The 55,912-nt window shown below is 68.9% G+C and carries 55 protein-coding genes, 1 tRNA gene, 4 pseudogenes and 2 riboswitches (1 of these 62 cut by a window edge); of the genes and pseudogenes, 42 read left to right on the top strand and 18 right to left on the bottom strand.

Annotated features, from left to right (window positions below):
• From pcaD to FG385_RS34505, 8 genes and pseudogenes are all read left to right on the top strand, one after another.
• Window positions 1–271, top strand: the 3' portion of a protein-coding gene (gene pcaD / locus FG385_RS29045; protein WP_139099991.1) for a 3-oxoadipate enol-lactonase. 500 nt of this gene lie to the left of the window's left edge; 271 of the gene's 771 nt are visible here — the last part of the coding sequence; its start codon lies beyond the left edge, outside the window; it ends in the stop codon at window positions 269–271.
• Window positions 268–651: a 4-carboxymuconolactone decarboxylase gene (pcaC, locus tag FG385_RS29040; protein WP_139099990.1), complete on the top strand. Its 384-nt coding sequence runs from the start codon at window positions 268–270 to the stop codon at window positions 649–651. The genes pcaD and pcaC overlap by 4 nt, the downstream gene beginning before the upstream one ends.
• Window positions 652–655: 4 nt before the next feature.
• A complete protein-coding gene (locus tag FG385_RS29035) occupies window positions 656–1,444 on the top strand; it encodes an IclR family transcriptional regulator domain-containing protein (protein ID WP_139099989.1) in 789 nt (262 codons plus the stop codon).
• Window positions 1,437–2,012 (top strand): nucleotidyltransferase family protein, encoded by a 576-nt coding sequence (locus FG385_RS29030; RefSeq protein WP_139099988.1) that lies wholly within the window; start codon window positions 1,437–1,439, stop codon window positions 2,010–2,012. The genes FG385_RS29035 and FG385_RS29030 overlap by 8 nt, the downstream gene beginning before the upstream one ends.
• Window positions 2,012–2,878: an AAA family ATPase gene (locus FG385_RS29025; RefSeq protein WP_139100005.1), complete on the top strand. Its 867-nt coding sequence runs from the start codon at window positions 2,012–2,014 to the stop codon at window positions 2,876–2,878. The genes FG385_RS29030 and FG385_RS29025 overlap by 1 nt, the downstream gene beginning before the upstream one ends.
• A gap of 24 nt (window positions 2,879–2,902) precedes the next feature.
• The gene (locus FG385_RS29020) at window positions 2,903–3,268 is read left to right on the top strand and encodes a hypothetical protein (protein WP_139099987.1); all 366 of its coding nucleotides are present in this window, start codon (window positions 2,903–2,905) and stop codon (window positions 3,266–3,268) included.
• A 319-nt stretch (window positions 3,269–3,587) separates the two neighbouring features.
• Window positions 3,588–3,761 (top strand): annotated as a pseudogene (locus FG385_RS35735) (SDR family oxidoreductase); the annotation flags it as partial.
• A 16-nt stretch (window positions 3,762–3,777) separates the two neighbouring features.
• Complete coding sequence (locus tag FG385_RS34505; RefSeq protein WP_200834710.1) at window positions 3,778–3,924, top strand: hypothetical protein; 147 nt, start codon at window positions 3,778–3,780, stop codon at window positions 3,922–3,924.
• Here FG385_RS34505 and FG385_RS29010 read toward each other — a convergent pair.
• The 4 genes from FG385_RS29010 to FG385_RS28995 are packed head-to-tail and all read right to left on the bottom strand — an operon-like array spanning window position 3,921 to window position 6,972.
• Complete coding sequence (locus tag FG385_RS29010) at window positions 3,921–4,667, bottom strand: ESX secretion-associated protein EspG (RefSeq protein ID WP_139099986.1); 747 nt, start codon at window positions 4,665–4,667, stop codon at window positions 3,921–3,923. The two genes, FG385_RS34505 and FG385_RS29010, sit on opposite strands and share 4 nt — an antisense overlap.
• Before the next feature lie 2 nt (window positions 4,668–4,669).
• Complete coding sequence (locus FG385_RS29005; protein WP_139099985.1) at window positions 4,670–5,920, bottom strand: hypothetical protein; 1,251 nt, start codon at window positions 5,918–5,920, stop codon at window positions 4,670–4,672.
• Window positions 5,921–5,929: 9 nt separating this feature from the next.
• Window positions 5,930–6,550, bottom strand: coding sequence for a DUF3558 domain-containing protein (locus tag FG385_RS29000; protein WP_139099984.1), 621 nt, complete (start codon window positions 6,548–6,550; stop codon window positions 5,930–5,932).
• Window positions 6,547–6,972: a hypothetical protein gene (locus FG385_RS28995; RefSeq protein ID WP_139099983.1), complete on the bottom strand. Its 426-nt coding sequence runs from the start codon at window positions 6,970–6,972 to the stop codon at window positions 6,547–6,549. The genes FG385_RS29000 and FG385_RS28995 overlap by 4 nt, the downstream gene beginning before the upstream one ends.
• An 81-nt stretch (window positions 6,973–7,053) precedes the next feature.
• Between FG385_RS28995 and FG385_RS28990 the strand changes: the two genes are divergently transcribed.
• From FG385_RS28990 to FG385_RS35095, 7 genes and pseudogenes are all read left to right on the top strand, one after another.
• Complete coding sequence (locus FG385_RS28990; protein ID WP_139099982.1) at window positions 7,054–8,163, top strand: vWA domain-containing protein; 1,110 nt, start codon at window positions 7,054–7,056, stop codon at window positions 8,161–8,163.
• The gene (locus FG385_RS28985; RefSeq protein WP_139099981.1) at window positions 8,156–9,271 is read left to right on the top strand and encodes an XdhC family protein; all 1,116 of its coding nucleotides are present in this window, start codon (window positions 8,156–8,158) and stop codon (window positions 9,269–9,271) included. The genes FG385_RS28990 and FG385_RS28985 overlap by 8 nt, the downstream gene beginning before the upstream one ends.
• Before the next feature lie 205 nt (window positions 9,272–9,476).
• Complete coding sequence (locus FG385_RS28980) at window positions 9,477–10,007, top strand: (2Fe-2S)-binding protein (RefSeq protein WP_139099980.1); 531 nt, start codon at window positions 9,477–9,479, stop codon at window positions 10,005–10,007.
• 1 nt (window position 10,008) lies between these two features.
• Window positions 10,009–12,381, top strand: a complete 2,373-nt coding sequence (locus FG385_RS28975) for a xanthine dehydrogenase family protein molybdopterin-binding subunit (RefSeq protein WP_139099979.1) — start codon at window positions 10,009–10,011, stop codon at window positions 12,379–12,381.
• On the top strand, window positions 12,378–13,232 hold the full coding sequence (locus FG385_RS28970; RefSeq protein ID WP_139099978.1) for an FAD binding domain-containing protein: 855 nt from the start codon (window positions 12,378–12,380) through the stop codon (window positions 13,230–13,232). Before FG385_RS28975 ends, FG385_RS28970 begins: the two co-directional genes overlap by 4 nt.
• Before the next feature lie 80 nt (window positions 13,233–13,312).
• The gene (locus tag FG385_RS28965) at window positions 13,313–13,969 is read left to right on the top strand and encodes an SRPBCC family protein (protein ID WP_139099977.1); all 657 of its coding nucleotides are present in this window, start codon (window positions 13,313–13,315) and stop codon (window positions 13,967–13,969) included.
• A gap of 76 nt (window positions 13,970–14,045) precedes the next feature.
• Window positions 14,046–14,152: pseudogene (locus FG385_RS35095) on the top strand (NAD(P)-binding protein); the annotation flags it as partial.
• Window positions 14,153–14,217: 65 nt separating this feature from the next.
• Here FG385_RS35095 and FG385_RS28955 read toward each other — a convergent pair.
• Window positions 14,218–15,036: an amidohydrolase family protein gene (locus FG385_RS28955; RefSeq protein WP_139099976.1), complete on the bottom strand. Its 819-nt coding sequence runs from the start codon at window positions 15,034–15,036 to the stop codon at window positions 14,218–14,220.
• An 89-nt stretch (window positions 15,037–15,125) separates the two neighbouring features.
• Here FG385_RS28955 and FG385_RS28950 point away from each other — a divergent pair, with 89 nt between their 5' ends.
• The 7 genes from FG385_RS28950 (at window position 15,126) to FG385_RS28920 (ending at window position 24,151) form a co-directional block, all read left to right on the top strand.
• Complete coding sequence (locus tag FG385_RS28950; RefSeq protein WP_200834709.1) at window positions 15,126–16,490, top strand: glutamine synthetase family protein; 1,365 nt, start codon at window positions 15,126–15,128, stop codon at window positions 16,488–16,490.
• On the top strand, window positions 16,471–17,172 hold the full coding sequence (locus FG385_RS28945; RefSeq protein ID WP_139099975.1) for a gamma-glutamyl-gamma-aminobutyrate hydrolase family protein: 702 nt from the start codon (window positions 16,471–16,473) through the stop codon (window positions 17,170–17,172). Before FG385_RS28950 ends, FG385_RS28945 begins: the two co-directional genes overlap by 20 nt.
• Before the next feature lie 52 nt (window positions 17,173–17,224).
• Complete coding sequence (locus FG385_RS28940) at window positions 17,225–17,989, top strand: 3-oxoacyl-ACP reductase (protein ID WP_139099974.1); 765 nt, start codon at window positions 17,225–17,227, stop codon at window positions 17,987–17,989.
• A 72-nt stretch (window positions 17,990–18,061) separates the two neighbouring features.
• Window positions 18,062–18,153, top strand: a riboswitch (glycine riboswitch).
• A gap of 1 nt (window position 18,154) precedes the next feature.
• Window positions 18,155–18,246: riboswitch (glycine riboswitch) on the top strand.
• Window positions 18,233–21,097 (top strand): aminomethyl-transferring glycine dehydrogenase, encoded by a 2,865-nt coding sequence (gene gcvP, locus FG385_RS28935; RefSeq protein ID WP_200834708.1) that lies wholly within the window; start codon window positions 18,233–18,235, stop codon window positions 21,095–21,097. It overlaps the preceding riboswitch by 14 nt.
• A 1-nt stretch (window position 21,098) precedes the next feature.
• Window positions 21,099–22,175, top strand: a complete 1,077-nt coding sequence (gene gcvT / locus FG385_RS28930; RefSeq protein ID WP_139099973.1) for a glycine cleavage system aminomethyltransferase GcvT — start codon at window positions 21,099–21,101, stop codon at window positions 22,173–22,175.
• Window position 22,176: 1 nt separating this feature from the next.
• A complete protein-coding gene (locus FG385_RS28925) occupies window positions 22,177–23,463 on the top strand; it encodes an L-serine ammonia-lyase (protein ID WP_139099972.1) in 1,287 nt (428 codons plus the stop codon).
• Window position 23,464: 1 nt separating this feature from the next.
• Window positions 23,465–24,151: a FadR/GntR family transcriptional regulator gene (locus FG385_RS28920; protein ID WP_139099971.1), complete on the top strand. Its 687-nt coding sequence runs from the start codon at window positions 23,465–23,467 to the stop codon at window positions 24,149–24,151.
• A 4-nt stretch (window positions 24,152–24,155) separates the two neighbouring features.
• On the opposite strand, the pseudogene FG385_RS28915 reads toward FG385_RS28920, so the two are convergent.
• Window positions 24,156–24,547: pseudogene (locus FG385_RS28915) on the bottom strand (ABC transporter ATP-binding protein); the annotation flags it as partial.
• A 110-nt stretch (window positions 24,548–24,657) separates the two neighbouring features.
• Window positions 24,658–24,861: a hypothetical protein gene (locus tag FG385_RS28910; protein ID WP_139099970.1), complete on the bottom strand. Its 204-nt coding sequence runs from the start codon at window positions 24,859–24,861 to the stop codon at window positions 24,658–24,660.
• Between the two features lie 135 nt (window positions 24,862–24,996).
• On the opposite strand from FG385_RS28910, the gene FG385_RS28905 reads away from it, so the two are divergent.
• Window positions 24,997–26,199 (top strand): NAD(P)/FAD-dependent oxidoreductase, encoded by a 1,203-nt coding sequence (locus FG385_RS28905; RefSeq protein WP_139099969.1) that lies wholly within the window; start codon window positions 24,997–24,999, stop codon window positions 26,197–26,199.
• On the opposite strand, the gene FG385_RS28900 is transcribed toward FG385_RS28905, so the two are convergent.
• Window positions 26,153–27,400, bottom strand: a complete 1,248-nt coding sequence (locus FG385_RS28900; protein ID WP_139099968.1) for a multidrug effflux MFS transporter — start codon at window positions 27,398–27,400, stop codon at window positions 26,153–26,155. The two genes, FG385_RS28905 and FG385_RS28900, sit on opposite strands and share 47 nt — an antisense overlap.
• A gap of 88 nt (window positions 27,401–27,488) precedes the next feature.
• Here FG385_RS28900 and FG385_RS28895 point away from each other — a divergent pair, with 88 nt between their 5' ends.
• Window positions 27,489–28,652: a lactate 2-monooxygenase gene (locus FG385_RS28895; protein ID WP_139099967.1), complete on the top strand. Its 1,164-nt coding sequence runs from the start codon at window positions 27,489–27,491 to the stop codon at window positions 28,650–28,652.
• Here the strand turns inward: FG385_RS28895 and FG385_RS28890 are convergent.
• Together FG385_RS28890 and FG385_RS35090 are read right to left on the bottom strand one after the other, a co-directional pair.
• Window positions 28,585–29,187, bottom strand: coding sequence for a phosphotransferase (locus FG385_RS28890; protein ID WP_235022860.1), 603 nt, complete (start codon window positions 29,185–29,187; stop codon window positions 28,585–28,587). The genes FG385_RS28895 and FG385_RS28890 overlap by 68 nt on opposite strands.
• Window positions 29,136–29,471, bottom strand: a complete 336-nt coding sequence (locus FG385_RS35090; RefSeq protein ID WP_235022856.1) for a hypothetical protein — start codon at window positions 29,469–29,471, stop codon at window positions 29,136–29,138. Before FG385_RS35090 ends, FG385_RS28890 begins: the two co-directional genes overlap by 52 nt.
• Before the next feature lie 323 nt (window positions 29,472–29,794).
• On the opposite strand from FG385_RS35090, the gene hrpA reads away from it, so the two are divergent.
• The gene (gene hrpA / locus FG385_RS28885; protein ID WP_235022859.1) at window positions 29,795–33,592 is read left to right on the top strand and encodes an ATP-dependent RNA helicase HrpA; all 3,798 of its coding nucleotides are present in this window, start codon (window positions 29,795–29,797) and stop codon (window positions 33,590–33,592) included.
• Between the two features lie 3 nt (window positions 33,593–33,595).
• Here the strand turns inward: hrpA and FG385_RS28880 are convergent, their stop codons facing one another.
• The gene (locus tag FG385_RS28880) at window positions 33,596–35,230 is read right to left on the bottom strand and encodes a bifunctional 3'-5' exonuclease/DNA polymerase (RefSeq protein WP_407645562.1); all 1,635 of its coding nucleotides are present in this window, start codon (window positions 35,228–35,230) and stop codon (window positions 33,596–33,598) included.
• 163 nt (window positions 35,231–35,393) lie between these two features.
• Between FG385_RS28880 and FG385_RS28875 the strand changes: the two genes are divergently transcribed.
• The gene (locus FG385_RS28875; protein WP_139099963.1) at window positions 35,394–36,998 is read left to right on the top strand and encodes an acyl-CoA synthetase; all 1,605 of its coding nucleotides are present in this window, start codon (window positions 35,394–35,396) and stop codon (window positions 36,996–36,998) included.
• A gap of 4 nt (window positions 36,999–37,002) precedes the next feature.
• Here FG385_RS28875 and FG385_RS28870 read toward each other — a convergent pair whose 3' ends face one another.
• Window positions 37,003–37,911, bottom strand: a complete 909-nt coding sequence (locus FG385_RS28870) for a hypothetical protein (protein WP_200834707.1) — start codon at window positions 37,909–37,911, stop codon at window positions 37,003–37,005.
• A gap of 125 nt (window positions 37,912–38,036) precedes the next feature.
• Between FG385_RS28870 and FG385_RS28865 the strand changes: the two genes are divergently transcribed.
• Window positions 38,037–39,206, top strand: coding sequence for a S8 family peptidase (locus tag FG385_RS28865; protein ID WP_139099962.1), 1,170 nt, complete (start codon window positions 38,037–38,039; stop codon window positions 39,204–39,206).
• A gap of 9 nt (window positions 39,207–39,215) precedes the next feature.
• On the top strand, window positions 39,216–39,878 hold the full coding sequence (locus FG385_RS28860) for a histidine phosphatase family protein (protein WP_139099961.1): 663 nt from the start codon (window positions 39,216–39,218) through the stop codon (window positions 39,876–39,878).
• On the opposite strand, the gene FG385_RS28855 is transcribed toward FG385_RS28860, so the two are convergent.
• Complete coding sequence (locus FG385_RS28855) at window positions 39,869–40,501, bottom strand: TetR/AcrR family transcriptional regulator (RefSeq protein WP_139099960.1); 633 nt, start codon at window positions 40,499–40,501, stop codon at window positions 39,869–39,871. The genes FG385_RS28860 and FG385_RS28855 overlap by 10 nt on opposite strands.
• A 143-nt stretch (window positions 40,502–40,644) precedes the next feature.
• Window positions 40,645–41,685: a LacI family DNA-binding transcriptional regulator gene (locus FG385_RS28850; RefSeq protein WP_139099959.1), complete on the bottom strand. Its 1,041-nt coding sequence runs from the start codon at window positions 41,683–41,685 to the stop codon at window positions 40,645–40,647.
• 163 nt (window positions 41,686–41,848) lie between these two features.
• Here FG385_RS28850 and FG385_RS28845 point away from each other — a divergent pair, with 163 nt between their 5' ends.
• The 7 genes from FG385_RS28845 (at window position 41,849) to FG385_RS28815 (ending at window position 45,865) form a co-directional block, all read left to right on the top strand.
• Window positions 41,849–42,253, top strand: coding sequence for a nitroreductase family deazaflavin-dependent oxidoreductase (locus tag FG385_RS28845; RefSeq protein WP_139099958.1), 405 nt, complete (start codon window positions 41,849–41,851; stop codon window positions 42,251–42,253).
• 56 nt (window positions 42,254–42,309) lie between these two features.
• Window positions 42,310–43,695, top strand: coding sequence for a dihydrolipoyl dehydrogenase (gene lpdA / locus FG385_RS28840; protein WP_139099957.1), 1,386 nt, complete (start codon window positions 42,310–42,312; stop codon window positions 43,693–43,695).
• A gap of 3 nt (window positions 43,696–43,698) precedes the next feature.
• Window positions 43,699–44,430, top strand: coding sequence for an SDR family oxidoreductase (locus FG385_RS28835; RefSeq protein WP_139099956.1), 732 nt, complete (start codon window positions 43,699–43,701; stop codon window positions 44,428–44,430).
• 83 nt (window positions 44,431–44,513) lie between these two features.
• Window positions 44,514–44,587, top strand: a tRNA-Arg gene (locus FG385_RS28830).
• Between the two features lie 81 nt (window positions 44,588–44,668).
• Window positions 44,669–44,851 (top strand): hypothetical protein, encoded by a 183-nt coding sequence (locus tag FG385_RS28825; RefSeq protein ID WP_139099955.1) that lies wholly within the window; start codon window positions 44,669–44,671, stop codon window positions 44,849–44,851.
• Window positions 44,848–45,045 carry a helix-turn-helix domain-containing protein gene (locus FG385_RS35085; protein ID WP_235022855.1) on the top strand — a complete coding sequence of 66 codons (198 nt, stop codon included), beginning with the start codon at window positions 44,848–44,850 and terminating at the stop codon, window positions 45,043–45,045. The genes FG385_RS28825 and FG385_RS35085 overlap by 4 nt, the downstream gene beginning before the upstream one ends.
• Window positions 45,046–45,466: 421 nt before the next feature.
• Window positions 45,467–45,865, top strand: coding sequence for a class I SAM-dependent methyltransferase (locus FG385_RS28815; protein ID WP_139099954.1), 399 nt, complete (start codon window positions 45,467–45,469; stop codon window positions 45,863–45,865).
• Between the two features lie 239 nt (window positions 45,866–46,104).
• On the opposite strand, the gene FG385_RS28810 is transcribed toward FG385_RS28815, so the two are convergent.
• A complete protein-coding gene (locus FG385_RS28810; protein ID WP_139099953.1) occupies window positions 46,105–46,572 on the bottom strand; it encodes a glycoside hydrolase family protein in 468 nt (155 codons plus the stop codon).
• Between the two features lie 581 nt (window positions 46,573–47,153).
• Here FG385_RS28810 and FG385_RS28805 point away from each other — a divergent pair.
• The 3 genes and pseudogenes from FG385_RS28805 to FG385_RS28795 all read left to right on the top strand — a co-directional run bounded on the left by FG385_RS28805 (window position 47,154) and on the right by FG385_RS28795 (window position 49,681).
• The gene (locus tag FG385_RS28805) at window positions 47,154–47,639 is read left to right on the top strand and encodes a hypothetical protein (protein ID WP_139099952.1); all 486 of its coding nucleotides are present in this window, start codon (window positions 47,154–47,156) and stop codon (window positions 47,637–47,639) included.
• A 325-nt stretch (window positions 47,640–47,964) separates the two neighbouring features.
• Window positions 47,965–48,058, top strand: a pseudogene (locus FG385_RS35080) (hypothetical protein); the annotation flags it as partial.
• A 639-nt stretch (window positions 48,059–48,697) separates the two neighbouring features.
• Window positions 48,698–49,681 (top strand): IS3 family transposase, encoded by a 984-nt coding sequence (locus FG385_RS28795; RefSeq protein WP_139099951.1) that lies wholly within the window; start codon window positions 48,698–48,700, stop codon window positions 49,679–49,681.
• 863 nt (window positions 49,682–50,544) lie between these two features.
• Here the strand turns inward: FG385_RS28795 and FG385_RS28785 are convergent.
• Window positions 50,545–50,790, bottom strand: coding sequence for a hypothetical protein (locus FG385_RS28785; RefSeq protein ID WP_139099949.1), 246 nt, complete (start codon window positions 50,788–50,790; stop codon window positions 50,545–50,547).
• A 170-nt stretch (window positions 50,791–50,960) separates the two neighbouring features.
• Between FG385_RS28785 and FG385_RS28780 the strand changes: the two genes are divergently transcribed.
• Both FG385_RS28780 and FG385_RS28775 read left to right on the top strand, forming a co-directional pair.
• Window positions 50,961–51,836 (top strand): AAA family ATPase, encoded by an 876-nt coding sequence (locus FG385_RS28780; protein ID WP_139099948.1) that lies wholly within the window; start codon window positions 50,961–50,963, stop codon window positions 51,834–51,836.
• The gene (locus FG385_RS28775) at window positions 51,833–53,206 is read left to right on the top strand and encodes a vWA domain-containing protein (RefSeq protein WP_139099947.1); all 1,374 of its coding nucleotides are present in this window, start codon (window positions 51,833–51,835) and stop codon (window positions 53,204–53,206) included. Before FG385_RS28780 ends, FG385_RS28775 begins: the two co-directional genes overlap by 4 nt.
• On the opposite strand, the gene FG385_RS28770 is transcribed toward FG385_RS28775, so the two are convergent.
• Window positions 53,184–54,083, bottom strand: coding sequence for a zinc-binding dehydrogenase (locus FG385_RS28770; protein WP_139099946.1), 900 nt, complete (start codon window positions 54,081–54,083; stop codon window positions 53,184–53,186). The genes FG385_RS28775 and FG385_RS28770 overlap by 23 nt on opposite strands.
• Window positions 54,084–54,195: 112 nt before the next feature.
• Here FG385_RS28770 and FG385_RS28765 point away from each other — a divergent pair, with 112 nt between their 5' ends.
• Entirely contained in the window at window positions 54,196–54,735 is a 540-nt protein-coding gene (locus FG385_RS28765) for a TetR/AcrR family transcriptional regulator (protein WP_200834706.1), read from the top strand.
• Window positions 54,732–55,187 carry a mycothiol transferase gene (locus FG385_RS28760; RefSeq protein WP_139099944.1) on the top strand — a complete coding sequence of 152 codons (456 nt, stop codon included), beginning with the start codon at window positions 54,732–54,734 and terminating at the stop codon, window positions 55,185–55,187. Before FG385_RS28765 ends, FG385_RS28760 begins: the two co-directional genes overlap by 4 nt.
• 256 nt (window positions 55,188–55,443) lie before the next feature.
• On the opposite strand, the gene FG385_RS28750 is transcribed toward FG385_RS28760, so the two are convergent.
• Window positions 55,444–55,912: HNH endonuclease signature motif containing protein (locus FG385_RS28750; protein WP_139099943.1), on the bottom strand; the 469-nt coding region annotated here is incomplete at its 5' end.

Here is a 55,912-nt window from a genome sequence, read left to right as displayed (position 1 = left end):
GACCGCCACCACGCCGGCGGAGGGCTACGCGGCCTGTTGCGAGCTGCTCGCCGATCTCGACCTCGTGCCCGCCCTGCCGAAGATCACCGCGCCGGCGCTGGTGATCTCGGCCGCCGAGGACAAGGCACTCCCGCCGGATCACGGCCGCGTCATCGCCGACGGTATTCACGGTGCGCGGTTCGAGGTCGTCGAGCACGCGGCACACCTGGGCAGTTACGAACAGGCCGGCCCGTTCACCCAGTTGATTCTCGAGCACCTGGAGGGCGCGTGAGCGACGAGATCTACGACGCCGGTATGAAGGTCCGCCGCGAGGTCCTCGGCGACGCCCATGTCGACCGCGCGGTCGCGAACACCACCGAGTTCACGAGCAAGTTCCAGGACTACATCACGCGCTCGGCGTGGGGGTCGGTCTGGACCCGTGAGGGGCTCGACCGCAAGACACGCAGCTGCATCACGCTCGCCGTGCTGACCGCTCTGCACTGCGAGAACGAGATCCCGATGCACGTCCGCGCGGCGATCACGAACGGCCTGTCCCCGGACGAGATCGGCGAGGTGCTGCTGCACACCGGCGTGTACGCGGGCGTCCCCGCGGCGAACGCGGCCTTCGCCCTCGCCCAGAAGACACTGTCGGAAATGGGCGAAGTAAGTTAGTCCCATGGAAGAGCGCGCGGCCCATCACGTGCAGTCGCTGGAACGCGGCCTGGCCGTGATCCGCGCCTTCAACGCGGGCGCGCCCGAGCTCACACTGTCCGATGTGGCCAGGGTGACCGGCTTGACCCGAGCCGCCGCGCGCCGGTTCCTGCTCACGCTCACCGATCTCGGGTACGTCCGCACGGACGGCAAGTACTTCTCGCTCACCGCGCGCGTTCTCGAACTCGGCTACTCGTTCCTGTCGAGCATGACCCTGCCCGAGGTCGCCCAGCCGCATCTGGAACAGCTCTCCGCCGAGGTGCGCGAGTCGAGTTCCGTTTCCGTGCTCGACGGCGCCGACATCGTGTACGTCGCGCGCGTCGCCGTCTCGCGGATCATGACCGTGACCATCAACGTCGGTACGCGTTTCCCCGCGCATGCCACGTCGATGGGGCATGTCCTGCTCGCCGGGCTGGATCGGGCCGCGTTCGAGCAGTACCTCGCGGAAGCGGCGCTGGACAGGCTGACCGCGCGCACCCTCACCGACCCGGAGGCGCTGCGAGCGCAACTCGACATCGTGCGCGAGCAGGGCTGGGCGCTGGTCGACCAGGAACTGGAAGAGGGCCTGCGCTCGGCCGCGGCGCCGATCCGTGACCGCCGCGGCAGCGTCGTCGCCGCGGTGAACGTGTCCACGCACGCGAGCCGGACCACGCGCGAATCGGTCCGGGACGAGATGCTCCCGCCGCTGCTCGCCGCCGCGAAACGGATCGAAGCCGACCTCGCCATCACGCCGGTCCAGGCGCGCCGTGGCTGAGTGCGCCGGGTTGCTGCTCGCCGCCGGGGCCGGCCGCCGGTTCGGGCGGCCGAAAGCGCTGGTCGAACTCGACGGGGAGCCGTTGCTGCGCAGGGCGTTGCGGGTGCTGACCGAAGGTGGTTGCGGGCCGGTCCGGGTGGTGCTCGGCGCGCGGGCCGAGGAGGCCAGGGCGCTGCTGCCGGATCCCTCGGTGGCGGTGTTCGCCGAGGACTGGGCGACCGGGATGGGCGCGTCGCTTCGCGCCGGGTTGCGTGCGCTGCCCGAGGCGGACGCCGTACTGGTGCACCTCGTCGATCTGCCCAAGGTGGACGCGCGGGTGATCGCCCGGCTCGCCGCGCTGGCCTCGCCGGAGGTCGTCGCCCGTGCCGCTTACGACGGTGTCCCCGGACATCCGGTGCTTTTCGGGCGGAAATGGTGGGAGGAGATCGCCGGGTCCGCCCGGGGTGATCGCGGCGCCCGCGACTGGCTCGCCACCCGCGACGACCTGCGGCTCGTCGAGTGCGCCGAGCTGGGCAGCGGCTTCGACGTCGACACGCCCGAGGATCTGCCCACTACTCTGGAACCGTGATGGTCACTTCACCGGAAGAACTGGCGACGACCCTCGAGAGTACGGGGTACCTCGCTGACGAAGGCGTAGCCACCGCCGCGTTCCTCGCGCTGAGTATGCAACGCCCGCTGTTCTGCGAGGGCGAGCCCGGAACGGGGAAGACTTCGCTCGCGATCGCGCTGTCCCAGTCGCTCAAGCTGCCACTCATCCGGTTGCAGTGCCATGAGGGCATCGACGCGGCGCAAGCGCTGTACGAATGGGATTTCCCGCGCCAACTGCTGCACCTGCGCGCGCTCGAAGCGGGCAGCGAGCGGCTCGACGTCGAGGCAGCCGAGCAGTCGCTCTACACCGAGCGTTTCCTGCTGGCCCGCCCGCTGCTGAAGGCGCTCACCACGGCCCCGTGCGTGCTGCTGGTCGACGAGATCGACCGCGCGGACGACGAGTTCGAGGCGTTCCTGCTGCAGTTGCTGGACGAGAACGCGGTGACCATCCCCGAGTTCGGCGAGGTGCGTGCCGAGCAGCCGCCGCTGGTGATCCTGACCTCCAACCGCACTCGCGAGGTGCACGACGCCCTCAAACGGCGGTGCCTGTACCACTGGCTCGAACACCCCGACCTTTCGCGCGAGGTCGCGATCCTGCGCAGGCGCATCCCGGGGGTCGGCGAGCGCCTGGCGACGCAGGTGGCCGTGGCCGTGCGGCGGCTGCGCGAGCTGGAGCTGCTGAAGCCGCCCGGCGTCGCGGAATCGCTGGACTGGGCGCAGGCGCTGCTGGCGCTCAACCGTGACGAACTGGACGTCGAGACGGCGGCCAAGACGCTCGGCGCGGTGCTCAAGTACACCGAGGACATGGAGCGGGTCCGCGCGAAGCTGGACGCGCTGCTGGCCTGAGCCGCCTCCCCGGAGACTCCCGCGATGTGCGTCGAGCGGCAGTCCGAAGTGGACCCGATGATCAAGGCAGGTGCGGTCAACGTGCCGACGGCCGGCGATTCGCCTGAGCTGCGGCAGGTGGCCGGGCCTCGGGTGCACATCCTGACGGCGATATGCCTCGGCCACCCCCGAGTTGGCGGGCGTGCTGATCCGGCCGGACGGCTTGGAGGCGCCGTCGCGCTGGTTCAGGGCGGCGGAGAGTTCACCGGCGGCCTCGCGCACGTAGCCGGAGAAGTTATCGGGTTGGTCGGTCCAGTGCTCGAACGCGGTCTGAAAGATGGCGGCGCCGACCTGCGCGAGCAGCTTCGCCCCGAAATTCGGTCGCGCCTCGTTGCCGCAGCGCGCCGGTGAGCGCTTCGGTGACGGCGGCGAATTTGGTCCGTTCGCGTTCCCGTAACTCAGGGCTGGACTTGATGACGTCACGGCGTTCGGGAGCGCGGACGACCTGTTCGCCGAGCATTTCGCCGATTTCAACTGCACCGAACGGGCCGGGCTGACCCGCCGCACCTTCCCGCTACCTCACGGACAAGCGGGATGTGCTGTTCGCGGGGACGATCGCATCGAGCGATGAGGAACGCCTCGACGGCGCGCTCGCGGAACTGCCGCGCGGCTGCGACGGCGTCGTGGTCGACACCGTCGAGAAGCGGACATCGCCGCCCTTTTCGAGCACGTGGGCGAACTGGACCACGTGGTCTACACGGCCGGGGATCCGGCGGATCAGCGTGCTCTCGCAGACCTTCCGCTGGAGGAGGCCCGGCGGCAGTTCGACGTCCGCTTGTGGGGTGTGGTCGGCGCCGCCAAGCATGCCGCGGCCCGTATCCGGCCGGGCGGCTCGATCGTCATGACGTCCAGGACGATCGGTGTCCGCCCCACGCCGGGTTCGGCGCTCGCGGCCGCTGGTGCCGGTGCGGCAGATCGCCGCGACGCACCTGTACCTGATGGAGAACCGCTTCGTCATCGGCACCGTGCTCACCGTCGACGGCGGCTTCACCCTGACCGGAAACTAGCCGGGCAGGGTCTGTTCGAGTTTCAGCAGATGCTCGACGAGGGCGCTGGGGTGGCCGGGCGCCAGGTAGATCTCGGCTTCGCTGCCGGCGCCGACGGCGTAGTTGAGGTAGCGGCCCCAGTCCGTGTCGGCGTAGTGCAGCGGTTGTTCGAGCCGGTGGTAGCGGTTGAGCTCGTCGCGGCGGGCGGCGTACAGCTCCCCGGTGCCGGTGACCGGGCGCTGCAGGACGTTCACGAGGTCGCGGATGTCCCAGCCGGGCATGCGATCCTCCCGGCCTGCCTCCTCGAGTTCGGCGACGCGGATCAGCAGCGGACGGCCGCCACCGGCGCGGGTGTCGGGCAACTCGGCCACCAGCGCGTCGGCGAGGCGCTCACGGTCGACGGGTTTGAGGGCGATCCCGTCGTCGACCCGGATGGCGACGACACCCTGAAGCCCGCGCGCCGCGGCGAGAATCCCGTAGGTGCGCTGCCCGTCGTGGACCCAGCCGTAGTACTCGAGCGAGGCGTTGGTCAGCAGCGGGAGCAGGTCGAGGAACTCGGCGTCGAGGCGGCCATGGCGATCAAGGAGGCCGGACTCCTGCAGCATGTCGCGCAGCCGTTGCTCGGCGGCGAGTTTCTCGGTGTCGGGGAGCCAGACCGGTTCGGGGCGCAGGACGAGGTGCAGCGAGCCCAGGTTCTCCCGCTCGACGGCGCCCGCGAGCGCGTCGAGGGGGAGGCTGAGGTAGTCGCTGCGGACGGCGGGCATACCTATTCGCCGATGACCGGTGGCGTCGCCCGGATGTCATTGCCGAAGATCGAGTCGGGGTCGGCTTCGAGGAGGTAGTCGGGCCGCTGGTGCTCCTGGTCCTCCTCGCCGCGCCCGCGCTGGCCCGCGGCGCCCATCGGCGCGCCGCTGGCCCCCCTGGCCCCGCTCCGGCCAGCTGCGGCTTCCTCGGCGGCCGCGGCATTGCCGAGATTGCCGGCGCCCGTGCTCTTCCCGCCGCCGAGCCGGTTGGCGCCCGCGGAACGGGCGCTCTCGCCGGCCGCGCCGCCACCACCGCGACGGCTGGTCTCCTCCGCGGAGCCGTAGAGGCGGTTGGCCGCGCTGTTGCCGCCGCGCCCCGCGCCGCCTGGGGTGTTGCCGCCGCTTGCGCCGCCGCGGTAGCTCGAGCCAGTGCGCTGGGTGTCGGAGCCGCCGGTACCGCCGGCGGGGCCCGGTACGTACGCGTTGCTGCCTGTTCCGCCCGGTACGCGGCCGCCCGACAGGTTCGGCGGCCGGCTCACCGGACCGATGTTCGGGCCGACCGGGGCGACGGAGGTCACCGGCCCGGTGGTGTTCAGCCTCGGCGGCGGGCTGACCGGCCCAGAGGCGGCCGGGCCGCCGGAGGACGGCGCCGGCACGGAGGTGGAGGTGTTGCCGACGTTGGTGTACTCGGACGTGAGATGCCCGCTCACCACGTTCGGGCTGGCGGGCTTGACGCTCACCGAGGTGCCGTCGGACTGGAGCGGTTGGTAGCTCATCGGGATGGTGGACTGGGTGGAGTTCGTGGCCGACGAGTACTGCTGCATCACGCGGACGTTCGTCTCGTTGGCGGCGTTGTGCTTGTCCATCCCGTCCTGGTACGACGTGATGTCGCTGACGGCCATCGAGGGTCCGACGACCGGGATGGCCGCCTTGAGGACCGTCGACCAGCCGCTGGGCTTCTGAGGCGCGGGCGGGACCGGCACGACCGAGCTTTTCGCGGTGCCCAGCGAACCGGTCTGGGCGTTCATCGCGTTGGTGGTCTCGTCGAGGGGGACGGAGGAATCCCCGAAGGCGACGGCGAGGGGCCCCGCACCGGCGCCGGCCGCGTCACCGGAAGCACCCGTCCAGGACTGGCTCATCCGCTTCTGCAGGGCGACGATCGCGGTCAGCTCGTCGCGATAACCGCGCGACAGGTCGTTGATCGAGTCGCCGATCGCCTGGAGGACCTCCGGTCTGCCGGCGGTGAAGTTGTCATAGATCTGCGTGCCGTCCATCGCTCCCCCTCAGGAACCCTGCAGCGTCTTGATCATAGCCTGAGCCAGCTGTTTCGCGGTATCACACGAGTCTTGGGCGCCGCTGTAACCGTCGGCGCTCGCGGTCAGGACCTGAGTATCGCTGATCGCGACCGAAAGATCACACTTACCCGAAGACCGCTCATCGACCATGTCGGCGAAGACCCCCTGATAACCGGACACCTCCGTCGGGTCGGCGTACGCGACCAGGCCCTTTTTGTAATTGTTGAAGATGGCGGTCAGCCCGGGAAAATTTGGGTCGGTGATCTTCCGCTGGATGTGGACCTGAATGCTTCTCGTTTTTGGTCCGCTGTAGTCATTCCAGGAGCACGCGTTCCCGGCGATGACCGCCTTGTCAGCGGCCGTCACCGTACCCGGCGCCGTATACCCGAGTGATTTCAGCAACGCGGCCGGTAGGAGGTCGCACGGCTTCGTACGGTAGGGCTCTGCGTCGAGTGCGGGCGGGGAGGACTGCGTGCCAGAAGTTGCTGGAGCGGGCGTACCCGTTCCAGCCGGCGCAGGCGCGCCAGGAGTGGAGCGTGAGCAGCCTGCGAGCGCGAGCGTGGCTCCGAACGCCAAACATGCCCCCAGGCGCAGGACAGTTCCCCTCACTGAGTGACGCCTCCAGCCGACTTGCGCACCGCGTCGGTGTTCTCGTCCTCGCCGGTTTGCTTCGCCCTCTTCGCCGCCTCAAGTTTTTGTATGTAGTTGTCGACGTAGTCGAGCATCGACTTGTGCTGGTCGCGCAGTTGACCGAGTGACTTTCCCCAGGTCCCCATGTATGCGATGGTCGAGTCATCATTAGCAGGGGTGTTGTAGACCGAGTTCACCATGAACTCCAGCGTGTCTCCCCGCTTCGCGATGCTCTGCTGCCGTTCCTTCCACGACGTCAGGATCGCGTCGATCTCCGCGACGCTTGGGAACTCGAACGCCCCCGACACGCTCTGCGCGGCGGACCCCACGTTCGCCCACGTCGACATGTCGCCGAAGACCTCTTGTGCGGCCTCCGTAGCCTGACCGATCGGCTCCAGCACTGTTGCCTCCCCGCTACTGGACGGTGACCGTCTGACGCACGAAGCCTAGCGGACGGTTCCCGCCAACGACGGCACAATGGAGTGGTGCACTCCGCTGACCCATTGCCCGCCCTCGTCGGTTTCGCGACCGCCTTGCGGGAGGCCGGGCTGCCCGCCGGACCCCAGCGCGTCCACACGTATCTCGAAGCGGTACAGAGCGTGGACCTGGCCGACATCAACAACCTCTACTGGGCCGGACGGGTGACACTGTGCGCCGACCCCGATGACCTTCCGCGCTACGACGACGCCTTCGCCCAGTGGTTCGCCGCCGAGCCGCCCGGGCCGAAGCCGGTCACGGTCGCCAAGGAGAAGAAGGCCCGGATGGCCGCGATGTCCGGCGAACCCGCCGGGGACGGCCAAGGCGAGCAGGAGGCCGACGAGCTGCGTGTCGCCGCGAGCGACACCGAGCTCCTCCGCCAGCGCGACCTCGCCGAACTCACTGCGGCCGAGCGCCGCCACCTGCGCGAGCTGCTCGCCACGCTCAAACCCCAGCCGCCCGTGCGCAAGTCCCAGCGGCAGCGCCCCGCCAAGAAGGGCGACCTCGACCCGGACCGCACGCTGCGTGCGATGCTCGCCGGCGGCGGGGAGCCCGTGAAACTGGCCCGCCGCAAGAAGACCACGCGGCCGCGGCGGATCGTGCTGCTGGTCGACGTGTCCGGGTCGATGAGCCCGTATGCCGACTCCCTGCTGCGCTTCGCACACGTTCTGGTCCGGAACGCGCCGCAGACCGAAGTCTTTACGCTCGGCACGAGGCTCACCCGCGTCTCCCGCCAGCTGCGCCAGCGCGATCCGGAACGGGCGATGCTCGGCGCCGGCGAGGCGGTCCCCGATTTCGCCGGCGGCACGCGCCTCGGCGAAACCCTCCGCGTCTTCCTCGACCGCTGGGGCCAGCGCGGGCTTGCCCGCCGTGCCGTCGTCGTGGTGTTCTCGGACGGTTGGGAGCGCGGCGATCCGGCTCTTCTGGGCGAGCAGCTGGCCAGAATGCGGAGATTGGCGCACTCTGTGCTCTGGGTGAACCCCCATGCGGGACGCGACGGTTACGCCCCGGTGCAATCGGGCATCGCGGCGGCGCTCCCGCACCTCGATCACCTGTTGGCCGGGCACAGCCTGGCCACACTGGAACGACTGCTGGTGGAGATACGCGATGCATGATGTACTGGACGAGCTCTACAAGCGCTGGGCCGAGGGCGAGGCGATCGGCCTCGGTACCGTCGTGTCCACGTTCTCCTCGGCGCCTCGCGCGCCCGGCGCCGCGATGCTCGTCGGCGCGGACGGGGAGGTCGTGGGCAGCGTGTCCGGCGGCTGCGTGGAAGGCGCGGTCTACGAGCTGGCGCAGGAGGTCGTCGCCGAGCGCAAACCGGTCCTGCAGCGCTACGGGGTCAGCGATGACGACGCCTTCGCGGTGGGCCTGACCTGCGGCGGGATCATCGACGTCTACGTCGAGCGGGTGGACAAGGACTCCATGCCCGAGCTCGAGGACGTCGTCGATTCCGTCCATAAAGGACAGCCGGTCGCGGTGGTGACCATGATCGAGCACGGTGACGCCGAGCGGGTCGGCCGTCACCTGATCGTCTGGCCGGACCGCACGAAGGGCACGCTCGGTACCCAGCGCATCGACGACGCGGTGATCGACGACGCGCGCGGCCTGCTCGCCACCGGCCGCACCGCCACCCTGCACTACGGCCTCGAGGGCGAGCGCCGCGGCGAAGGCATGTCGGTGTTCGTGAACACCTTCGAACCGCCGCCGCGGATGCTCGTGTTCGGCGCGATCGACTTCGCCGCCGCGATGGCCCGGATGGGTGGCTTTCTCGGGTTTCAGGTGACTGTTTGTGACGCCAGGCCGGTGTTCGCGACCGCGAGCCGGTTCCCGGGCGCGGACGAGGTGATCGTGGACTGGCCACATCGTTATCTCAAGGCCGAAGCCGAGGCCGGGCGGATCGACCGGCGCACGGTCCTCGCGGTGCTGACCCACGACCCGAAGTTCGACGTGCCGTTGCTGGAGGTCGCGCTCCGGCTCGACCTCGGGTACGTCGGTGCGATGGGCTCGCGGCGCACGCACGACGACCGGATGGCCCGGCTGCGCGAAGTCGGCATGACCGAAGAAGAACTCGCGCGGCTGTCTTCGCCGATCGGCCTGGATCTCGGCGCCCGCACGCCCGAAGAGACCGCGGTGTCCATCGCCGCGGAGATCATCGCGCGGCGGTGGGGCGGCGGCGGCCAGCGGCTCACCGAGCTGTCCGGGCGGATTCACGCGTCGTAGTTCCACATCTGGTTGATCGTTCGCAAGAATTTTGTCGGTCCGCCGCACAATCGATCTTCGCGGATTCGGGAGAAATCGAGGAATATCAGCGCGTTTGCGGAATGGCTCCAAAGAGGCCACCTGTTGAGGACTTGTCCCGTCGCGACATAAGTAGCAGGCTCCGGTGTGAAGCCGATCACCCAGCTCCCACCACTGGAGGGCCTCAATGCGTATCACCGTCACAGTCGACGGAACCGAGTACTCCGACGAGGTCGAACCCCGTACCTTGCTCGTGCACTATCTGCGGGAAACACTCGGGAAAGTCGGCACTGTCATCGGCTGCGACACCAGCAACTGCGGTGCGTGCACCGTCCACCTCAACGGGCACAGCGTGAAGTCCTGCTCGGTGCTCGCGGTGCAGGCGGACGGTTGCGAGATCACGACGATCGAAGGGCTCGCGCGCGACGGGCAGCTCCATCCCGTGCAGCAGGCCTTTCACGACAACCACGCGCTGCAATGCGGGTACTGCACGCCCGGCATGATCATGCAATCGATCGATCTACTCGCCGACAACCCGGATCCGGACGAGAAGGCGGTCCGTGAAGGGCTCGAAGGAAACCTGTGCCGGTGCACGGGTTACCAGAACATCGTCCGCGCGGTGCGCGATGCCGCGCACCATATGAGTCCCGGCGCCGGCCCGGAGGCCGAGCGGGTCTCCGAAGACGTGCGCGCGCCGAGCGCGATCGGAGGCGAGTGAGGTGACCGCCACGATCGAACCCGAGGTCGGCAAGGCTCGCACCCGGAAAGAGGACGGGCGGCTGATCACCGGCCGCACCCGCTGGACCGACAACATGACGCTGCCCGGCCTGCTGCATCTGGCTGTCCTGCGCAGCCCGCTGGCGCACGCCAGGATCAACAGCATCGACACGTCCGCGGCGAAGGAGAAGCCCGGCGTCGTGGCCGTGTACACGGCGACCGATCTCGACCCCGGGGGCAGCATCGGCATGCCGTGCGCCTGGCCGATCACCCCGGACATGAAGACGCCCCGGCGCCCGGTGCTCGCGGCCGACCAGGTCAACTTCGCCGGTGAAGGTGTCGCGGTCGTCGTCGCACGCAGCAAGGCCCAGGCCCTCGACGCGCTCGAAGCGATCGAGGTCGACTACGAGGACCTGCCCGTCGTGCTGGGCCTGGAGAACGCGCTGGCCGAGGGTGCGCCGCTGGTCCACGAGGAGCTGGGCACCAACCGCAACGCCCTGTGGGTGTTCGACTCGGGCGAAGCGGGCTCGGGCGGCAACGCCGAGGAAGCCATCTCCAGCGCGGAAATCGTCGTCAAGCGGCGGTTCCGGCAGCAGCGGCTGATCCCGGCGTTCATGGAGCCGCGCTCGTGCGTGGTGGACCCGACCGGCGCGCAGATCGTCATGTGGTCGGCGACCCAGATCCCGCACATCCTCAAGACGATGGCGGCGCTGACACTCGGGATCCCCGAGCACAAGCTGCGCGTGATCGCCCCGGACGTCGGTGGCGGGTTCGGCGGCAAGATCGGTGTCCTGCCCGAGGAGACGATGGCACTGCTGGTGGCCCAGAAACTGGGCAAACCGGTGAAGTGGACGGAAACCCGCTCGGAGTGCATGCAGACCGCGCACCACGGCCGCGACCAGATCCAGGACATCACGATCTCGGCCAACCGCGACGGCACGGTGACCGGGCTCAAGGTCGAGCTGCTCGCCGACCTGGGCGCGTACAACGGCCTGGTGGGCCCCGGTGTGCCGATCCTCGGCGCGTTCATGTTCAACGCGATCTACAAGATCCCGGCCTACCATTTCGCCTGCACCAACGTGTTCACGAACACGACGCTCACCGACGCCTATCGCGGCGCCGGGCGGCCGGAGGCGACGTTCGCGATCGAGCGGATCATGGACGAGCTCGCCGCCGAGCTGGGCATGGACCCGATGCAGCTCCGCGAGAAGAACTGGATCAAGCACGAGGAGTTCCCGTACACCACGGTCTCGACGCTGACCTACGACTCGGGCAACTACGAGGCCGCGACCGAGAAGGCCATGCAGCTGTTCGACTACGAGGGCCTGCGGCGTGAGCAGCAGGAGCGGCGGGACCGCAACGATCCGGTCCAGCTCGGCATCGGCATCTCGACGTTCACCGAGATGTGCGGTCTCGCGCCGTCCCGGGTGCTCGGCTCGCTGGACTACGGTGCCGGTGGCTGGGAGTCGGCCTCGGTGCGGATGCTGCCGACCGGCAAGGTCGAGGTCGTCACGGGCGCGTCGGCGCACGGCCAGGGGCACGAGACGGCGTGGAGCCAGATCGTGGCCGACCAGCTCGGGGTGCCGTTCGAGGACGTCGAGGTGATCCACGGGGACACCCAGTCCTCGGCGAAGGGCCTGGACACCTACGGCTCGCGGTCGCTGGCCGTCGGCGGGATCGCGGTGGTCAAGGCGGCGGAGAAGGTCGTCGCGAAGGCTCGCACGATCGCCGCGCACCTGATGGAGTGTTCGCCGGACGACCTCGAGTTCGAGCGGGGCAAGTTCACCGTCCGCGGCACCGACAAGTCGACCACGATCCAGGACGTCGTGTTCGCGACGTTCATGGCGCACAACCTGCCCGACGGCGTCGAGCCCTCGCTGGACTCCGACGCGGTGTACGACCCGGAGAACTTCTCGTTCCCGCACGGCACGCACCTGTGCGCGGCCGAGGTGGACACCGAGACGGGCCGGGTGACGCTGCGGAAGTACGTCTGCGTCGACGACGTCGGCGCGGTGGTGAACCCGCTGATCGTGGAGGGCCAGGTGCACGGCGGGCTCGCTCAGGGCATCGCACAGGCGCTGTTCGAGGAGGCGACGTTCGACGAGGGCGGCACGCTGACGACGGGCACGTTCGTCGACTACCTGCTGCCCTCGGCGGCCGACCTGCCGAGCTTCACGACCGAGCGCACGGAGACGCCGTCCACGACGAACCCGCTGGGCGTCAAGGGAGTCGGTGAGGCGGGCACGATCGCCTCGACCCCGGCGGTGGTCAACGCCGTGATCGACGCGGTACGGCATATGGGCGTCAACGACATCGAGATGCCGTGCTCGCCGATGCGAGTGTGGTCCGCGATCCAAGCTGGAGGTGCCCAGTGATCCCCGCTGCCTTCGACTACGTCGCTCCGTCCACGGTGGATGAAGCGGTCCAGGCGCTTTCGAACGCCGGCGAGGACGCCAAGGTGCTGGCGGGCGGGCAGAGCCTGCTGCCGGTGCTGCGGATGCGGCTGGCGGCCCCGTCGACGATCGTCGACCTCGGCAAGATCGCCGAACTGCGCGGTGTCCGCGAAGAGGGTGCCTCGCTCGTGATCGGGGCCATGACCACGCACTACGACGTGCAGCGCGACCACCTGATCGCCGAGCACGCCGCGCTGCTGGCCAGGGCCACCGACACGGTGGCCGACCCCCAGGTGCGCCATCGCGGCACGTTCGGCGGTTCGCTCGCGCACGCCGACCCGGCCGGCGACCTGCTCGCCCCGGCGCTCGCGCTGGACGTCGAGATGGTCGTCGCCGGCATGGACGGGCGGCGCACGGTGCCCGCGGCCCAGTTCTTCCAGGACTTCTTCACGACGGCGCTCGCGCCCGACGAGATCCTGGTGGAGGTCCGCGTGCCCAAGCACACCGGGTGGCGCGCGCACTACGAGAAGTTCAACCGGGTCGCGCAGGCCTGGTCGATGGTGGCCGTCGGGGTCACGGTCCGGACCGAGGGCGACGTGATCGCCGAGGCGAGGGTCGCGCTGACCAACATGGCGGCGATCCCGGTGCGGGCCACCGCGGTCGAACAGGCGCTGGTCGGGCAGCCGGCGTCGGCGGAGAACATCCGCGCGGCGGCCGCCCATGCCGCGGAAGGGACGGACCCGACACCGGACGCCAACGCCGATGTCGCGTACCGCCAGCAACTGGCCCGCGTGCTCACCGGCCGCGCCGTCTCGGCGGCGGTGACCGCGTAGACAGTGTGGCGTGGAAAGCGCTCTCACGGCGTAAAGTGCCGTGAGAGCGCTGTTCCACCGACGACGAAGGGAGTCAGGCCGTGCGGCTTGACCATGAGTTCACCGTTCCGGCGCCGCCCGGCGACGTCTGGCAGGCCGTCACCGATCCCGAGAGCGTCGCGCCGTGCATGCCCGGAGCCACGCTGACGAAGGTCGAAGGTGACACGTTCGCCGGCACGGTCAAGGTCAAGCTGGGCCCGATCTCCTTGCTGTACAAGGGCTCCGGTGAGTTCCTGGAGAAGGACGAGTCGGCGCACAAGATCGTGATGAAGGCGTCCGGCAAGGATGCTCGCGGTGCCGGCACGGCGGCCGCGACGGTCACCGTGACGCTCGCCGAGGACGGCGGGCACACGAAGGGCACCGTCGCGACCGACCTCAACGTGACCGGGCGCCCCGCCCAGTTCGGCCGGGGCATGATCTCCGAGGTCGGCGGCAAGATCCTGGACCAGTTCGCGTCCAACCTGGCGGACCGGCTGAGCGCTGTCGAGGAACCCGCGGCGGAGGCTCCCGCGGAGACGGCTGCCGAGCCGAAGCCGAAGCTCGAGGCCGTGAAGCCCGCGCCCGCCAAGGAAACCGAGGCCATCGACCTGTTCGACCTCGCGGGTTCCTCGGTCGCCAAGCGGCTCGCGCCCGTGCTCGCCGGGATGGCCGGCCTGCTGATCATCGTCGCGATCATCCGCGCGCTGCGGCGCAAGTAGGGTTTTCGGCTTCCAGCAGGCGAAAGTGGTGCCGGGCACAGCTGGCCGGCCGTTGCACCCACGTACCGACGTGGTGATGATCGGAGCGGGCCAGGCGGGGCTGTTGGCCGCGTATCACCTGCGGCGGACCGGGTCGCGGGCGGCCCCGGGTTCGTGGTGCTCGACCACGGCAAGCGGCCGGGCTGCGTGTCGAGAGCGCGATAGGCACCTGGGAGAGCCCGTTCTGTGTCACCGAGATCCGCCAGCCCCTAGACCGGTAGCGAGAAGACGCGCCGCGCGTTGCCGCCGAGGAAGAGTTCGCGCGCCTCCGCGCCCAGGCCGAGGTCGTCGAGACGCTTGAGACACTGGGCGGGCGTCACCATCGGGTAGTTGCTGCCGAACAGCACGCGCGTGCGGCCCCGCCCGCGCATGTACTCGACCAGTTCGGGCGGCAGCCGGTGTACCGCGTACGCCGAGGTGTCGATGTGGAAGTTGGGGTATTTCCGGGCCAGGGAAAGGACTTCGGGCAGCCACGGGTACCCGACGTGCCCGCCGATCACGACCAGTTGAGGGAAGTCCAGCAGCACTTCGTCGAGGTACGGGATCGGGCGGCCCGGCTCGGACGGGCAGAGCGGGCCGGTGTGCCCGATCTGGGTGCAGAACGGCACGTCCTCCTCGACGCAGGCGACGTACGCCGGGTAGTAGCGGCGGTCGTTCGGCGGCAGGTTCCACAGCCAGGGCACGACGCGCACGCCGACGAACCCGAGGTCCCGCACGCAGCGGCGGATCTCGCGCACGGCGCCGACCGGATCGGTCAGATCCACGGTCGCGACCCCGGCGAACCGGTCCGGATGCCCGGCCACCAGTCCGGCGACTTCGTCGTTCGAGATCAGCACCCCGTTCGGCCCGTGCCACGCCGAGACAAGGCCGACGCGGACCCCGGCCTCGTCCATCGCACCGAGCGTCGCCGGCAGCGGCGGCGCGGTGCGCTCCATGCCGGTCCAGCGCAGCAGGGACTCCAGCCACGGCTGGGCCATGAACCGCTGGTTGGGCTGCTGCATCCAGACGTCGATGATCTCGTCGGTCATCTGCCCATCCTGACCGGGTTGACACGGTGACTCAATGGATCAATAGTAGACCTTTGACGGGCGGGCAGGAGGCGCGGAATGGTGTGCGGATGAACAGTGCCAGGGGCATGCTCACCGTGGATCGTCTGCTCGAACTGGTCGAAGAAGGCGTGCTCGACACCGTCCTCGTGGCGATGACCGACATGCAGGGGCGCCTGCAGGGCAAGCGATGCGCGGCCGAGTACTTCGTGAACGAGGTCGTCCCGCAGGCGACGGAGGCCTGCAACTACCTGCTGGCCGTGGACGTCGACATGAACACGGTCGACGGCTACGCGATGTCCTCCTGGTCGCAGGGGTACGGGGATTTCGTGCTCCGGCCCGACTTCTCCACCTTGCGCCGGGTGCCGTGGCACGAGGGCACGGCACTGGTGCTGGCGGACGTCGAGTGGGTCGAAGGCGGGCATGTGGCGGCCTCGCCGCGGCAGGTGCTGCGCCGCCAGCTGGACCGCCTCGCCGAGCGTGGGCTCGCCGCCTATGTCGGCACCGAACTGGAGTTCATCGTCTTCGACGACAGCTACGAGCAGGCGTGGCAGCGCGGCTATCGCGAGCTGACCCCGGCCAATCAGTACAATGTGGACTACTCGATGCTCGGCACCGCCCGGATCGAACCGCTGCTTCGCCGTATCCGCAACGAGATGGGCGCAGCCGGGATGTACGTGGAGTCCGCGAAGGGTGAGTGCAACCCGGGGCAGCACGAGATCGCCTTCCGCTACGCCGATGCGCTGTCCACTTGCGACAATCACAGCATCTACAAGACAGGCGCCAAGGAGATCGCCGCGCAGGAGGGCAAGAGCCTCACCTTCATGGCGAAGTACAACGAGCGCGAGGGCAACTCCTGCCATATCCACATCAGCCTGCGCTCGGCCGAGGGCGAACCGGTCCTCGCCGGCTCCCGCCAGGGCGGATTCTCGGAGCTGATGGAGCATTTCCTCGCCGGGCAACTGGCGTGCCTGCGGGAGCTGACCTACTTCCTGGCGCCGAACATCAACTCCTACAAGCGTTTCGTGCCCGGTAGCTTCGCTCCGACGGCCGTCGCCTGGGGGACGGACAACCGTACCGGCGCGCTCCGGGTGGTCGGGCACGGCCAGTCGCTGCGCGTGGAGAACCGCGTGCCCGGCGGAGACGTGAACCCGTACCTCGCGGTCGCCGCGCTCGTCGCGGCGGGCTTGCACGGGATCGAGAACGAGCTGCCGCTGGAACCGGAGTTCACCGGCAACGCCTACGAATCCGGCAAGCCGACCGTGCCGGCGACGCTGCAAGAGGCTGCCCAGTTGCTGGCGGACAGCAAGATCGCCCGCTCGGCGTTCGGTGACGAGGTGGTCGAGCACTACCTCAACGCCGCCCGCGTCGAGCAGGCGGCGTTCGGCGCCACGGTCACCGATTGGGAGCGCTTTCGTGGCTTCGAACGGCTCTAGGCCCCTTGTCGGCATCTCGACGTACGTGGAGAACGCCCGCTGGGGAGTGTGGGACACGGCTGCCGCCTTGCTCCATCGTTCCTATGTGGACTCCGTGGTTCGGGCCGGCGGGGTTCCGGTCCTGCTTCCGTCGGTGGGCGAGGACGTGTCCGCACTGTCCGCTGTGGACGCGCTGGTGATCGCCGGTGGCGCCGACGTCGGCCCGGAGCGCTACGGGCGCGCGCCGCATGCGAAGACCGTGACGCGCCCGGAGCGGGACGGGTTCGAGTTCGCTCTCGTCCGGGGCGCTGCAGAGCGGGGGCTGCCGGTGCTCGGCGTGTGCCGCGGGATGCAGGTGCTCACCGTCGTCCACGGTGGCACGCTGACCCAGCACCTGCCCGAAGTGGTGGGGCACCACGAGCATCAGCCCTCGCCCGCGGTCTACGGGCACAACCGGTTCACCCTCGCTCACGGGAGCCGGGCAGCGGAAATCCTTGGGGCGGAAGCGAAAGGCCAGTGCTACCACCATCAGTCGGTGGACGCGCCGGGTCCGGACCTGACGGCGGTCGGCTGGGCGTCGGACGGCACGGTCGAGGCCGTCGAACTGCCCGGTGAACGGTTCGTGCTCGGTGTGCAGTGGCATCCGGAACAGGACCTCGAGGACGTGCGCCTGTTCGCCGCCCTGGTGGCGGCCACGCTCTAGACATCCAACGTTGGATGTGAAGCTCTGTCAGTCAACTCACGGAGGAACAAGGATGCAGCGGTTCGAAGGGCGCGTCGCCGTCATCACCGGCGGCGGCAGCGGGATCGGCCTGGCGACGGCCCGGCGCCTGGCGAGTGAAGGCGCGAAGATCGTCATCGCGGACGTCGACGCGGCGAGCGGGAAGGCGGCCGCCGACGAGGTCGAAGGCGAGTTCATCGCGACGGACGTCACCAGCGAGTCCCAGGTCGAGGCGCTCTTCCAGACCGCCGTGGACAAGTTCGGCTCGGTTGACGTCGCGTTCAACAACGCCGGTATCTCCCCGCCCGACGACGACTCGATCCTCACCACCGGGCTCGACGCGTGGAAGAAGGTGCAGGAGGTCAACCTCACGTCGGTCTACCTGTGCTGCAAGTACGCGATCCCGCATATGCAACGTCAACACAGGGGGTCGATTGTCAACACGGCGTCGTTCGTCGCCGTGATGGGCGCCGCGACCTCCCAGATCTCGTACACCGCGTCCAAGGGCGGGGTCCTGTCGATGACCCGTGAGCTGGGCGTGCAGTTCGCGCGCGAGGGCATCCGGGTCAACGCGCTCTGCCCCGGCCCGGTCAACACACCCCTGCTCCAGGAACTGTTCGCGAAGGACCCGGAGCGGGCGGCGCGGCGGCTGGTGCACGTCCCGATGGGCCGGTTCGCCGAGGCGACGGAAATCGCCGCCGCCGTCGCCTTCCTCGCCAGCGACGACGCGTCGTTCATCACGGCTTCCCAGTTCCTGGTGGACGGCGGGATCAGTGGGGCGTATGTGACACCCCTGTAACGCGCGTGCCTGTCGCTTCGCCGGGCTGCCCGCCGCGCTATAGACTGGCGGCACAACTGAACACGGCCGTCATGAGCCGGAGCGGGAGAGTCCCCGTGTGAACGGGGCACCGAAGGAGCAACTTCCCCGCCAATCTCTCAGGTACCAGTTACCGCTCGGGCCAGGCCACTCTGGAAAGAAGGCGCGAAGCCGCGCCTCACCCAAGGTGAAAGCCGCTTCCGGCGGTGAAACTCTCAGGTGCCCATGACAGAGGGGGAGTTCCCGCAGCCGCTGAACGAGGAGCTCCCGATGTCCACCTTCGCCGAACGCCATATCGGCCCATCCGAGCACGAACAAGCCAAGATGCTCGCCGAGTGCGGGTACGGGAGCCTGGATGCGCTGGTGGACGCAGCCGTCCCGGCCGCCATCCGCGCGCCGCGTGAGCTGAGCCTCCTGCCCCCCGCAACGGAGGAGGAGGCGACCGCGGAACTGCGGGCGCTGGCCGCCAAGAACAGTCCGATGACGCAGATGATCGGCCTCGGCTTCAGCGACACGGTCACCCCGCCGGTCATCCGCCGCAACGTGCTGGAGAGCCCCGCCTGGTACACCGCGTACACGCCGTATCAGCCGGAAATCTCGCAGGGCCGTCTCGAAGCGCTGCTCAACTTCCAGACCATGGTGTCCACATTGACCTCCCTGGACACCGCGAACGCCTCGCTGCTCGACGAGTCGACCGCGGTCGCGGAGGCCGTGATGCTGATGCGCCGCCAGTCCAAGGCCAAATCGCAGCGCGTCGTGCTCGACGCGGAATGCCTGCCGCAGACCATCGCCGTGGTCCGGACGCGCGCCGAGGCGGCGGGGATCGAGGTCGACGTGCGCGACCTGGGGGCGGGGCTCCCCGAGGACTTCTTCGGTGTTGTCGTGCAGTATCCGGGCGCTTCCGGAGTGTTGCGGGGCAAGGGCTTCTACCAGGCGATCGGCAAGGTCGCGAAGGAAGCGGGCGCGCTGTACACCGTCGCCGCGGACCTGCTCGCGCTGACACTGGTCACCGCGCCCGGTGAGTTCGGCGCGGACATCGCGGCCGGCACCACGCAGCGCTTCGGCGTGCCGCTGGGATACGGCGGCCCGCACGCCGGGTACATCGCCGTGCGCAAGGGTCTCGAGCGATCCCTGCCCGGCCGGCTCGTCGGTGTCTCGGTCGACACGGACGGCAACCCCGCGTACCGGCTCGCGCTGCAGACGCGTGAGCAGCATATCCGCCGCGAGAGGGCGACCTCCAACATCTGCACCGCGCAGGTGCTGCCGGCCGTGCTCGCCGCGATGTACGCCGTCTACCACGGCCCGGACGGGCTGAAGGCCATCGCCCAGCGGATCCACGGGCTCGCCAGCGGATTTGCGGCCGCGCTGCGCGAGGGCGGGGTCGAGGTCGTGCACGAGAGCTTCTTCGACACCGTGGTCGCCCGCGTCCCCGGCCGCGCGCGGCAGGTGATCGCCGATGCCCGCCGGTTCGGCGTCAACCTCGGCCGGGTCGACGACGATCACGTCCGCGTCGCCTGCGACGAAGTGACCACTGTGGACACGCTGCGTCGCGTGCTGCTGGCCTTCGAGCTGGAGGCGCATGCCCAGCCAGGGCCGTCCGTGCTGCCCGCAGGGCTGTCCCGCGAGAGCGAGTACCTGTCGCACGAGGTGTTCCACAAGCACCGGTCCGAGACGTCGATGCTGCGTTACCTGCGCCGGCTGTCCGATATGGACTACGCGCTGGATCGCGGGATGATCCCGCTCGGCTCGTGCACGATGAAGCTCAACGCGACGACCGAGATGGAGCCCATCAGCTGGCCGGGGTTCGCGAGCCTGCACCCGTTCGCTCCGGCCGAGGACGCGGCCGGTTACCACGAGCTCATCGATCAGCTGTGCGGGTGGCTCGCGGAGGTCACCGGCTACGACAAGGTTTCCCTGCAGCCGAACGCCGGTTCGCAGGGTGAGTTCGCGGGCCTGCTCGCGATCCGCGCCTACCACAAGGCCAACGGGCAGCCGGAGCGCGACGTTTGCCTGATCCCGTCGTCGGCGCACGGGACGAACGCCGCTTCGGCCGTGCTCGCCGGGATGCGGGTGGTGGTCGTCGCCTGCGACGAAGACGGCGACGTCGATCTCGGCGACCTTCAGGCCAAAGTGGACGCTCACCGCGAAACGCTGGCCGCGATCATGATCACGTACCCGTCGACGCACGGCGTGTACGAGAACGGGATCGGGGAGCTCGCGCGGATCGTGCACGAGGCCGGTGGTCAGGTCTATGTGGACGGTGCGAACCTCAACGCGCTGCTCGGCCTGGCCAAGCCCGGCGAGTTCGGCGGCGACGTGTCCCATCTGAACCTGCACAAGACGTTCTGCATCCCGCACGGCGGTGGCGGTCCCGGGGTCGGGCCGGTCGCGGTGCGCGCGCACCTGGCGCCGTTCCTGCCTGGCCATCCCACGCTCGCCGGGGAGTCCGCGGTGGGCCCGGTCTCCGCCGCGCCGTTCGGCTCGGCCTCGATCCTGCCGATCTCCTGGGCGTATGTGCGGATGATGGGCGCGGCCGGGCTGACGCAGGCGACCAAGGTCGCCGTGCTCGCCGCGAACTACGTCGCCGCCCGGCTTTCCCCGCACTACCCGGTGCTCTACACCGGCCGCGACGGGCTGGTCGCGCACGAGTGCATCCTGGACCTGCGTGCGCTCACCAAGCGCACCGGCGTGACCGTGGACGACGTCGCGAAACGCTTGGTGGACTACGGTTTCCACGCGCCAACGATGTCGTTCCCGGTGGCCGGCACGCTCATGGTCGAGCCCACCGAAAGCGAGGACGTCGGCGAGATCGACCGGTTCTGCGACGCGATGATCGCGATCCGGCGCGAGATCGAACAGGTCGCGGACGGCCACTGGGCCCTCGAGCAGAGCCCGCTGCGGAACGCACCCCACACCGCGGAAACCCTGACCGGGGAATGGGAGCTGCCCTACGACCGGAAGCTCGCGGTCTACCCGGCCGGGGTCACCCCGAAGGGGAAGTACTGGCCGCCGGTCCGCCGTATCGACGGCGCCTACGGCGACCGTAACCTCGTCTGCTCGTGCCCGCCGATCGAAGCCTACGGGAGCTGACATGCACACCGCGCTGTATGGCGTCCACAAAGGACTGCATGCGCTGTTCACCGATTTCGCCGGCTGGGAGATGCCGGTCCGGTACTCGAGCGAGCTCGCCGAGCATCGTGCGGTACGCGAGGCGGCGGGCCTGTTCGATCTCTCGCACATGGGCGAGATCGAGCTGACCGGGCCGCAGGCAGCCGAAGCGCTCGACTACGCGCTCGTCGGGAAGCTGTCCGCGGTGAAGCCCGGCCGCGCGCGGTACACGATGATCTGCGCCGAGGATGGCGGGGTGCTCGACGATCTCGTGGTCTACCGCCTCGCCGAGGAGCGGTTCCTGGTCGTGGCGAACGCGGGCAACGCGCCGCTCGTCGCGTCGGAACTGTCGGCGCGGGCAGCGAAGTACGACGTGGCAGTCTACGATGCCTCGGCGGACACCGCGCTGATCGCCGTGCAGGGCCCGAACTCCGCGGCCATCGTGGCCGCGGAGTCCGATGTGGACGTTGCCGACCTGAGGTACTACGCGAGTATGCCCGCGAAGGTGCGCGATCACGACGTGCTGCTCGCGCGCACCGGGTACACCGGTGAAGACGGGTTCGAGCTGTATGCGCCCGCGTCAGAAGCCGTCGAACTTTGGCGCCTTCTGACCGCCGCTGGAGAACCGCACGGGCTGGTACCCGCCGGTCTCGCGTGTCGTGACACACTTCGGCTCGAAGCGGGAATGCCCTTGTACGGCAACGAGTTGAGTCGGGAACTTACTCCGTTCGAGGCAGGACTGGGCCGGGTCGTGAAGTTCGAGAAGCCGGACTTCGTGGGCAAGGCCGCGCTCGAAGGTCGCCGCGAGCCGTCGCGGACGCTCGTGGGCCTGCGCGGTTCGGGCCGGCGCGCGCCACGGCACGGGTACAAGGTACTCGACGGTTCGCGCGAGGTCGGTGAGGTGACCAGCGGCGCACTGTCGCCGACGCTCGGGTACCCGGTCGCTTTGGCTTACGTGCCAACGGAACTGAGCGGGGTGGGCACGAGCCTGTCGGTGGACGTCCGGGGCCGGGTGGAGCCGGTCGAAGTCGTCCCGACGCCTTTCTACCAGCGCGCCTGATATGGCTGTCAGCGTTTTCGACCTTTTCTCGATCGGGATCGGGCCGTCGAGTTCGCATACGGTCGGGCCCATGCGCGCGGCCGGTATGTTCCTCGACAGCCTCGGGGGACTCCGGCCGCGCGTCCGGCGTGTCCAGGCCGAGCTGTTCGGCTCGCTGGGCGCGACCGGGCACGGGCACGGCAGCGAGCGAGCTGTCCTGTTAGGACTTTCCGGTGAACAACCGGAGACGGTGGCGATCGACGCGGAGCCGTCGCACGAGTTCGAGGTCGATCTCGTCCTGCACCGGCGGAAGTCGTTGCCCGCTCATCCGAACGGGATGGTCTTCCGCGCCTACGACGACGACCTGCTGGCGGAGCATACGTACTACTCGGTCGGGGGCGGGTTCGTGCGCGGCGAGCACGGAGTCGCGGAGGACACGACGGAACTGCCGTTCCCGTTCTCGACCGCCGCCGAGTTGCTCGCGCACACCCGGGCGGAAGGCGTGCCGATCAGCGAGATCATGCTGCGCAACGAGGGTTCCTGGCGTTCGCGGGAGGAGATCCATAAAGGCCTGCTGCGGATCTGGGATGTGATGGCCGAATGCGTGCGCAACGGGTGCGAGCACGACGGCGTGCTGCCCGGTGGCCTGAAGGTGCGACGGCGTGCGAAGTCGTTGTACGCCAAGCTGCTTGCCGAGGATGGCACCGGAGACTCTCTGCAGGCCATGGACTGGGTCAGCCTGTACGCGCTGGCAGTCAACGAGGAAAACGCTTCCGGCGGCCGGGTGGTGACCGCGCCCACGAACGGGGCCGCGGGCATCATCCCGGCGGTGCTGCACTACTACCGCCGCTTCGTTCGCGACGCCGATGACGACGGCGTGGCGCGGTTCCTGCTCACCGCGGGTGCGATCGGTGTGATTCTCAAGACGAGCGGGTCGATCTCCGGTGCCGAGGTCGGCTGCCAGGGTGAGGTCGGCTCGGCGTGTGCGATGGCGGCCGCCGGGCTGACCGAGGTGATGGGCGGCAGCCCCGCGCAGACGGAGAACGCGGCCGAGATCGGCGTCGAGCATCACCTGGGATTGACCTGCGACCCGGTGGGCGGGCTCGTGCAGATCCCGTGCATCGAACGCAACGCGATCGGCGCGTCGAAGGCGATCCATGCCTCGCGGATGGCGTTGCGCGGCGATGGCAGGCACGTGGTGACCCTGGACAAGGCGATCAAGACGATGCGCGAGACCGGCGCCGACATGAAGGTCAAGTACAAGGAGACCGCACGCGGCGGGCTCGCCGTCAACGTGATCGAATGCTGACATGGCAGGCGCCGACGAAGCACTGTTCCGGCCGGTCCGCGCGGGCAACGCGTTCGAGGAGACGGTGGAGCGGCTGCTGCAGTCGATCCGGCTCGGCGTCGTCGGGGCGGGGGAGCGGCTTCCGCCGGAACGCGAACTGGCCGAGCGGCTCGGCGTGAGCCGGATGACGTTGCGGGAGGCGATTCGCACGCTGGCCGACGCGGGCTACGTCGAGTCGCGGCGCGGGCGCTACGGCGGGACCTTCGTGCATTCGACGCTGCCGGCACCGGCGGCCGACGACCGGAGGCCGGAGCTTGAGGACACGCTGAGCCTGCGGTACGTGCTGGAGACGGGCGCCGCTGAACTGGCCGCCCGCCGGTGCCCGGCCAGGGACCAGCTGGCGGCAGCCCTCGCGGAGGCCACCGCGGCGGACCTGGCCGACTACCGCCGACGCGACTCGCGCCTGCACCTGGCGATCGCGGAGGTCGCCGGTTCGGCGTCGTTGACCTCGGCGGTCGCGGACGTGCGCATGCGCGTCAACCGGCTGCTGGACGAAATCCCTTTGCTGGAGCCGAATCTCGACCACTCGAACACCCAGCACGAGCTCATCGTCACCGCGATCCTCGACGGTGACCCGCCCGCCGCCCGCCACGCCATGGCCGAACACCTGGCAGGAACGGCTGCCCTCCTCCGCGCCTTCCTCACCTGACCCATCAGCGGCGGGATTTGGGGATCACCAGGGGGTACCGGTTTCGGGGTCGGGGATGACGCGGCAGGGGAGATCGAAGATCTCCTCGACGCGCTCGGCCGTCACGACCTCCTCCGGCGCGCCAACCGCACCATCCCGCATCGCGATCAGATGCGTGCCGTACCGGGCCGCGTGGTTGAGGTCGTGCAGCACCGCGACGAGCGTGCGCCCCTGCTCCGCGTGCAGGTCCGCGCACAGGTCCAGGATGTCCATCTGGTGCGAGATGTCGAGGAAGGTCGTCGGCTCGTCGGGCAGCAACAGTTCCGTCTCCTGCGCGAGCGCCATCGCGAGCCACACCCGCTGCCGCTGCCCGCCGGACAGCTCGTCGACCAGGCGGTCCGCCAGTTCGCTCACCCCGTCGCGGCCCAGGGTCAGACCCGCGCCCCGCAACCGGGTGGCCGTCGTGGTTCCGGCGATCACGGTCATGAAGTTAGGCTAACCTATCTGTCCAGCGATGGAACAGGTGATCACCGCCGGGACTTGTGCCCCATCGCGACCACGGTGTCCCGCAGCGCCGCCCGCAACCGCCCCACGTCCAGCGGCTCCAGCACCGCCGCCTCACCGGGCGGCGCCACCACGACGACGCGCCCGCTACTGATGAACACGGTCACGTCGCGCTTCCTGCCCGCCAGGTCCCGGCAGGAGACGGACCATTCCTCCTGAGCCGCCACGTCGGTCGCCTTCCCTCGTTCGCGTACTCACGGACCGTGCGTGGGACCGGGCGGGACGGTGATCGTGACGACGGGGGCGCGAAAAGTCACCCGAACGCCTAACGTGAGCCGAGTCACCGGCGAAGGGAGAGCCTGATGTCCGACCCGCGGCGAATCGTCATCATCGGCGCCGGCCTCGGCGGCGCCACGGCGGCCGCCACACTGCGTGGGCGGGGTTATGACGGCGAACTCGTGGTCCTGGGTGCCGAGCAGCACCGGCCGTACGAGTTGCCGCCCTTGTCGAAAGGCCTGTTACTGGGCGACACCGACGAGCCCGACTGGGTGCGCGACGAGGGGTTCTATCGCGAGCACGGCATCGACCTGCGCGCCGGCACGAGCGCGACCCACATCGACCGCGGCGCCCGGATGGTGGTCGACAGCAACGGCGACGAGCATTCCTTCGATCGGCTGTTGCTGGCGACCGGCTCGCAGCCGCGCATGATGCCCGGCGCCGACCAGCCCGGCGTCCGCACGCTCCGGACGCTCGACGATTCGCTCGCGCTGCGCGGCGCGTTCGCGACCATCGAGCGCCTGGTGATCATCGGCGCGGGCTGGATCGGGACGGAGGCCGCGGCCGCCGCGCGGCGGCACGGGGTCGACGTGACGGTCGTCGACCAGGTCGCCGCGCCGCTGCTCACGGTGCTCGGGCCCGAGGTCGCCGGCGTGTTCCAGGAGCTGCACAGCGAAAACGGCGTGCACTGGCGGCTCGGGACGGGCGTCGCCGGGATCGAGGAGGGCGCGGTGCGCCTGACCGACGGGACCTCGCTCGCCGCGGATCTCGTGCTCGTCGCCGTCGGCGCGGCTCCCCGCGTCGAACTGGCGCACGCGGCGGGTTTCGACCTGGCCGACGACGGTGGCGTCGCCGTCGACGCGACCCTGCGCACGTCGGCGCCCGAGGTGTACGCGGTCGGCGACATCGCGTCGCAGTTCCACCCGCGTTACGGCAAGCGTGTGCGGGTCGAACACTGGGCGAACGCGAAGAACCAGGGCGAGCACGTCGCGGCGAACCTTCTCGGCGGCGAGGAACCGTACCTGCGGTCGCCGTACTTCTTCAGCGATCAGTACTCGCTCGGCTGCGAGTACCGCGGACTGGCCAATGTGGACACACATCGGCTCGTCGTGCGCGGGGATCTCGCGAAGCGGGAGTTCATCGCGTTCTGGTTGCGGGCCGGGCAGGTGACGGCGGCGATGAACGTGAACGTCTGGGATGCCGGTGACGCGCTGAAAGCCCTGGTGGACGGGCAGGTGGCGGTCACACCCGAACAGCTTCGAGAGGCTGACCTTCCGGCGCTCGCCTAGTCACCGTCAAGTGGATGACCAGTGCGGCGACGGCGAAGCACGCCATCACCACACCCATCGACAACGCGCCGCCGCCGATGCCCACCAGCGGCGTCGCCAGCCCGCCGATCGCGAACTGCAGCACGCCCAGCAGGGCCGACGCCGCGCCCGCGGTCGTCGAGTGCTCGGCCAGCGCGAGCGAGGACGCGTTCGGCATCACCATGCCGATGCTCGAAACCAGGAGCAGCAACGGGATCAGCAGCGCGGGCAGCGGCAGCGTGAACATCGTCGCGACGAGCACCCCGATCCCGCCGACCGCGGAGGTGACAAGTCCGGCGCTCAACAGCCCTCGTTCGGCGAACCGGCCGACGAGGCGGCCGTTGAGCTGCCCGGCCAGTACGATCCCGACCCCGTTGGCGCCGAACACGAAACTGAACTCCTGCGGGCTCAGGCCGTAGATGTCCTGGAGCACGAACGAGGACGCGGACACGTAGGCGAACAGGCCGGCGAACATCAGCGCCCCGGACAGGGCGTAGCCGAGGAACGGCCGGTCGGCCAGCAACCGGCCGTAGGTGCGCAGCGTGGCGCCGAGGCGATTGGCGCTGCGGCGTTCGGGCGGCAGCGGCTCGGGCAGCCCGAGCACGGTCGCGAACAGCAGCACCGCGCCGAACACGGTCAGCACCACGAACACCCCGCGCCACGAAGTCAGGCGCAGCAGCTGCGCGCCCACGACCGGCGCGAGGATCGGGGCCAGACCGCTGACGAGCATCAGCATCGAGAAGAACTTGGTCATCGACGTACCCGAGAACAGATCCCGCACGATCGCGCGCGCGATCACGATGCCCGCCGCGGCACCGAGCGCCTGCACGAGGCGGGCGCCGATGAGCGGTTCGATCGATGGGCTCAGCGCGCACAGCACCGACGATCCGGCGTACAGCGCGAGCCCGGCGAGCAAGGGTTTCCGGCGCCCGACCGAGTCCGAGATCGGGCCGACGACGAGTTGCCCGAGTGCGAGCCCGATGATGAACCCGGTCAAGGTGAGCTGCAGTACCGCGTCGGAGGCGTGCAGATCGCCCGTCATCTGGGGCAGGGCGGGCACGTACATGTCGATCGACAGCGGCGCGAAGGCTGTGAGACTGCCGAGGATGAGCATGTAGCGCAAGCGGTGGCTGGTCTTCACCAAAGGTCTCCCGTCCTCGCCCACGCCGAACGACCGCGACATCGTTTCTATTCCTGCGTGTGGCCGGCTCGGCGGCGGCCGGCCGGCCGAACCCGTAGGCTGCGGCCAGCGTCGACGAGGAGGTGCGGGCGTGGCCGGGCGATTCGGTGGCTACCAGAACGAGATCTACCTGCAGGGGCTGGGCGGCGCGACCCCGGCCATGACGACGGATCTGAGCAGGCTCGAGGAGGCCGCCGGTGGGGTGCTCACCCCCGAGGCGCTCGGGTATGTGGCCGGTGCCGCGGGCGCCGGCGCGACCATGCGTGCCAACCGCGAATCCTTCGACCGCTGGAAGATCGTGCCCCGGATGCTCACCGGCGCGACCGATCGTGACCTGAGCACGACGCTGTTCGGCACCGCGTTGCCGGCACCGGTGCTGCTTGCCCCCGTCGGCGTGCAGTCGATCGTGCATCCCGAAGCCGAGCTCGCGACCGCGCGGGCCGCGGCCGGCCTCGGTGTGCCGATGATCCTGTCCACCGCGTCGTCACGGACGATCGAGCAGGTCGCGGACGCGAACGGCGATGGACCGCGCTGGTTCCAGCTGTACTGGCCCAATGACCAGGACGTCTGCGCGAGCATCCTCGAGCGGGCGCGCAAGGCCGGGTACACCACGCTCGTCGTCACCCTCGACACCTGGACGCTCGCCTGGCGCCCGCAGGATCTGGACCGCGCGTACCTGCCGTTCATCCGGAACGAGGGCACCGCGATCGCGATGTCCGACCCGGCCTTCCGCGCCCGGCTGGAGAAGACGCCCGAAGAGGACCAGCCCACGGCGATCCTGCACTGGGTCGGCATGTTCACCGGCACCGACCACGGCTGGGACCAGTTGCCGTCGCTGCGTGCGCTGTGGGACGGGCCGATCCTGCTCAAGGGCATCCAGCACGTCGACGACGCCCGGCGCGCGGTCGACGCCGGGATGGACGGGGTCGTCGTGTCCAACCACGGCGGGCGGCAGGTCGACGGGGCGCTCGGGGCGCTGGAGGCGCTGCCGGGTATCGCGCAGGCGGTCGGTGAGCAGGTCGAGGTGCTGTTCGATTCGGGTGTGCGCACCGGCGCGGACATGTTCAAGGCGCTCGCGCTGGGTGCGAAGGCCGTGCTGCTCGGGCGGCCGTTCGTCTACGGGCTGGGCCTCGGCGGCGAGGACGGGGTGCGGCACGTGCTGCGCAGCCTGCTCGCGGAGTTCGAGCTCACGCTGGGCCTGGCCGGTTACCGGACGCCCGGTGAGCTGACGCCGGCGGCTCTCCAGCGGAGCTGAGCACGGCCCGCAGCGCGGGCTCCCGCGGCGGCCGGGTCAGGAAATCCGCGAGCGCGCGGGCCGTCTCGCGCCAGCCGGCGGGGAGCGGCTCGGCTCCGTCGACGAGTCCATCGGTGAAGGGCGTGTCCCCGAACCGCAGCATGTTGCCGACGTCGGTGAGCGGGCAACCGCTGAAGGCGAACTCCCAGTCGAGTACGGCGGTGATGCGCCAGCCGCGGCCTTCGCGCCGCGCCAGGAGGTTCTTCGGGTTGTAGTCCGAATGCACGAGGCGCGCGGCTCCGGCCACCGCGGCCACGAGCGGTGCGTAGCGTTCGGCGCGGGCGAGCAGACGCTTCCGCTCGGCGGCGTCGAGATTCCAGCCCGGCGCCATGGTTTCCAGGCATGTGGCAATGAAGTCCGGCAGCTCGCCGGGCAGCCAGGACGGGTCGAGGCGGGCGTCCTCGAAGAAGCCGGGCCGGGCGAACTCGAAGGTGCCGATCGCCTTCAGCACGCGCCCGGCCTCCTCTCCGAGTCGGCGCGCTTCGGGAGACGGGATCCGTGCACCAGCACGTCCACCGGCGTGCCTGGCACGAACTCGGTGACCAGCAGGCCCGGCTCCACCGCGACGACGGATGCGACCGGAACCGCGCCGGACACCAGCCGCGCCAGTGCGGCCTCGACCTCGGCGCGGTCGCCGTGGGAGTACCGGCGGAGCACGTACCGCGAGCCGTCCGCGCAGTCCAGCCTGGTGTTGTCGTCGCGATAACCGCCGGTCAGCCGCTCCGTGGCGACCACCGGCGGCAACCCGAGGCGCGCCGCGTCGGCTGCGAGGTCCGGCATATTCGCAGGCTAGTGTCGTGTGATCCTGTCCGGTTTACGTTGCTGTGTTTGCCCGTAGGGTCGGTGGGTTTGTCCGCTGCGGTGTCGAGTTGGCTGGTCCGGTCGCTGACTTTGCCCTAGGCGACAGCGGCCGGCCAACTCGATAACGCCCCGAGCCAACTCAGCGACGCCAAGGGCCAACTCAGTAGCCTGGCGAACAAACACACCCGCGCGCAAAGACAACAAGATCACGAAACACTAGTGCGATCACGCGGCGCTATCCTGGTGACCGTATGTCCACGCGATCCCCCCTTGCCGAACTGCGGGCCAGGCTGCCCGAGTTGATGTTGCGCGACGAGCACCGGCTCCGCCGCCGGCTCGAGGGTGCCCGCAAGGCTCGGGATCCCGAGCGCGTGGCGCGGCAGATCGCGGCGGATGTCGAAGCGGCGGAGCAGCGTATGCGGCTGCGCCGCGAAAGCCGGCCGAAGATCACGTACCCCGCGGAGCTGCCGGTCAGCCGGCGCAAGGACGATCTCGCGGCCGCGATCCGGGACAACCAGGTCGTGATCGTCGCCGGCGAGACCGGATCGGGCAAGACCACTCAGCTGCCGAAGATCTGCCTCGAACTGGGCCTCGGCGTGCGCGGTCAGATCGGGCACACGCAGCCCCGGCGGCTGGCCGCCCGCACGGTCGCCGAACGCATCGCGAGCGAACTGGGCACGGAACTGGGCTCGACGGTCGGCTACAAGGTCCGGTTCACCGACACCAGCGGCGACGGCACGCTGGTCAAGGTGATGACCGACGGCATCCTGCTCGCCGAGATCCAGACCGACCGGATGCTCCGCCAGTACGACACGCTGATCATCGACGAGGCGCACGAGCGCAGCCTCAACATCGACTTCCTGCTCGGCTATCTCAAACAGCTCCTGCCGCGCCGGCCCGAGCTCAAGGTGATCATCACCTCCGCGACGATCGACCCCGAGCGGTTTGCGGAGCACTTCGGTAACGCGCCGATCGTCGAGGTGTCCGGGCGCACCTATCCCGTCGAGGTCCGCTACCGCCCGATCGTCGATCCGGATCAGCCCGATGAAGACCGGGATCAGGTCACGGCGATCTCCGACGCCGTCGACGAGCTGTGCGGCGAAGGGCCCGGCGACATCCTGGTGTTCCTCTCCGGCGAGCGGGAGATCCGCGACACCGCGGACGCACTGTCCAAACGGGACCTTCGGAACACGGAGATCCTCCCGCTGTACGCGCGATTGTCGGCCGGGGATCAGCATCGCGTGTTCCAGCGCCATACCGGACGGCGCATCGTGCTGGCCACGAACGTCGCCGAAACCTCGCTCACCGTGCCGGGCATCAAGTACGTCATCGACCCGGGCACGGCGCGGATCTCCCGTTACAGCCACCGCACCAAGGTGCAGCGGCTGCCGATCGAGCCCGTGTCGCAGGCCTCGGCCAACCAGCGCAAGGGCCGTTGTGGCCGCACCTCCGACGGTATCTGCATCCGGCTGTACACGGAAGCGGATTTCGAGTCGCGGCCCGAGTTCACCGATCCGGAGATCCTGCGCACCAACCTCGCTTCGGTGATCCTGCAGATGACCGCGCTAGGGCTCGGTGACATCGCGGCGTTCCCGTTCGTCGAACCACCGGACGGCCGCCAGATCACCGACGGCGTGCAGCTGCTGCTGGAGCTGGGCGCGCTGGAGTCCGGGAAGCTCACCGAGACCGGGCGTGGCCTGGCGCAGCTGCCGGTCGACCCACGGCTGGGCCGGATGGTGCTCGAAGCCGCGAAGAACGGCTGTGCCCGCGAAGTCATGATCATCGCAGCCGGAATGTCCATTCAGGACCCGCGCGAGCGGCCCGCGGACAAGCAGGAGGCCGCCCAGCAGCACGCCCGCTTCGCCGACAAGACCTCGGATTTCCTCGCCTACCTCAACCTGTGGGAGTACCTGCGGGAGCAGCAGAAAGCGCTTTCGAACAGCCAGTTCCGCAAGCTGTGCCGCGCGGAGTTCCTCAACTACCTGCGCGTGCGTGAATGGCAGGACATCTACAGCCAGCTGCGGCAGCTGGCCAAACCGCTCGGCATCACGCTCAACGACGAGCCCGCGGAACCGCAGCGCGTGCACACGTCCCTGATCGCGGGCCTGCTGTCGCATCTCGGCTTGAAGGATCCGGACAAGGGTGACTACCTGGGCGCTCGCGGCGCGCGGTTCGCGGTCTTCCCGGGTTCGGCGCTGTTCCGGAAGCAGCCGCGCTGGCTGATTTCGGCCGAGCTGGTCGAGACGTCCCGGTTGTGGGCGCGGGTGAACGCCCGGATCGAGCCAGAGTGGGTCGAGCCGCTCGCGCAGCATCTGGTCAAGCGCAACTACTCCGAACCGCATTGGGAGCGCAAACGCGGCGCGGTGATGGCCAACGAGCGGGTGACGCTGTACGGCGTGCCGCTCGTGGCCAGCCGCAAGGTGAACTACGGCCGGATCTATCCGGAGCTCTCGCGCGAGCTGTTCATCCGGCACGCGCTGGTCGAGGGCGACTGGGACACCAACCACAGGTTCTTCACCGAGAACCGGGCGCTGCTCGACGAGGTCGAGGATCTGGAGAACCGGGCCCGGAGGCGGGATCTGCTGGTCGACGACGAGACACTGTTCGAGTTCTACGATCAGCGCGTCGGCGAGGAAGTGGTGTCGGGGCGGCATTTCGACAGCTGGTGGAAGAAGGAGCGGAGCGCTCAGCCGGACCTGCTCAACTTCGAGAAGGCCATGCTGATCAACGCCTCCGCCGAGCAGGTCCGCGAGTCCGACTACCCCGACCTGTGGGTGCAGGGTTCGCAGCGGTTGGCACTGACCTACCAGTTCGAGCCGGGCGCCGACGCCGACGGCGTGACGGCGCACATCCCGTTGCCGGTGTTGAACCAGATCACGACCGACGGGTTCGACTGGCAGGTGCCGGGGCTTCGTGAAGAGCTGGTGACCGCGCTGGTCAAGGCCCTGCCGAAGCAGCTGCGGCGGAACTTCGTGCCCGCGCCGGACACCGCGAAGTACGTCCTGTCCCGGGTTTCGCCGGCGGACGGCCCGCTGCTCGACGTGCTGGCGGGGCAGTTGGAGGAACTGCGCGGGGTGGCGGTGTCACCGGACGCCTGGGGCGAGGTTCCCGATCACCTTCGCGTCACCTTCCGCGTGGTGGACGAGAAGGGCCGGAAACTGCGTGAGGACAAGGATCTCGCGGCGCTGAAACAGCAGTTGAGCGGTCAGGTCCGGGCGACGATCTCGAAGGCCGCGAATAGTATCGAGCGTGCGGGGCTCACCAGGCCCGCGTTCGGTGAGCTGCCGCAGGTCTTCGCGAGCACCCGGCGAGGGCACGAGGTGAAAGCGTTTCCCGCGCTCGTCGACGAGGGCGAAACGGTGGCCGTGCGGATGCTCGACACGCCCGTCGAGCAGCGGCAGCAGATGTGGCTCGGGACGAGGAAGCTGTTGCGGCTGAACCTGCCGTCACCGATGAAGTTCATCAGCCGCAACCTGTCCAACTCCGCGAAGCTGGTGCTCGGGCGGAATCCGCATGGCAGTGTCGCTGGGTTGCTCGAGGACTGCGTGAACTGCGCGGTGGACAAGCTCATCGCCGACAACGGCGGCCCGGTCTGGGACGAAGCCGGGTTCGCGGTGCTCCTGGAGAAGGTTCGCGGCGGCGTGAACCCCGTTGTCCTCGATGTACTGTCCGAAGTGGAGCGAACCCTGCGCGCGGCCAACGACGTGGAGGCCCGCCTGGCCGACGCGCGAGGCCCCGCGGAATCCCTCGCGGACATCAGGCAGCAGCTGGATTCCCTGGTGTTCCCCGGTTTCGTGACCGAGACGGGCTTCGACCGCCTGCCGAACCTCGTTCGCTACCTGCGGGCGATCGAGCGCCGGATCGACAAACTGGGCAACGCGGCGGCGAAGGACATCGAGCTGATGCAGGACGTGCAATGGCTGCGGGACGAGTACCGGAGCGCGGTCGACGCGCTGCCGCCCGGCGTGCGCCCGGGCCCGGCGCTGGAGGACGTGCGCTGGATGCTGGAGGAGTTGCGGGTCAGCTACTTCGCCCAAACACTCGGCACCGCCCACCCGGTCTCCTTCAAACGCGTCCTCAAAGCCCTGGACTCCGCCTGAGGGTTATTTTGCGTCGGCGTAGGTGTCGGCGACGGCGGTGTGCATGGGGAAGTGCACCGGGCACGAAGGGCCGAACATCAGCGCGGACGCCTCCGCGACCGAGGACTCGATCAGCGCGGGCACCTGCCCGGCAATCGAGTCCGGCGCGTGCACGATCACCTCGTCGTGCTGGAAGAAGACCAGGTGCGCGGGCGCCGGCAGGCGGCGGCGCAGCGTGGCGAGCAGCACGGCGGTGAAATCCGCCGCGCTCGCCTGGACCACGAAGTTCCGCGTGAACCTGCCCCAGTTCCGCGCCGCCTGGCGGGCGCGGCCGTCGTCCTCGGCGGCGCCGGTCAGCGCCCGCCACGCCTCCGAAGGCGCGGGCGACGTTCGGCCCAGCCGCGATCGCACGCGCTCCCCACGCTCACCGGCCTGCGCCGCGCGCTCCACATAGGACACTGCATCCGGGAAACGCTGACGCAGCAAGGCAAGCAGGGAGGACGCTTCGCCCGCGGTGCCACCGTACATCGCCGACAGCATCGCGATCTTCGCCCGGCCGCGCGACTTCTCGTCGGCCACCGGGAACATCGCCTCGGCCAGTCGCGCATACAGGTCCGTCGACGCCGACACCTCCGCCAGCCGGCGGTCCCCGGACAGCGCGGTCAGGATCCGCGGTTCGAGCTGGGCCGCGTCCGCGACCACGAGCTTCCACCCCGGATCCGCGCGCACGCACACCCGCAGCGTCTTCGGGATCTGCAGCGCGCCGCCACCCTGGCTGGCCCAGCGCCCCGAGACCACTCCGCCGACCACCCACGCCGGACGGAACCGGCCACCCCGCACCCACTCGTCGAGCCACGCCCAGCCGTTCGCCGAGTACAGCCGCGACAGCTCGCGGTACTCGATCAGCGGCCCCACCGCCGGATGGTCGACGCCGCGCAGCACATGCGCCCGCGCCGAGGCGACCGAGATGCCCTCGCGGCTGAACGCGCGGACGATCGAAGCCGGACTGTCCGGGTTGACCGGTTTGCCGCCGAACGCCTCGCTCACCCGCGCCGCGAGTTCGACCAGCTTCTTCGGCCGTTGCCCGGCCGGCACGCGCGGCCCGAGGATCTCCGTCAGCAAGGCGTCGTGAATGTCCGGCCGCCACGGCAGCCCGTCGTGCGTCATCTCGGCGGCTACCAGCGCGCTCGCCGACTCGGCCGCGATCAGCAACCGCAGGCGGTCCGGATGCTCGCTCTTGCCGATGCGCCGCTCCTGCTCGGCCAGCACCGCCTTCGCCGCGTCGACCTCCGCGACGCCGGCCGGCAGGCCCGATCCGCGAGTCTCGAACAGCGCCGGCTGCAAGTCGGCGTGCGCGGGCTCATCCGGCGGCGGCTCGAGCCCGTTCGCCCTGGCGAAGGCGGCGGCCAGGCCACGGGGACCACTGCTGCCCTCGTAGGCCAGCAACAGCCCCTCGGCGAGCGACAGGTCATGGCAGCGGCTGATCCGAAGGCCGCCGCGCACCAGTTCCGGGTACAGCCGCTCGACCGACGCGAACACCCAGCGCGGCTGGTGCTCCTGCTCCAGCGCCGCGAGCCCGGCGAGGTCGACGCTGCGCCGACCGGAGGGTTCCAGCACCGGATAGCTGCCGTTCTCCTCCTGGCCGACGAAGATGTACACGAGACGATTCTGCCCGTAGGTACCGACCGCCAGCCCCTCACCCGACCACCACCCCTCATGGAGACGCTCCGCGCCGCAGTATTCGATGCGACCCTGGCCACATAGCCGGTGTTTCGCTACTGTCCGGTAGGTTCGTTCCCGCGGTCGGCCCAACGGAGGTGCCATGCTCCTCGGCAAGGTGACGGAAACCGCTCGCAGCATCGAGGTGATGTGGAAGGCGGGCCTGATTCCCTTCCCGAGAGTGGACGAAGGCCTGTTCGCCCTGGTCGCGATGCGCAAGATCGGCCCGTTCGCGGCCGCCGCGCAGGTCGCGGCCCGGCGTGCCCCGCATGCGGTCGGCCTCGTCGACGACCGCGGTCCGCTCACGTTCAAGCAGCTCGATATGCAGTCGAACGCGCTCGCGCGGGCGTGGGAGTCACGGGGGATACGGCCGGGCACCGTGGTCGCCGCGCTGTGCCGGGACCACCGCGGCCTGGTGTTGTCGATGTGCGCCGCCGGCAAGCTGGGCGTGCGCCTGCTCCTGCTGAACACCGGTTTCGGCCGCGGGCAACTGGCCGACGTAGTCATGCGGGAGAAGGCGACGGCACTCATCTACGACCAGGAGTTCACCCAGCTGCTGTCCGGCGTCCCCGCCGGCGTCGAGCGCTACCTGGCCTGGGTGGACACCGACGACGTGCTGGACGGCATCCCGGTACTGGACGAGCTGATCGCGAGCACCGACGACCGCCCGGTGCCCTATCCGGAGCGGCGTGGCGGGTTCGTGCTGCTCACCAGCGGTACGACCGGCACGCCGAAGGGAGCCCCGCGCGAGCGCACCTCGCTGTTCGACTCGGCGCAGTTCCTGGACCGGGTCCCGTTGCGGGCGGGGGAATGCACGTACCTCGGCGCGCCGATCTTCCACGGCACCGGGGTTTCGCAGTTCATCCTGTCGTATGCGCTGGGCTGCAAGGTCGTGATGCGGCGCCGGTTCGACCCCGAGGAGACGCTGCGGGGGGTCGAGGAGAACCGGTGCACCGCGCTCGTCCTCGTGCCGACGATGCTGCAGCGGATCGTCGACCTCGGGCCGGACGTGCTGCGCAAGTACGACACCTCCTCGCTGCGGATCATCTTCCTCGCGGGCTCGGCACTGTCGCCGGACCTGGGCAACCGCGCGACCGAGGCGTTCGGCGACGTGATCCACAACCTGTACGGCTCGACCGAGGTGGCGGTCGCGACCGTCGCGACGCCCGAGGACTGGCGGAAGGCGCCCGGCACCGTCGGCCGGCCACCGGTCGGCTGCCGGGTCGCCCTGTACGACGCGCACGGGCGCCGGATCACCCGCCCCGGTGTGACGGGCAGGGTCTTCGTCGGGAGCGGGCTGAGCTTCCAGGGGTACACGGACGGGCGGAACAAGGAGCTGATCGACGGCCTCCTCTCGACCGGCGACGTCGGGCATTTCGACGAAGGCGGCTTGCTGTTCATCGACGGCCGCGACGACGAGATGATCGTGTCGGGCGGGGAGAACGTGTTCCCGGTCGAGGTGGAGAACCTGCTGGTGGAACGACCGGACGTGCTCGAAGCGGCGGTGATCGGGGTGCCCGACGCGGAGTTCGGGCAGCGGCTGAAGGCGTTCATCGTCCGTGCCGGCGGCAGCGATCTGCGCGCCGAGGTCGTGCGGGACTACGTGAAGTCGAACCTCGCCCGGTACAAGGTGCCCCGGGATGTGGAATTCCTGGAGCGGCTGCCGCGGAACGCGACGGGGAAGGTGCTGCGGAACGAACTGGCGTAGCCGGTCACCGCCAGCCGATCCCGAACACGCCGGGCCCGAAGTCCAGTGCCACGGCGTGCACCCCGCCGCCGGCATCCAGCCGCAGATCCCGGGTGTCCTCGGTGTCGCCGGCGCGCTCGTACTGCCAGCACCGCTCGGGGGACGCGTCGAACTGGATCTCCAGCAGGTACTCGCGGACCGGGCGGCGGAACTCGCGGTAGTAGGTGTTCGAGCATTCCGGATACGGCGGACCGGCGTTGGTGAGCGTGTACTCGATCAGGTGCGTCTCGCCGCGGTCGATCGACCGGTCGAAGATCAGCTCCGCGGCCGTCAGCCCGTGCTCCAGATCGATCTCGACCCGCCCGGCCCGGCAGTTGCGCAGGGCGTGCAACCGGGGCGGACCGGTCTGGGCGCCGCCGTGGTCGTACACGAGCAGCCACCGGCCCTGACCGTCCGCAGTGGACCGGAACACCGTCCGCGCCGTCATCGAGCGCTGGCCGCCGTCCGCCGCGATCTCGCACCGGTCGTGCAGGCTGGCGAGGGTGAGCCGGTGCTGCTGCTCGAGCGCGTGCGGTGCGCCCACGCGCTCGAGCAGCGCGCGCAGCGCCTCGACCGGGAAGTTCACCGGCTCGGCCCGGCGCCGGGCGTGTCCGCGCGGGCGCGGTGGGGGCAGCAGGCTCAGCAGCTCGCCCGGCCGGAGCCCGAGGACGTCTTCGAGCACCCGCACGGCCGACAGCGAGCTCTGCCGTTCCGGCTGGCGCTTGCCCGACTGCCAGTAGCTGAGCGCGGTCACGCTGACCGGGATGCCGTTCGCCTGGAGCCGGGCCTGCAGGCGGTCGAGGCTCAGGCCGCTGCGGGCGATCGCCGTGCGCAGCGCGGTCGAGAACGCGGTGTCGGAAATGGCCACCTTCTCCGCCTCGAACTTCGGCTGCACGTCGCCTTCAACTTAGCAGCGTTGCTCCAAATGGATTAGTACTGGTAACTGTGAATCATTGCCCCGACGTGTGAAAACCCGATTGCATGGCCTCGCAGTCACTAGATCGGGTGGGAGGGCAGTTCATGAAGAACGCTCGGAAGTTGGTGGTCGGCGGGGTCGCACTGGCGGCCGTCGCCGCGAGCACCGCGACCGCGACAGCCCAGGAAGGCCAGATCCGGGATGCGAACACGGCGGGCGCGGTCTCCGACAGCTACATCGTCGTGCTCAAGAAGGCCGGGGTCGTCGACACCCTCTCGCGCACGCTGGCAGGCCGTTACGACACGAACATCCTGCACACCTTCGACGCGGCACTGCACGGGTTCTCGGTCCACGCCAGTGAGTACGAGGCCAAGCGGCTCGCGGCCGACAGCAACGTCGCGTACGTCGTGCAGAACCACGTCTTCCACGTATCCGACACCCAGCAGGACCCGCCGTCCTGGGGTCTGGACCGGATCGACCAGCACGACCTGCCGCTCGACTCGTCGTACAACTACGGCACGACCGCGTCCAACGTGACCGCCTACGTCATCGACACGGGCGTCCGCGCCACGCACGAGACCTTCGGCGGCCGCGTGTCCGGTGGCTACGACTTCATCGACAACGACAGCGACCCGACCGACGAGAACGGCCACGGCACGCACGTCGCGGGCACCATCGGCGGCAGCGAGTACGGGGTCGCCAAGGGCGTCAAGATCGTTCCGGTCCGCGTCCTCGACGCGAACGGCAGCGGGACCACCGAGCAGGTCGTCGCCGGGATCAACTGGGTCGCCCAGCACGCGTCGGGGCCCTCGGTCGCCAACATGAGCCTCGGCGGCGGCGCGGACGACGCGCTCGACCAGGCCGTCGAAGGCGCGATCGCGAAGGGCGTCACGTTCGCCGTCGCGGCCGGGAACGACTCCGCCGACGCCAGCGGCTACTCGCCGGCTCGCGTCCCGCAGGCGATCACCGTCGCGGCCAGCGACAGGACCGACAGGCAGGCGAGCTTTTCCAACTACGGCAAGGACGTCGATCTGTATGCGCCGGGCGTGAACATCACCTCGTCGTGGGGCACGAGCGACACCGCGACCAACACGATCAGCGGGACCTCGATGGCGACCCCGCACGTGACCGGCGCGGCCGCGCTCTACCTGGCCGGTCATCCGGACGCGACGCCCGCCCAGGTCTCCGACGCGCTGACCTCGTCGGCGACCAGCGGCAAGATCGCGAACGCGACCACGGGCACGCCGAACAAGCTGCTCTACACGGGTGAATAGTCTGGCCGTATGGGTGCCATCTACCTGATCCGGCACGGTCAGGCCAATTTCGGTGAAGCGGACTACGATCGCCTGTCCGCGCTCGGCGTCGAGCAGGGCGCGGTGGTCGGCGCGGAGTTGTTGCGCCGCGACGTCCGCTTCACCGAAGCGCGTTCGGGCTCCCTCGTGCGCCAGCGCAAGACCGCCGAAACGGTGCTCGACTGGCTGGGCAGCAAAGCCCCGGCCAAGGAGGACCCGCGCTGGAACGAGTACGACCACGTCGACATCGTGGCCCGGCACGGCGGTGGCGTGCCGCAAGACGCCACGGATTCGCGCGGTTACCAGGCGATTCTCGACACCGCGCTCGGCGAATGGATCGGCGCGGCGGAGGACAGCCCGTGCGCCGAGACCTGGCCCGCCTTCCTCGCGCGCGTGTCCGGCGCGCTGGAGGATCTGATCTCCTTGCTGGGTAAGGGCGAGAGCGCCGTCGTGTTCACCTCGGGCGGGGTGATCGGCACGGTCGCCGGGCAGTTGCTGGGGACTCCGGACGCGGGGCTGCTCCGGCTGAACAGGGTCACGGTCAACGGCGGGATCACGAAGCTGGTTTCCGGGCGCAGCGGTGTGTCGCTGGTGTCGTTCAACGAGCACTCGCATTTCGACGGGCGGGTCTCACGGCTGCTGACCTACCGGTGAGCGACGGCCCCGTCGAGCACCTTCGGGAACACGTCCTCCAGCAAGGTGATCAGCGTCTCGTACAGCAGCAGGTGCACCTGGGCGCGGTCGAGTTCGCCGCGGAGCAACCATTCGCGGCCTGCTGCTTTCACCATTCCGGCAAAAGCGCGGACGGCGGCGTTCAAATGCGGCCGCACCGCGCTGTCGGACGGCACTTCGAACGCGTCCAGCAGCCGTTCGGCGGATTTCCGCTCGGCCTCCATGATGATCTGGTCGACCTCATGGTCCTGTCCGATGCCCTCCGAAGTGGCGACCAGCCACATCTTGCCCTGGCTTTGCACCATGTCGAGGAACCAGTCGACCATTTCGTGGGCCCGCTCATGCGGTGAACCGGCCACCTCGCGCTCCGGCATCGGCATCGGCATCGTGACCGCACGGCGGATCACGGCCAGGTAGAGTTCCCGCTTCGTCCCGAAATAGTGGTTGATCAGACCACGGGCCACCCCGGCCTCGGCCGCTATGTCCGAAGTGGACACTACGGCGTACGGGCGCTCTCCGAACAGCCGTGCGGCACAGCTGAAGATCTGCTCTCTGCGCTGGTCGGGCTCGAGTCTTCGCCAGCGGGGTTCGGAAGCCGTTGTCATGCGGCTCATCGTGGCACGGCGACCGGGCCGGAGACGTGCTTTCGGCCGAACTGGCGCCGACAGTCAGTCGATCGGAGCACGCCGCGGCGAGTTTCGCCGGGCGGGACTTTCTACCGTGAGTAGCAGGGGTCCACTGTGGATGGTCATCGGCGGCGCCGGATGCGCGCGGTGCTCTCCCGCAGCACGACCTCCGCCGGCACGCGCCGCACCCGGCTGCGCCCGCCCCGGCTTCCGTCCAGCGCCAGTTCCAGCACCTGCTCGCCGAGTTCCTCCAGCGGCAGTGCGACGGTGCTGAGCGACGGGTTGAGATCCCGCGCGACGGGGATACCGTCGAAACCCGCGATGGAGATGTCGCCCGGGATCGACCGCCCGGCCTCGCGCAGCGCGGTCATCGCGCCGAGCGCCATCTGGTCGTTCACCGCGAACACGCAGGTCGCCCTGTGCCTGCGCGCGAGCAGCGAGCCGGCCGCCGCGTAACCGCCGTCCCGGCTGGGCGCGCTCTCGAACACGTCTCGTTCGGACAGTGCGACCCCCGCCTCGGCGAGCCCCTCGGCGAAACCGGCGAACCGGTCGAGCACCGTGGTCATCGTGCGGGGACCGGTGAGCACCGCGAACCGGCGGTGCCCGAGCCCCAGCAGGGCCGCGGCCAGCGCCTTCGCCCCGGCGTGGTTGCCCGGCTGCACGCTGTCGGCCTTCAGGTTGCGGTGCCGCGTGAGCACCCCGACCTTGCCGCCGCCGCGGCGGTACGGCTCGAGTTCGGCGGCCAGCGCCCGCTCCCACACCCTGTCCTCGAACGCCGATCCGGCGAGCACGATGGCCGAGGCGCGCTGGCTGCGCAGCACCGACACCGCCGCGACCTCCTTCGCCGGATCGCGGAACGTGTTCATCAGCATCACCAGCAGGCCGTTGTGGTCCGCCACCCGCAGCACACCGCGGATGACCGAGGCGAAGTACGGGTCGCCCGCGTCGTGGCAGACGACACCGATCACCTGCCGGGACACACCGGCGAGCGCCTGCGCGTGCACGTTCGGCGTGTAGTCCAGATCCGCCGCGGCCGCCAGCACCCGGTCACGGAGATCGTCGCGGACGGACGTGGTGCCGTTGAGCACTCGTGAAGCCGTGGCCAGTGACACATCGGCCACCCGCGCGACGTCTTCGAGCGTCACGTGGCTCCTCGTGATCATCGGTGCTCTCCCTGGCGGTAAGCGCTCTCAGTAATTCGAATTCTAGGTGGATTCCCGGATTTCGCCTGGTCAGATGCACTCGATCGGGTCGGACTATCCGGCGGGCCCGATGCGTTGAAGACACTTCGGAGGGGTCTGTTCCCGAGCACGAGAGGAAGACCGGATGCTTTTCGGCGATGAGCACGTCCGCCGCTACGAGGAGACCGACGGTGAAGTCGGTCACGACTGGCAGAACGGGGTGCCCACTCTGGTCCTGACCACCACCGGGCGCAAGACCGGGCAGGAACGCAAGTTCGCGCTCATCTACCAGGAGGTCGACGGCGCGTACGTGATCGTCGCGTCCAAGGGCGGGGCCCCGGCCCACCCCGGCTGGTACCTCAACCTCGAGGCCAATCCCGAGGTGAAGGTGCAGGTCAAGGGCGATAAGTTCGCCGCGCGTGCGCGCACAGCCGGCGATCAGGAGCGCGCGAAGCTCTGGCCGGTCATGGCCGAGGTGTGGCCCGACTACGACAACTACCAGCAGAAAACGGACCGGAAGATCCCGGTCGTCGTCCTCGAACGCGCCTGATTTCCACCGCTCCGGCGCCCGCGCCGCCATCGAACGGCCGGGCCTAGGCTGAAGGCATGGCTGAACACTTCGATGTTGTGGTGCTGGGCGCCGGGCCTGGCGGGTATGTCGCGGCGATACGGGCGGCGCAGCTCGGACTGAAGACGGCTGTGGTGGAGGAGAAGTACTGGGGTGGGGTATGCCTGAACGTCGGCTGCATCCCGTCCAAAGCGCTCCTGCGCAATGCGGAGCTCGCGCACCTGGTCACGAACGAGGCGAAGACGTTCGGCATCTCCTCCGAGAGTGAGATCCGTTTCGACTACGGCGCGGCGTACGACCGCAGCCGGTCGGTGGCGGACGGCCGGGTCAAGGGCGTCCACTTCCTGATGAAGAAGAACAAGATCACCGAGTTCACCGGGCGCGGCACGTTCGTCGACTCGCACACGCTGCGAGTGAACGGCGACACCGTCACGTTCGGCAGCTGCATCATCGCCGCGGGCGCGACGACGAAGCTGCTGCCCGGCACGTCGCTCAGCGAGCGCGTGGTGACCTACGAGGAGCAGATCCTTTCGCGCGAGCTGCCGGGCAGCATCATCATCGCCGGCGCCGGCGCGATCGGTGTCGAGTTCGCCTATGTGCTGCACAACTACGGCGTCGAGGTCACGATCGTCGAGTTCCTGGACCGCATGGTGCCCCTTGAGGACGCCGAGGTGTCGAGGGAGCTGGCCAAGCGGTACAAGAAGCTCGGCATCAACGTGCTCACCTCCACCCGCGTCGAGTCGATCGACGAGAGTGGCGCCAAGGTCAAGGTCATGGTCGACGCGAACGGCACCAAGCAGACCCTGGAGGCCGACAAGGTCCTGCAGGCGATCGGGTTCGCCCCGCGCGTCGAGGGTTATGGACTGGAGAACACCGGCGTCGAACTGACCGAACGCCGCGCGATCGCGGTCGACGAGTACTGCCGGACGAACGTGCCGCATATCTTCGCGATCGGCGACGTCACCGCGAAGCTGATGCTGGCGCACGCGGCGGAGTCGATGGGCATCGTGGCGGCCGAGACGATCGGCGGCGCCGAGACGATGCCGCTGGACTACCCGATGATCCCGCGCGCGACCTACTGCCAGCCGCAGATCGCTTCGTTCGGGTGGACCGAGGAGCAGGCCCGCGAGAAGGGCTTCGACGTGCGGGTCGCGAAGTTCCCGTTCACCGCGAACGGCAAGGCGCACGGCCTGGCGGATCCCGGTGGTTTCGTGAAGATCCTCTCGGATGCGAAACACGGCGAGCTGCTGGGTGCGCACCTGATCGGGCCGGACGTGACGGAGCTGCTGCCGGAACTGACGCTCGCGCAGCAGTGGGATCTGACCGTGCACGAGGTGGCACGCAACGTGCATGCGCATCCGACGCTCGGCGAAGCCGTCAAGGAGGCCGTCCACGGCCTCGCCGGCCACATGATCAACTTCTGAGCCATGCCGGTCGCGGTGGTGACGGGGGCCGGTTCGGGCCTCGGCAGGGTGATCGCGCGGGCGCTGCTCGGCGCGGGGTACCAGGTGGCGCTGGCGGGTCGGCGGTTCGAGCCGCTGGCCGAGACGGCCGAGGGCGCCGACGCGCTCGCCGTCCCCACCGACGTCGGCGACGAGGCCCAGGTCGACGCATTGTTCGAGGCGGTGCGCGACAAGTGGGGCCGCCTCGACCTGCTCGTCAACAACGCGGGCACGTTCGGCCCATCGGGTGACGTCGGTGACCTGGACGTGGCCGCATGGCGACGCACAGTGGACACCAACCTGACGGGCGCCTTCCTGTGCGCGCGGGCGGCGGTGCGGTTGATGAAGGAGCAGCGGCCGCAGGGCGGGCGCATCATCAACAACGGGTCGATCTCGGCGCACGCCCCGCGGCCCGGCAGCGCCGCGTATACCGCGACGAAGCATGCGATCACGGGCCTGACCAAGTCGATTTCCCTGGATGGGCGGCCTTTCGACGTCGCATGTGGCCAGGTCGACATCGGCAACGCCGCGACGGAGATGACGGCGGGGATCAGCGAGGGCGCCCGCCAGGCCGACGGCTCGGTCCGCCCGGAACCGACCTTCGACCCCGCCCACGTCGCGGAGGCCGTGCTGTACATGGCGCGCCTCCCGCTCGACACGAACGTGCAGTTCATGACCATTACGGCGACGAAGATGCCCTTCCTCGGCAGAGGCTGAAACGCTCGGGCGCTGTCGAGCGATACGTAGTGTGACGTCGACTAAACTGCAGGCGTGACCGCGTCCGCGTTCATCGGCGCCAGGCCCTCGTAGCTCAGCCGGATAGAGCAAGAGCCTTCTAATCTCTAGGTCGCAGGTTCGAGTCCTGCCGAGGGCGCGCCGTTTGAGCTGGCGGAATCGCTCGATCAGAGGGGTTCCGCCAGGTTGCGTGACTGGGAACCTGACATGGATCCGCTGTATGGTCCCGGTCATGGCGTCGTACGCCAAGAGGGGCAAGCGAGGCAGCATCGATGTGCTGCCCAGCGGTGCGCTTCGGGTTCGCGTGGACGCGGGCGTTGACCCCATCCGCAAGCGCGAGCCGTATCTCACCGAAACCGTGTACGAGGAGCATTCTGCCGCCGCTTCGGGGGAGTCATGGTGACCGAATTTCGGCCTGACGAAGTGGTGGGCTATATCTACGAGCAGATGTACGAACATCTGGCTGCACGCATCGAGTCCGGGGACCTGGCAGCCAATACCCAGTCGCCCCCTGAACAGCGCCTGGCCACCGAGTGCGGCGTCTCGCTCGGCAGGCGCGTCACGCCACCCGCCTCCTGCGCTATCGCGGCCAAGTGAAGACATTCCGTTTGAAGGAAACCTACGTCGCCGACCCGTCCTCAGCCTTGGCCGGCAACCGGTCAGACCTTGGCCAGGCGAAATTGCGACCGGGCTGGGCGAGTCTCTAGGCCGGGAAACGGTTCGCCGTCGAGCGTGGTTGGATGACGAGGCGCGGATTTGCGGTTTCGCAGGGAAGGGTTCGTCGTGCCGGTGGGAAGTGCGGTTCGTCGCGTGTTGGGTCGGTTCGAGCCGCATGCGATCGAGTTGTATCGAGGCACGTTCATCGATCTTGATTGTCTGGCGGTGACGGTGTTGTCGGTGGCGCCGCAGGCGAAGCGGGTGCTGGAGATCGGGTGTGGGGACGGGGCGATGGCGGCGGCGTTAGGGGCCGGATGTCGAACTGGTCGGCCTCGACCCGGGCATCGCGGAGCCGGGACGGATGTTCCACGGTGACCGGAACGGGGTGGTGTTCCGGTCGGTGAGCACCACCGAGCTGCGGGCGGAGGACCCGCCGCTGTTCGACCTCGTGGTGTTGTGCGATGTGCTGCACCACGTGGCGGAGCCGCAGCGGGCGGTCGTGCTGGCTGAGGCGGCCGAGTTGACCGCGCCGGGCGGGACGGTCGCGGTGAAGGAGTGGCAGCGCCGTGGTGGTTTGGGCACGATGGTGGCCTACTGCGCCGACCGCTGGGTGTCCGGGGACGCGACCGTCCGGTTCATGCCGGATGCCGAGTTGGACGGGATGCTGGCGCGGACGATGCCGGGCTGGGAGGTCACGTGTGAGGCGTGGATCCCGCCCTGGCAGGCGAACCGGTTGGCGACACTGCGCCGCCCGGGCTAGCTACAGCTCCAGGGGGTGAACGGTTGCCACGGGGCAGCCGCCGGGTCGGGCGCGTTGTAGTTGAGCGGTTCGAAGTGCTGCGGTGCCGTGGTTTCGGTGAGCGTCCCGTTCCACAGGTCGATCCCTTGGTAGGGCTGCCCGTCGAGAATGGTGACGGTGCGAGGTTGGCCGCAGGAGGTGGCTGACAGGTCGCGTCGCCCGGTGGCGGGTGGGGACGCTCCGGTGGTGGTGGGCGCGGTTCAGGTGCCGAGCGGGTTGGTGGCGGTGGTTCCGCTGCCGGTGCAGTAGCCACAGTTGGGGTCGCTGTAGGTCATGATCCAGGTGGCGTGGGTGGTGTCGTAGTAGGCGCTGGGGGATTCCACATTGGTCAGGCCGGCGAGGTGGGTGGAGCCAATATTCACGCCGTTGGTGCCCCACAGGTCCAGTTGCTCGGAGCTGAGGGTTTGGTCGGCTTGGGTGCAGAGCACGACGGGTGGCCCGCCTGCGGGGATGACGATGTCGAAGTCGCCGTTGCCGCCGCAGATGTAGAGGCCGGGTTTGTGGGTGGAGCCGTGTGGGGCGCCAGCGCCGTCTCCGCACGGGCCGGTGGGGCTGTTGCAGCCCATGGCGTAGTAGGCGTTGGCTTTGGTGCGGTTGTAGTCGGCGGGCGCGTTGAACCACAGGATCCATGTGCCGTCGTTGGCGCCCCACCCGGTGCGCTGGATCATGCGCGGGTTGAAACACCCGGCACCGGTCGAGCCGCATTCGCTGGCCCAGTTGGCGCCGGTCCAGGAATCGATCTCGCGCCCGTGGCCGCAGCGGCGGGCGTCGCGTTCTGCCCAGGAGCGAGAACCGCCGGCGCGACAACAAGAGCCGCGGTGAGCGCGACCAAGCGGAATCTCATGGGACTACCCCAAAACCGGGTTACTGCGCGGCGGTCGTGGCTGATCAAGGCCTGCGCCGCCGGAACAGTGGGCTTGGGGGAACCTCACCTACTACGCCGGCACCACACCGGTGCTGGTTCACAACAGCTGTGCCGAGCCTCAACTCGACGATAGTTTTCAATTTCCGGGAGCAGGCAGGAGCGGCGCCGGAGTAAAGAACTTCGTCGGTCCCAAGAATGCCGTGGTTCGGGGCGCTAGCGAGGGTCGCGTATTTGTTACTGATGACCACGGTCAAGTCGTCCTGGACATCACACGCGACCGAGTAAAGACCGTTGTTCCAGGCCAGGGCTTCAGCGGTGGTAAGGTGGCCCCAACTTCTGAGCAACTCGGATGGATAGACAGTCTATGGGGTTGGGTTAGCAGTCATGAGCGACGATGACATCTTGAGATCAACGGTAGACGAACTGTTTTTCAATTTTCGAAGCGCCCTTCTCGCCATGATTCCGTTTGCCGATCGTGCGATGATCAGCTACCGGGACCATGATATGCATCGTTCATGGGAGCAACTTGCTGAATGTTTGTTCGACGTCTTTGTGAGAAATCCTATCGAGGCAGACCGCTCGCGGAACAATGCGGAGCTGAGGCTCGCGAGATACGATATTGATCAAGACGACTACTCGAGGTCGAGTTGGATTGCACTGGATAACGAGCCGGGAAACTACGTTGCCGTTGTGCGGTTCATGAGTAGGAATGTGCCATTCGATACCGTCCAGGTTGTAGATGTGGACCATGCGACCCTAAATGCCAAACTGGCGCGAGTTGTTCCGTGGCAGGATGCAAAATTTGTTTTCTTCCGTCGATTCAAGAACGCTCCGGCCGAGGTTGTCAGGCGGATCGAGGCCGTCGAATAACTGCAGCGACTATTGTCCAGGTGATCAACTATCGAGGCGTTCGCGTAATCGTCAATGAAGTCGATCACGGAGGTCCCCGCGTGATCTTGGCATTCATGATGGCACGCTGGGAAACTGGGTGAACGCTTGGCGGCGTCAGAACCCGGAATCGGATGAGTCGATGACGGCAATGGCGGGCGCCCGGGTGAAGGAGATGGGAGACGAGATCCGACGGCGGCGGATGGAGAACGAGTTCCTGAAGAACGCCGCAGCCTCCTTCACGTGGACGCACCCGTAGCGTTGCGCTGCGCGGCGAGACTCCGACAACGGCGCGGCGCCGCACGCCATCGGCGACATCACTTACCTCAAGACCGGGGAAGGCAGGCCGTATCTGGCCATAGTGATCGATCTGGCCACACGGATGGTCATCGGCTGGCAGTTGGCCGGCCACATGCACGCCTCACTGGCGGCCACGCGCTAGCCATGCGATCACCCACGGCCGCGTCCAGCCGGGTGCGATCTTCCACAGCGACCGCGGATGCCAACACAGGTTCAACCGGTGGCCGCAACACCAGCTTATCGATTGGAGAGTACAGCTTGTTCAGGGCTTCGGCTGGCGTCGTCCAACCGAGTGTTTTGCGTGGACAGTTTTTGAGTGTGGCGGCGACCGCGTCGAGTTCGTCTCGGTTCCAGCGGGCCAGGTCGGTGCCTCTCGGGAAATACCGTTCCGTACCGGGTTTGATGGAGAGGGGATCAAGCCCGGATGGATGAGGAGTGATGGCCGCACCGAAGAAGTACCCCGATGAGCTGCGTGAGCGGGCGACGCGGATGGCGTGTAGGCGCGCCGGGACCCGGCGGCCGCGACTGGGGCGATTAAGCGGATCGCCGAGCAGCTGGGGATCCGCCCGGATGCCCTGCGGACCTGGGTCATGCGCGCGGAGATCGACGCCGGGGACAGGCCGGGCACCACGAGCGGTGACGCAGGAGCGGATCGCGCAGCTCGAGCTGGATAACCGTGAGCTGCAGATTCTGAGGTCAGCGGCAAGTTTCTTCGCAGCGGAGCTGGACCGTCGGCCGCGATGAAGGTTGAGTTCGTCGACTCGCAGCGGGAGGAGCACGGTGTCCAGCCGGTCCTGGAGGCGCTCAAACAGACGCATGCGGAGATCGCGCCGTCGACGTACTACGCGGCCACGTTCCGCCCGCCCTCGGCCCGTGCGGCACGGGACCGGGACCTGGTCGAGAAGATCGGGCGGGTGCACGAGGACAACTACGGCCTCTACGGGGCGCGCAAGGTCTGGGCCAAGCTCAACCGGCCGGGCACCGACGTGGCCCGGTGCACGGTCGAGCGGCTCATGCGCGAGAGTGGACTGCATGGCCTGCTGCGGGACAAGTCCCCGCGCACGACGCGGTCGGCGGCGGAGACCGGCAGGCCAGGTGATCTGGTCAAACGGGACTTCACGGCCACGCGCGTGAACGAGCTGTGGGTAGCGGACATCACCTACGTGCGTACCGCGGTCGGCTGGGTCGACGCGGCCTTCGTGCTCGACGTGTTCTCCCGCCTGATCGTCGGCTGGCAGGTCGGCCTTCGCCTGGCGTGTTACAGAGTCAGCGGCGAGGACCTTGGCCTCAGCCTTGAGGCCCTCGATTCGGTTCAAGCTCGGAGCGGACCGGCCCGCGTGTCAGCACGCGATGCCACCACCAAGACTCGTTGCTCAAGTCCGCAGAAAGAAACCTTGCCAACAACCCGTCCTGATCGGGCTCGGTCTGTTGCTCAAATTCACGGTCTGCTACCGCCGCTTGGTGGCGAGCGTCGGTGCGTTCGTCATCCGGCAACAGCGCCAAGCCGCGCTCGACGGCATCTCGTAGGTGGAGCGCGCCGATGTAGTCGTGAGCGCCCCAGCTCGTCCGATCGTCGGGCTCAACATCTAGCTCGGCGACGAATCTTTGAACATGCGGCTGCCAGCCATCAACAAGTTCGCCCAGCGGGAGACATGCGGGTTGACCGCGATTACGACTGTTCGCCAGCGATTGGCTGGATCGATGGCCGTCATTTACCCGGGTAGTGCGCAGTGCTTCGCCAGGGACTGTCTTCATTGATGATCACGCGAACGCCCCGGTAGTTAATCACCTGCGCAATACTCCCGTCTCCCTGTTCAAGCGGCTCGGGAGTGCCCCTTGCCAGGACGTCCTGACTTGCGCTAGCCCGGGTCGGCCTGGCACATCGACAGCACCGACGTGCTGGTACACAGCTTGCGCGATCTCGTCGATGTCCGAATCAGCGAAACCACCGGCAGGAGTGTATCCGCAGCTGTTGTGGACGAGGATAGGTGTGGTGCCGGCGTAGTAGGTGTGGATGCCGTCGATTTGGAGGTTGTAGGCGGTCAGGAGGCGTTGGCAGGTGCGGAGTGTGGTGATGGTGGGGAGACTCGCGAAGCCCAGCCCCTGGCTGCACGTGCTCATCAGGATCAAGTTCTCCGGCGTATGCCCCCATAGCCCCGACGCCGGCGCTCGCCTACACCGTTGCCGTTGGTCACACCGCAGGAGACGGTCGATGCATTGCGATCACGACACGTCAACCCTGATTACCTTTCCTGCCGGCTGCCCGATCGCTTCCGTGCCAGTGATTCTCTGCCCTATGAAATCACAGTACGGAATCGATTACGAAACATCGAAAGCAGTCCACGAGAGCGCGCCGTAGCTGGTGTGGGTGATCTTGGCTCGGGAGCCCACCCACCCGTTGGGGAGGGTCATCCCACTTTCGCGTGGCGGCTGTTTCGTGACTTAAGTGGTATAGACCAATAGCACGACCGTCGGGACCTTCGAGAAGTAGACGGAGTGGGACGCGGTCATATGCCCTACACCGACCGATCACCCGGCCGTGTTCCGTGTCGGGGCCGAGTACGGATTCAGTGACCGGGACGAGCGGTCAGTGGGGCAACGCCGTCACGGCGCCGGTCGCTATCGGGGTCAGACGCGCATGGCGGCCGGGTGAGCGTGGCTGACGCGCGGGCCGGGTGGGCGTGAGGGCGACGTTCGGGCGGCTGGCCAGGATGTGCTTCATCTGGGCGAGCGCGCCGTCGTGCAGCGATGCGATCACGGACAGCGCGTCCCGGGCCTGATCGAACAGCCAGGCGTCGTGATCGACGACGTCTTCGGTTCCCTCTGTCGCCATGCATCTCTCCCTGCGGTCAACGGAATCGCGGCGGCCCGCTCATGTGTGACAGCGACTTCGCCCCTGGCTGTGTCACACCTGTGCCGGCTCGCGGAAGATCGATCACGGTCCACAGTGACCTTGCGCACGCTGAACGCGACGGCGGGCGAAGCCCAGCGGACAATGGCCTGATGCAGGAACCGTTGTTCGGCTCGGTCGACGAGGTCGTCGAGCGGCTGGCAGGAGCCGGCTACCTCGCCTCCACCCCGGTGGCGACCACGGTCTACCTCGCCGAACGGCTCGGCAAGCCGCTGCTCGTCGAGGGCCCCGCCGGGGTCGGCAAGACCGAACTGGCGCGAGCGCTCGCCGACGCGACGGCCAGCGAGCTGGTCCGGCTGCAGTGCTACGAGGGCATCGACGAGGCTCGCGCGCTGTACGAGTGGAACCACGCCAAGCAGCTTCTGCGCATCACCGCGGGCCGTGACGGGGGCTGGGCCGGCACCCGCGACGAGGTGTTCAGCGAGGAGTTCCTGCTCGCCCGCCCGCTGCTGAAGGCGATCCGCAACACCGGCCCGACCGTCCTGCTCATCGACGAGACCGACAAGGCCGACGTCGAGATGGAGGGTCTGCTGCTGGAGGTGCTCGGCGACTTCCAGGTCACCGTGCCGGAGCTGGGTACCATCACCGCGACCCGCCGCCCGTTCGTGCTGCTGACCTCCAACGCGACCCGCGAGCTGTCCGAGGCGCTCAAACGACGCTGCCTGTTCCTGCACCTGGACTTCCCGTCGCCCGAGCTCGAACGCGACATCGTCACGCTCAAGGTGCCGGACCTCGACGAGCGCCTGACCGAGTCCGTGGTGCGCGTGGTCGGCGCGCTGCGGTCGATGGAGCTGCGCAAGGCCCCGTCGATCGCGGAAACCGTGGACTGGGCGCGCACCCTGCTCGCGCTCGGCGCCGACACGGTCGACGAGCAGGTCGTCGAGTCGACCCTGGGCGTCATCCTCAAGTACCAGAGCGACCACCGCAAGGCCACCGAAGAGCTCCGCCTGGACAGGCTGCTGGCATGACCGGGCTGCCGACCCGGCTGGTCGAGTTCGTCGGGGCCTTGCGGGAGCACGGGATCCCGGTCGGGCCCGGCGAAACGGTCGACGCGGCGGCCGCGGTCGACGTGCTCGGGCTCGCCGACCGCGAGCAGTTGCGGGCGGCGCTCGCGGCGACCGTGTTGCGGCGGTCGGGCCAGCGTGCCACCTTCGACGACCTGTTCGACCTCTACTTCCCGGTCGCGGTCGGTTCGACGGAAACCATGGCGGAGACCGAAGACCTCGCGGAATTGCGGAACGCGCTGGTCACCGCGCTGGCCGGGGGCGACACCGAGCGCATGCGCGCGCTCGCGGCGACCGGGGTCGAGGTGTTCGGCCAATACGGGTCCTTCGGCGAGGGCGGGACCGGTGGCGGCGGGATGAGCGGCTGGTCGGCGTACCAGACGCTGGACCGGTTGCGGCCGGAGGCGTTACTGAACCGCGTGCTCAACGCGATCCGGGGCGAGCAGCGCGACGGGCTGAGCGAAGCTCTCGCCCGCCAGGAGGCGCAGTCGCGCATCGGCTCGTTCCGCCGGCAGGTGCAGGCCGAGGCGCGCCGCCGGACGGCGGAATACCGTGGGCGCGAACGGATCGCGCGCCATGCGGTGGCTCCCCAGACGGATCTTGTCAGCTTCACCAACGCCAGCCGGGAGCAGCTGACCGCGCTGCGCCGGACGATCCAGCCGCTGTCGCGCAAGCTCGCGACCCGGCTCGCGGCGCGCCGGCGGCGGGCCCGGCGCGGGCAGATCGACTTCCGCCGGACGCTACGCCGGTCGCTCGCGACGGGAGGCGTTCCGATGCGCCCGGCGCTGCGCGATCGCCGCCCGGGCAGGCCGGAACTGGTGCTGCTGTGCGACATGTCCGGGTCGGTCGCGGGGTTCGCGCAGTTCACGCTGCTGCTGGTGCAGGCGCTGGCCGACCAGTTCTCGAAGGTACGCACGTTCGCGTTCGTCGAGCTGACCGACGAGATCACCGGGCTGGTCACCGCCGGCGCGGCCGATCCCGAGGGGCTCGCGCGGCGGATCCTGACCGAGGCGCGGGTGACGCGCTGGGGTATGAGCAGCGACTACGGCGATTCACTCGGGAGTTTCGTCGAAGGCTGGCTCGACGCCGTCGGCCCGCGCACGTCGGTGCTGATCCTGGGCGACGGCCGGACCAACGGCGGCGACCCGAACCTGGCCGCGGTCCGCCAGATCTCCGAGCACGCCAAGCACGTGTACTGGCTCAACCCCGAGCCACGGTCCGCTTGGGGCACCGGCGATTCGGCCGCGCTCGAATACGGCCGGGTGGTGCCGATGCACGAATGCCGCAACCTGCGGCAGCTGACTCGGCTGGTCACCGAGTTGCTGCCAGGCTGAGTGAAACCGCGCCGACCGTCCGGCGGCTTTCGAGCGCGGCGTGTGCTTCGCCGGCGTCTTCGAGGGGGAATGTCGTGGTGGGCAACGGGATCAGCTGAGCGGCTCGGCGCAGAATCTCCTCGACTCCCCGCCGGTGCTGCTCCTGCGGCCGGGCAAAGATCGTCCGAAGTGGACTGACAAGCTCCCGGTCGCCCGGATCGGTCCACGAACCGGACGCGAACCCGTAGACCCCGAACCGGCCACGGGTCGCTTCGAGTGCTTGCGCGCCAAGGCGTCCGCCGATCGCTTCGAGCGTCACGTCGGCGCCGCCACCCGTCGCGGTTTTGACCTTGCCGGCCCAGTCGGGGTCCCGGTAGTCGACCAGCACGTCCGCGCCGAACTTCGCCGCGGTGTCGAGTTTTTCGCCGCTCGCGGCCGCGATCACGGTGGCGCCGCGGGCCTTGGCGAGTTGCACGAGAAGCGAGCCGATGCGCCCCGCGGCCGCGGTGATCAGCACCGTGTCCGCCGGGCCCATCTCCTCGAGCATCGCGTTCGCCAGGTAGCCGCCTTCGAAGACGGCCAGCGCCTGGGCCAGGGAAACTCCCGATGGAACCTCGTAGACGTCGGTGCAGCGGGCGAACTCCGCGTAGCCGCCGGAGTTTCCGGCCGTGGTACCGACGACAATACGTCCATTGTGGTCGGTCCCGGCGACCTCGTTGCCGGGGATGTACGGCAGCTCGAACGGGTGCCCGCCGGAACGGACGATGACGTCGCCGTAGATGACGCTGGCCAGTTCGACGGACACCAGGACCTCGCCTTCGCCCGGTGTGGGCTTTTCGTCCTCTTCGAGTCGCAGGACCTCGGGCGGGCCGAACTCCCGAACCCGGATTGCACGCATGGTTGACTCCTTCGTCGTCGGTGGGACAGTCTGTCTCTATCCAGGCACAGTGGCCGCTATGAGACGAGCGTCAAGCGGCGGCGGGTGTCCCGAACCGGACGGAAAGCGGAAAGTGTCTCGGGAGAACGTGCGGGTGCGGCGGACCCGGAAGCTGCTGCGGGAGGCGCTGATCGAGCTCATCGAGGAGCGCGGTTTCGAAGCGGTGACGGTCGGGCGGGTCACCGAGCGGGCCATGGTCAGCCGGGCCGCGTTCTACCGGAACTACCGCGACAAATACCACCTCGTCGAGCAGATCTTCGACGACGCGATGAACGAACTGCTCACGGACATCGACACCGCCTCGGCGGCCACGCGATGGGCGGCGTTCTTCGAGCACATCGCCGCGCACGACCGGTTCTACCGCGCGATGCTGGGGAAGGACGGCAGTTCGTGGTTCGCGACGAGGATGCGGGCCTCGCTGTCGGAGATGACCGTGGCGCATCTGGCACCCCTCGCCGCGACCGATCTCGTGCCGACAGTGCTGGGCGGGATGTTCGTGCAGACGATCACGTGGTGGCTCGACCACGGCCGCCCGGTCCCGCCCGCCGAGATCTCCGCCGAGGCCGCCCGGTTGGCCTCCGCGGTTATGCGGGCGGCTACCGTTCAGTCGTGATCACCACAGACGAGTACCTGTACTTCACCGACCGGGCCCTCGACGGGATGGTGGCCGTACTCGGGGAGCTTGGCGACGACCTCGCGAACCGGCGCCCGGAACTGCCCGGCGCGAACACGCCGTACGGGATCGTGACGCACTGCATCGGCGTCATCGACCACTGGGCGGGACGGCTGGTGGCGGGCCGGCCCACCGAGCGCGACCGTGACGCGGAGTTCCGCGCTACCGGGACGGTGGCTGATCTCGTCGAACGGGTCGAGCGGGCGAAGAAGCGTTTGCGCGAGTATGCCGAGGTGGCCGACCCGCGGAGCCCGCTGCGTGAGGAGGCCGCGCCGCACTACCGCGACACCCCGATCGGGCGGACGCAGGGGGCGGCGCTGCAGCACGTGTACGAGGAACTGGCGCAGCACTTGGGCCAGCTCGAGCTGACGCGAGACGTCCTCGGCGGTTAGTAGCGGCGGGCAAAAGCGGTTAGCCCTGCGGGTCTGACGGGCCTTCGGGTTGCGTGCCGTCAACTGCGCTGGAGCCGGGCCGGCTCTCTGGACATGCATCTCGCCACCATTGCAGCCGTTCGGACAGCGCGACGATCTGCGGGGCGATGAGCGTGAACCGCTGGGCAGGACCAGTGAGCCGGCGAACCTAGGCGTAATCCGGGCGGCCGCCGCGATCTCACCCGCGGACCGGCGCTGCGCCTTCTGAGCCAGAACACTAACTGCGCATGGCGTGGAGGGCATTGTGGCGTGGTGTGCGTTCGGGGTCCACATAGGAGGGCGGGATGAACCACGGTTTGCCGTGGATCATGCGGATCTGCCAGTCGGTGTGGTGGATGGTGCGGTGGTGTCGGCGGCACAGGAGGGTGAGGTTGGCCAGGGCGGTGGTGCCGCCTCGGGACCACTCGAGGATGTGGTGGGCGTCGGTCCATTTGGCCTTCTTTCCGCACCCCGGAAACGCGCAGCCTTTGTCCCGGCGGGTCAGGGCGCGGCGGATGCTGCGGGGCACGATCCGGGTGGCGCGCCCGACATCGAGGGTTTCGCCCTGGGCACCGAGGACGACGGGCACGATCCTGGCGTCGCAGGCTAAGCGCCGGATCTGGGCGACGGAAATAGTCCAGTAGCCATCCAACAGGCCATACCCGACACCCGCCTTGAGGTCCTCGAGTGTCACGCTGACCATCAAG

Origin of the sequence: Amycolatopsis alkalitolerans, from assembly GCF_006152065.1 — a bacterium.
GTDB lineage: Bacteria > Actinomycetota > Actinomycetes > Mycobacteriales > Pseudonocardiaceae > Amycolatopsis_E > Amycolatopsis_E alkalitolerans.
The sequence above is the reverse complement of the archived record's forward strand: the minus strand, read 5'-3'. Positions and strand labels throughout refer to the sequence as shown.

Excerpts from the sequence above, each read along its gene's own strand:
- FG385_RS29035 (WP_139099989.1), top strand. The coding sequence starts at position 656 with ATGGAAGAGCGCGCGGCCCATCACGTGCAGTCGCTGGAACGCGGCCTG.
- FG385_RS29025 (WP_139100005.1), top strand. The coding sequence starts at position 2,012 with ATGGTCACTTCACCGGAAGAACTGGCGACGACCCTCGAGAGTACGGGG.
- FG385_RS29020 (WP_139099987.1), top strand. The coding sequence starts at position 2,903 with ATGTGCGTCGAGCGGCAGTCCGAAGTGGACCCGATGATCAAGGCAGGT.
- FG385_RS29010 (WP_139099986.1), bottom strand. The coding sequence starts at position 4,667 with ATGCCCGCCGTCCGCAGCGACTACCTCAGCCTCCCCCTCGACGCGCTC.
- FG385_RS29005 (WP_139099985.1), bottom strand. The coding sequence starts at position 5,920 with ATGGACGGCACGCAGATCTATGACAACTTCACCGCCGGCAGACCGGAG.
- FG385_RS28985 (WP_139099981.1), top strand. The coding sequence starts at position 8,156 with ATGCATGATGTACTGGACGAGCTCTACAAGCGCTGGGCCGAGGGCGAG.
- FG385_RS28980 (WP_139099980.1), top strand. The coding sequence starts at position 9,477 with ATGCGTATCACCGTCACAGTCGACGGAACCGAGTACTCCGACGAGGTC.
- FG385_RS28955 (WP_139099976.1), bottom strand. The coding sequence starts at position 15,036 with ATGACCGACGAGATCATCGACGTCTGGATGCAGCAGCCCAACCAGCGG.
- FG385_RS28950 (WP_200834709.1), top strand. The coding sequence starts at position 15,126 with ATGAACAGTGCCAGGGGCATGCTCACCGTGGATCGTCTGCTCGAACTG.
- FG385_RS28940 (WP_139099974.1), top strand. The coding sequence starts at position 17,225 with ATGCAGCGGTTCGAAGGGCGCGTCGCCGTCATCACCGGCGGCGGCAGC.
- gcvP (WP_200834708.1), top strand. The coding sequence starts at position 18,233 with ATGACAGAGGGGGAGTTCCCGCAGCCGCTGAACGAGGAGCTCCCGATG.
- gcvT (WP_139099973.1), top strand. The coding sequence starts at position 21,099 with ATGCACACCGCGCTGTATGGCGTCCACAAAGGACTGCATGCGCTGTTC.
- FG385_RS28925 (WP_139099972.1), top strand. The coding sequence starts at position 22,177 with ATGGCTGTCAGCGTTTTCGACCTTTTCTCGATCGGGATCGGGCCGTCG.
- FG385_RS28920 (WP_139099971.1), top strand. The coding sequence starts at position 23,465 with ATGGCAGGCGCCGACGAAGCACTGTTCCGGCCGGTCCGCGCGGGCAAC.
- FG385_RS28905 (WP_139099969.1), top strand. The coding sequence starts at position 24,997 with ATGTCCGACCCGCGGCGAATCGTCATCATCGGCGCCGGCCTCGGCGGC.
- FG385_RS28900 (WP_139099968.1), bottom strand. The coding sequence starts at position 27,400 with ATGTCGCGGTCGTTCGGCGTGGGCGAGGACGGGAGACCTTTGGTGAAG.
- FG385_RS35090 (WP_235022856.1), bottom strand. The coding sequence starts at position 29,471 with ATGCCGGACCTCGCAGCCGACGCGGCGCGCCTCGGGTTGCCGCCGGTG.
- hrpA (WP_235022859.1), top strand. The coding sequence starts at position 29,795 with ATGTTGCGCGACGAGCACCGGCTCCGCCGCCGGCTCGAGGGTGCCCGC.
- FG385_RS28875 (WP_139099963.1), top strand. The coding sequence starts at position 35,394 with ATGCTCCTCGGCAAGGTGACGGAAACCGCTCGCAGCATCGAGGTGATG.
- FG385_RS28865 (WP_139099962.1), top strand. The coding sequence starts at position 38,037 with ATGAAGAACGCTCGGAAGTTGGTGGTCGGCGGGGTCGCACTGGCGGCC.
- FG385_RS28860 (WP_139099961.1), top strand. The coding sequence starts at position 39,216 with ATGGGTGCCATCTACCTGATCCGGCACGGTCAGGCCAATTTCGGTGAA.
- FG385_RS28855 (WP_139099960.1), bottom strand. The coding sequence starts at position 40,501 with ATGACAACGGCTTCCGAACCCCGCTGGCGAAGACTCGAGCCCGACCAG.
- FG385_RS28850 (WP_139099959.1), bottom strand. The coding sequence starts at position 41,685 with ATGATCACGAGGAGCCACGTGACGCTCGAAGACGTCGCGCGGGTGGCC.
- FG385_RS28845 (WP_139099958.1), top strand. The coding sequence starts at position 41,849 with ATGCTTTTCGGCGATGAGCACGTCCGCCGCTACGAGGAGACCGACGGT.
- lpdA (WP_139099957.1), top strand. The coding sequence starts at position 42,310 with ATGGCTGAACACTTCGATGTTGTGGTGCTGGGCGCCGGGCCTGGCGGG.
- FG385_RS28835 (WP_139099956.1), top strand. The coding sequence starts at position 43,699 with ATGCCGGTCGCGGTGGTGACGGGGGCCGGTTCGGGCCTCGGCAGGGTG.
- FG385_RS28825 (WP_139099955.1), top strand. The coding sequence starts at position 44,669 with ATGGTCCCGGTCATGGCGTCGTACGCCAAGAGGGGCAAGCGAGGCAGC.
- FG385_RS28815 (WP_139099954.1), top strand. The coding sequence starts at position 45,467 with ATGTTCCACGGTGACCGGAACGGGGTGGTGTTCCGGTCGGTGAGCACC.
- FG385_RS28810 (WP_139099953.1), bottom strand. The coding sequence starts at position 46,572 with ATGATCCAGCGCACCGGGTGGGGCGCCAACGACGGCACATGGATCCTG.
- FG385_RS28805 (WP_139099952.1), top strand. The coding sequence starts at position 47,154 with ATGAGCGACGATGACATCTTGAGATCAACGGTAGACGAACTGTTTTTC.
- FG385_RS28795 (WP_139099951.1), top strand. The coding sequence starts at position 48,698 with ATGAAGGTTGAGTTCGTCGACTCGCAGCGGGAGGAGCACGGTGTCCAG.
- FG385_RS28785 (WP_139099949.1), bottom strand. The coding sequence starts at position 50,790 with ATGGCGACAGAGGGAACCGAAGACGTCGTCGATCACGACGCCTGGCTG.
- FG385_RS28780 (WP_139099948.1), top strand. The coding sequence starts at position 50,961 with ATGCAGGAACCGTTGTTCGGCTCGGTCGACGAGGTCGTCGAGCGGCTG.
- FG385_RS28775 (WP_139099947.1), top strand. The coding sequence starts at position 51,833 with ATGACCGGGCTGCCGACCCGGCTGGTCGAGTTCGTCGGGGCCTTGCGG.
- FG385_RS28770 (WP_139099946.1), bottom strand. The coding sequence starts at position 54,083 with ATGCGTGCAATCCGGGTTCGGGAGTTCGGCCCGCCCGAGGTCCTGCGA.